Origin of the sequence: Microbacterium sp. Mcb102 (genome assembly GCF_024519805.1) — a bacterium.
GTDB lineage: Bacteria > Actinomycetota > Actinomycetes > Actinomycetales > Microbacteriaceae > Microbacterium.
In genome coordinates, this window is the sequence record NZ_JALJRG010000001.1 from 621,565 (window position 1) to 677,483 (window position 55,919).

At 67.5% G+C, this 55,919-nt stretch carries 59 protein-coding genes and 3 tRNA genes (2 of these 62 only partly in view); 38 read left to right on the top strand and 24 right to left on the bottom strand.

The annotated features are described in order from the left end of the window. Positions 1–678, bottom strand: the 5' portion of a protein-coding gene (glgX, locus tag OC372_RS02980) for a glycogen debranching protein GlgX (protein WP_262000889.1). 1,395 nt of this gene lie to the left of the window's left edge; the window shows 678 of its 2,073 coding nt (coding positions 1–678); it begins with the start codon at positions 676–678; its stop codon lies beyond the left edge, outside the window. A 100-nt stretch (positions 679–778) separates the two neighbouring features. Here glgX and OC372_RS02985 point away from each other — a divergent pair, with 100 nt between their 5' ends. The 4 genes from OC372_RS02985 to OC372_RS03000 are packed head-to-tail and all read left to right on the top strand — an operon-like array spanning position 779 to position 5,894. Beyond that, complete coding sequence (locus OC372_RS02985) at positions 779–1,954, top strand: cysteine desulfurase family protein (RefSeq protein ID WP_262000890.1); 1,176 nt, start codon at positions 779–781, stop codon at positions 1,952–1,954. A gap of 9 nt (positions 1,955–1,963) precedes the next feature. Then, positions 1,964–3,061: a tRNA 2-thiouridine(34) synthase MnmA gene (gene mnmA, locus OC372_RS02990; protein ID WP_105709877.1), complete on the top strand. Its 1,098-nt coding sequence runs from the start codon at positions 1,964–1,966 to the stop codon at positions 3,059–3,061. Positions 3,062–3,099: 38 nt separating this feature from the next. After that, positions 3,100–5,433 (top strand): NAD-dependent DNA ligase LigA, encoded by a 2,334-nt coding sequence (ligA, locus tag OC372_RS02995; RefSeq protein ID WP_262000891.1) that lies wholly within the window; start codon positions 3,100–3,102, stop codon positions 5,431–5,433. Beyond that, positions 5,430–5,894: a hypothetical protein gene (locus OC372_RS03000; protein ID WP_262000892.1), complete on the top strand. Its 465-nt coding sequence runs from the start codon at positions 5,430–5,432 to the stop codon at positions 5,892–5,894. The genes ligA and OC372_RS03000 overlap by 4 nt, the downstream gene beginning before the upstream one ends. Positions 5,895–5,920: 26 nt before the next feature. On the opposite strand, the gene OC372_RS03005 is transcribed toward OC372_RS03000, so the two are convergent. Both OC372_RS03005 and OC372_RS03010 read right to left on the bottom strand, forming a co-directional pair. Next, positions 5,921–7,765, bottom strand: a complete 1,845-nt coding sequence (locus OC372_RS03005; protein WP_410054848.1) for a DEAD/DEAH box helicase — start codon at positions 7,763–7,765, stop codon at positions 5,921–5,923. A gap of 47 nt (positions 7,766–7,812) precedes the next feature. After that, entirely contained in the window at positions 7,813–9,513 is a 1,701-nt protein-coding gene (locus tag OC372_RS03010) for a long-chain-fatty-acid--CoA ligase (RefSeq protein WP_105709880.1), read from the bottom strand. A gap of 83 nt (positions 9,514–9,596) precedes the next feature. Between OC372_RS03010 and OC372_RS03015 the strand changes: the two genes are divergently transcribed. Genes OC372_RS03015 through OC372_RS03055 form a run of 9 tightly spaced genes read left to right on the top strand, consistent with a single transcriptional unit; the run spans position 9,597 to position 16,543 of the window. After that, positions 9,597–9,935, top strand: a complete 339-nt coding sequence (locus OC372_RS03015; RefSeq protein WP_262000893.1) for an ArsR/SmtB family transcription factor — start codon at positions 9,597–9,599, stop codon at positions 9,933–9,935. Next, on the top strand, positions 9,932–10,393 hold the full coding sequence (locus OC372_RS03020; protein ID WP_262000894.1) for an SRPBCC domain-containing protein: 462 nt from the start codon (positions 9,932–9,934) through the stop codon (positions 10,391–10,393). Before OC372_RS03015 ends, OC372_RS03020 begins: the two co-directional genes overlap by 4 nt. Further along, the gene (locus OC372_RS03025; RefSeq protein ID WP_262000895.1) at positions 10,386–10,982 is read left to right on the top strand and encodes a dihydrofolate reductase family protein; all 597 of its coding nucleotides are present in this window, start codon (positions 10,386–10,388) and stop codon (positions 10,980–10,982) included. Before OC372_RS03020 ends, OC372_RS03025 begins: the two co-directional genes overlap by 8 nt. Before the next feature lie 9 nt (positions 10,983–10,991). After that, the gene (gene gatC, locus OC372_RS03030) at positions 10,992–11,291 is read left to right on the top strand and encodes an Asp-tRNA(Asn)/Glu-tRNA(Gln) amidotransferase subunit GatC (protein WP_029263463.1); all 300 of its coding nucleotides are present in this window, start codon (positions 10,992–10,994) and stop codon (positions 11,289–11,291) included. Further along, positions 11,288–12,805: an Asp-tRNA(Asn)/Glu-tRNA(Gln) amidotransferase subunit GatA gene (gene gatA, locus OC372_RS03035; protein ID WP_262000896.1), complete on the top strand. Its 1,518-nt coding sequence runs from the start codon at positions 11,288–11,290 to the stop codon at positions 12,803–12,805. The genes gatC and gatA overlap by 4 nt, the downstream gene beginning before the upstream one ends. After that, a complete protein-coding gene (gatB, locus tag OC372_RS03040) occupies positions 12,805–14,319 on the top strand; it encodes an Asp-tRNA(Asn)/Glu-tRNA(Gln) amidotransferase subunit GatB (protein ID WP_029263461.1) in 1,515 nt (504 codons plus the stop codon). Before gatA ends, gatB begins: the two co-directional genes overlap by 1 nt. Positions 14,320–14,366: 47 nt before the next feature. Then, positions 14,367–15,623, top strand: coding sequence for a DNA polymerase IV (gene dinB, locus OC372_RS03045; RefSeq protein WP_105709882.1), 1,257 nt, complete (start codon positions 14,367–14,369; stop codon positions 15,621–15,623). A 37-nt stretch (positions 15,624–15,660) separates the two neighbouring features. Further along, entirely contained in the window at positions 15,661–15,978 is a 318-nt protein-coding gene (locus OC372_RS03050) for a hypothetical protein (RefSeq protein ID WP_029263459.1), read from the top strand. Further along, positions 15,962–16,543, top strand: coding sequence for a hypothetical protein (locus OC372_RS03055; RefSeq protein ID WP_105709883.1), 582 nt, complete (start codon positions 15,962–15,964; stop codon positions 16,541–16,543). Before OC372_RS03050 ends, OC372_RS03055 begins: the two co-directional genes overlap by 17 nt. Before the next feature lies 1 nt (position 16,544). Here the strand turns inward: OC372_RS03055 and OC372_RS03060 are convergent, their stop codons facing one another. From OC372_RS03060 to orn, 6 genes are all read right to left on the bottom strand, one after another. Then, positions 16,545–17,048: a DUF2017 domain-containing protein gene (locus OC372_RS03060; RefSeq protein ID WP_262000897.1), complete on the bottom strand. Its 504-nt coding sequence runs from the start codon at positions 17,046–17,048 to the stop codon at positions 16,545–16,547. After that, positions 17,045–17,341: an ATP-dependent Clp protease adapter ClpS gene (gene clpS / locus OC372_RS03065; RefSeq protein ID WP_219860754.1), complete on the bottom strand. Its 297-nt coding sequence runs from the start codon at positions 17,339–17,341 to the stop codon at positions 17,045–17,047. Before clpS ends, OC372_RS03060 begins: the two co-directional genes overlap by 4 nt. Continuing rightward, positions 17,338–17,685 carry a metallopeptidase family protein gene (locus OC372_RS03070; RefSeq protein ID WP_262000898.1) on the bottom strand — a complete coding sequence of 116 codons (348 nt, stop codon included), beginning with the start codon at positions 17,683–17,685 and terminating at the stop codon, positions 17,338–17,340. The genes clpS and OC372_RS03070 overlap by 4 nt, the downstream gene beginning before the upstream one ends. Before the next feature lie 38 nt (positions 17,686–17,723). Continuing rightward, positions 17,724–18,353: a LysE family transporter gene (locus tag OC372_RS03075; protein ID WP_181156193.1), complete on the bottom strand. Its 630-nt coding sequence runs from the start codon at positions 18,351–18,353 to the stop codon at positions 17,724–17,726. Between the two features lie 91 nt (positions 18,354–18,444). Next, a tRNA-His gene (locus tag OC372_RS03080) sits at positions 18,445–18,517 on the bottom strand. A 36-nt stretch (positions 18,518–18,553) separates the two neighbouring features. Then, a complete protein-coding gene (gene orn / locus OC372_RS03085; RefSeq protein WP_105709888.1) occupies positions 18,554–19,180 on the bottom strand; it encodes an oligoribonuclease in 627 nt (208 codons plus the stop codon). A gap of 87 nt (positions 19,181–19,267) precedes the next feature. Here orn and OC372_RS03090 point away from each other — a divergent pair. Further along, positions 19,268–19,340: transfer RNA gene (locus OC372_RS03090), tRNA-Arg, on the top strand. Between the two features lie 80 nt (positions 19,341–19,420). Here the strand turns inward: OC372_RS03090 and OC372_RS03095 are convergent. Then, positions 19,421–19,690, bottom strand: coding sequence for a hypothetical protein (locus OC372_RS03095; protein ID WP_105709889.1), 270 nt, complete (start codon positions 19,688–19,690; stop codon positions 19,421–19,423). Between the two features lie 209 nt (positions 19,691–19,899). On the opposite strand from OC372_RS03095, the gene OC372_RS03100 reads away from it, so the two are divergent. The 4 genes from OC372_RS03100 (at position 19,900) to OC372_RS03115 (ending at position 23,441) form a co-directional block, all read left to right on the top strand. Then, positions 19,900–20,415, top strand: a complete 516-nt coding sequence (locus OC372_RS03100) for a single-stranded DNA-binding protein (protein ID WP_262000899.1) — start codon at positions 19,900–19,902, stop codon at positions 20,413–20,415. Positions 20,416–20,497: 82 nt separating this feature from the next. After that, positions 20,498–20,995 carry a DUF6993 domain-containing protein gene (locus OC372_RS03105; RefSeq protein WP_262000900.1) on the top strand — a complete coding sequence of 166 codons (498 nt, stop codon included), beginning with the start codon at positions 20,498–20,500 and terminating at the stop codon, positions 20,993–20,995. Between the two features lie 273 nt (positions 20,996–21,268). Continuing rightward, a complete protein-coding gene (gene ettA / locus OC372_RS03110) occupies positions 21,269–22,948 on the top strand; it encodes an energy-dependent translational throttle protein EttA (protein ID WP_262000901.1) in 1,680 nt (559 codons plus the stop codon). Between the two features lie 7 nt (positions 22,949–22,955). Then, positions 22,956–23,441 carry an acyl-CoA thioesterase gene (locus OC372_RS03115; protein WP_029263448.1) on the top strand — a complete coding sequence of 162 codons (486 nt, stop codon included), beginning with the start codon at positions 22,956–22,958 and terminating at the stop codon, positions 23,439–23,441. 30 nt (positions 23,442–23,471) lie between these two features. Here OC372_RS03115 and OC372_RS03120 read toward each other — a convergent pair whose 3' ends face one another. Beyond that, on the bottom strand, positions 23,472–24,362 hold the full coding sequence (locus OC372_RS03120; RefSeq protein ID WP_262000902.1) for an acyl-CoA thioesterase: 891 nt from the start codon (positions 24,360–24,362) through the stop codon (positions 23,472–23,474). Positions 24,363–24,412: 50 nt separating this feature from the next. Here OC372_RS03120 and OC372_RS03125 point away from each other — a divergent pair, with 50 nt between their 5' ends. Next, positions 24,413–25,078: a hypothetical protein gene (locus OC372_RS03125; RefSeq protein WP_105709891.1), complete on the top strand. Its 666-nt coding sequence runs from the start codon at positions 24,413–24,415 to the stop codon at positions 25,076–25,078. Between the two features lie 46 nt (positions 25,079–25,124). Here the strand turns inward: OC372_RS03125 and OC372_RS03130 are convergent, their stop codons facing one another. The 4 genes from OC372_RS03130 to pepN all read right to left on the bottom strand — a co-directional run bounded on the left by OC372_RS03130 (position 25,125) and on the right by pepN (position 31,018). After that, positions 25,125–26,789, bottom strand: a complete 1,665-nt coding sequence (locus OC372_RS03130) for an FAD-binding dehydrogenase (protein ID WP_262000903.1) — start codon at positions 26,787–26,789, stop codon at positions 25,125–25,127. Next, positions 26,786–27,235 (bottom strand): globin, encoded by a 450-nt coding sequence (locus OC372_RS03135; protein WP_029263444.1) that lies wholly within the window; start codon positions 27,233–27,235, stop codon positions 26,786–26,788. Before OC372_RS03135 ends, OC372_RS03130 begins: the two co-directional genes overlap by 4 nt. Next, positions 27,232–28,305 carry a mechanosensitive ion channel family protein gene (locus tag OC372_RS03140; RefSeq protein WP_029263443.1) on the bottom strand — a complete coding sequence of 358 codons (1,074 nt, stop codon included), beginning with the start codon at positions 28,303–28,305 and terminating at the stop codon, positions 27,232–27,234. Before OC372_RS03140 ends, OC372_RS03135 begins: the two co-directional genes overlap by 4 nt. A 160-nt stretch (positions 28,306–28,465) precedes the next feature. After that, a complete protein-coding gene (pepN, locus tag OC372_RS03145; protein ID WP_262000904.1) occupies positions 28,466–31,018 on the bottom strand; it encodes an aminopeptidase N in 2,553 nt (850 codons plus the stop codon). Positions 31,019–31,196: 178 nt separating this feature from the next. On the opposite strand from pepN, the gene OC372_RS03150 reads away from it, so the two are divergent. The 5 genes from OC372_RS03150 to OC372_RS03170 are packed head-to-tail and all read left to right on the top strand — an operon-like array spanning position 31,197 to position 36,082. Then, positions 31,197–32,381 carry a ferrochelatase gene (locus OC372_RS03150; protein WP_262000905.1) on the top strand — a complete coding sequence of 395 codons (1,185 nt, stop codon included), beginning with the start codon at positions 31,197–31,199 and terminating at the stop codon, positions 32,379–32,381. Positions 32,382–32,419: 38 nt separating this feature from the next. Then, positions 32,420–32,905, top strand: a complete 486-nt coding sequence (locus OC372_RS03155) for a ribose-5-phosphate isomerase (RefSeq protein WP_262000906.1) — start codon at positions 32,420–32,422, stop codon at positions 32,903–32,905. A gap of 1 nt (position 32,906) precedes the next feature. Beyond that, positions 32,907–33,905, top strand: coding sequence for an Fpg/Nei family DNA glycosylase (locus tag OC372_RS03160; RefSeq protein ID WP_262000907.1), 999 nt, complete (start codon positions 32,907–32,909; stop codon positions 33,903–33,905). Positions 33,906–33,944: 39 nt separating this feature from the next. Beyond that, the gene (locus OC372_RS03165; RefSeq protein ID WP_262000908.1) at positions 33,945–34,586 is read left to right on the top strand and encodes an FMN-binding negative transcriptional regulator; all 642 of its coding nucleotides are present in this window, start codon (positions 33,945–33,947) and stop codon (positions 34,584–34,586) included. Further along, entirely contained in the window at positions 34,583–36,082 is a 1,500-nt protein-coding gene (locus OC372_RS03170) for an amidohydrolase (RefSeq protein ID WP_262000909.1), read from the top strand. Before OC372_RS03165 ends, OC372_RS03170 begins: the two co-directional genes overlap by 4 nt. Before the next feature lie 66 nt (positions 36,083–36,148). On the opposite strand, the gene OC372_RS03175 is transcribed toward OC372_RS03170, so the two are convergent. Beyond that, the gene (locus OC372_RS03175; protein ID WP_029263436.1) at positions 36,149–36,634 is read right to left on the bottom strand and encodes a Dps family protein; all 486 of its coding nucleotides are present in this window, start codon (positions 36,632–36,634) and stop codon (positions 36,149–36,151) included. Between the two features lie 130 nt (positions 36,635–36,764). Between OC372_RS03175 and OC372_RS03180 the strand changes: the two genes are divergently transcribed. Both OC372_RS03180 and OC372_RS03185 read left to right on the top strand, forming a co-directional pair. Further along, entirely contained in the window at positions 36,765–37,301 is a 537-nt protein-coding gene (locus tag OC372_RS03180) for a gamma carbonic anhydrase family protein (protein ID WP_262000910.1), read from the top strand. Positions 37,302–37,331: 30 nt separating this feature from the next. Beyond that, a tRNA-Ile gene (locus tag OC372_RS03185) sits at positions 37,332–37,405 on the top strand. Here OC372_RS03185 and OC372_RS03190 read toward each other — a convergent pair. Further along, positions 37,403–38,035 (bottom strand): helix-turn-helix domain-containing protein, encoded by a 633-nt coding sequence (locus OC372_RS03190; protein ID WP_181156196.1) that lies wholly within the window; start codon positions 38,033–38,035, stop codon positions 37,403–37,405. The two genes, OC372_RS03185 and OC372_RS03190, sit on opposite strands and share 3 nt — an antisense overlap. A gap of 129 nt (positions 38,036–38,164) precedes the next feature. On the opposite strand from OC372_RS03190, the gene OC372_RS03195 reads away from it, so the two are divergent. Both OC372_RS03195 and OC372_RS03200 read left to right on the top strand, forming a co-directional pair. Next, a complete protein-coding gene (locus OC372_RS03195; RefSeq protein WP_262000911.1) occupies positions 38,165–39,385 on the top strand; it encodes a globin domain-containing protein in 1,221 nt (406 codons plus the stop codon). A gap of 118 nt (positions 39,386–39,503) precedes the next feature. Further along, the gene (locus tag OC372_RS03200) at positions 39,504–39,764 is read left to right on the top strand and encodes a DUF6458 family protein (RefSeq protein ID WP_029263432.1); all 261 of its coding nucleotides are present in this window, start codon (positions 39,504–39,506) and stop codon (positions 39,762–39,764) included. Positions 39,765–39,806: 42 nt separating this feature from the next. On the opposite strand, the gene OC372_RS03205 is transcribed toward OC372_RS03200, so the two are convergent. The 3 genes from OC372_RS03205 to OC372_RS03215 all read right to left on the bottom strand — a co-directional run bounded on the left by OC372_RS03205 (position 39,807) and on the right by OC372_RS03215 (position 42,044). Beyond that, complete coding sequence (locus tag OC372_RS03205) at positions 39,807–40,124, bottom strand: hypothetical protein (protein ID WP_029263431.1); 318 nt, start codon at positions 40,122–40,124, stop codon at positions 39,807–39,809. 169 nt (positions 40,125–40,293) lie between these two features. Beyond that, entirely contained in the window at positions 40,294–41,208 is a 915-nt protein-coding gene (locus OC372_RS03210) for a helix-turn-helix transcriptional regulator (protein WP_262000912.1), read from the bottom strand. 110 nt (positions 41,209–41,318) lie between these two features. After that, a complete protein-coding gene (locus tag OC372_RS03215; RefSeq protein ID WP_262000913.1) occupies positions 41,319–42,044 on the bottom strand; it encodes a 3'-5' exonuclease in 726 nt (241 codons plus the stop codon). 66 nt (positions 42,045–42,110) lie between these two features. On the opposite strand from OC372_RS03215, the gene OC372_RS03220 reads away from it, so the two are divergent. Then, a complete protein-coding gene (locus OC372_RS03220; RefSeq protein WP_105709905.1) occupies positions 42,111–43,010 on the top strand; it encodes an alpha/beta fold hydrolase in 900 nt (299 codons plus the stop codon). Here OC372_RS03220 and OC372_RS03225 read toward each other — a convergent pair. Next, complete coding sequence (locus OC372_RS03225) at positions 42,982–43,455, bottom strand: Lrp/AsnC family transcriptional regulator (protein WP_029263426.1); 474 nt, start codon at positions 43,453–43,455, stop codon at positions 42,982–42,984. The two genes, OC372_RS03220 and OC372_RS03225, sit on opposite strands and share 29 nt — an antisense overlap. 168 nt (positions 43,456–43,623) lie before the next feature. Between OC372_RS03225 and pdhA the strand changes: the two genes are divergently transcribed. Genes pdhA through OC372_RS03240 form a run of 3 tightly spaced genes read left to right on the top strand, consistent with a single transcriptional unit; the run spans position 43,624 to position 47,110 of the window. Further along, complete coding sequence (pdhA, locus tag OC372_RS03230) at positions 43,624–44,739, top strand: pyruvate dehydrogenase (acetyl-transferring) E1 component subunit alpha (protein ID WP_262000914.1); 1,116 nt, start codon at positions 43,624–43,626, stop codon at positions 44,737–44,739. A gap of 2 nt (positions 44,740–44,741) precedes the next feature. Beyond that, positions 44,742–45,752, top strand: coding sequence for an alpha-ketoacid dehydrogenase subunit beta (locus OC372_RS03235; RefSeq protein ID WP_029263424.1), 1,011 nt, complete (start codon positions 44,742–44,744; stop codon positions 45,750–45,752). Then, complete coding sequence (locus tag OC372_RS03240; protein WP_262000915.1) at positions 45,749–47,110, top strand: dihydrolipoamide acetyltransferase family protein; 1,362 nt, start codon at positions 45,749–45,751, stop codon at positions 47,108–47,110. The genes OC372_RS03235 and OC372_RS03240 overlap by 4 nt, the downstream gene beginning before the upstream one ends. Here the strand turns inward: OC372_RS03240 and OC372_RS03245 are convergent. Continuing rightward, the gene (locus OC372_RS03245; protein ID WP_262000916.1) at positions 47,103–47,711 is read right to left on the bottom strand and encodes a TetR/AcrR family transcriptional regulator; all 609 of its coding nucleotides are present in this window, start codon (positions 47,709–47,711) and stop codon (positions 47,103–47,105) included. The genes OC372_RS03240 and OC372_RS03245 overlap by 8 nt on opposite strands. 111 nt (positions 47,712–47,822) lie before the next feature. Between OC372_RS03245 and OC372_RS03250 the strand changes: the two genes are divergently transcribed. Genes OC372_RS03250 through OC372_RS03270 form a run of 5 tightly spaced genes read left to right on the top strand, consistent with a single transcriptional unit; the run spans position 47,823 to position 53,788 of the window. Next, complete coding sequence (locus OC372_RS03250) at positions 47,823–49,376, top strand: carboxyl transferase domain-containing protein (RefSeq protein ID WP_262000917.1); 1,554 nt, start codon at positions 47,823–47,825, stop codon at positions 49,374–49,376. 5 nt (positions 49,377–49,381) lie between these two features. Beyond that, positions 49,382–51,304, top strand: coding sequence for an acetyl/propionyl/methylcrotonyl-CoA carboxylase subunit alpha (locus OC372_RS03255; RefSeq protein ID WP_262000918.1), 1,923 nt, complete (start codon positions 49,382–49,384; stop codon positions 51,302–51,304). 2 nt (positions 51,305–51,306) lie between these two features. Then, positions 51,307–52,455, top strand: a complete 1,149-nt coding sequence (locus OC372_RS03260; RefSeq protein WP_262000919.1) for an acyl-CoA dehydrogenase family protein — start codon at positions 51,307–51,309, stop codon at positions 52,453–52,455. Between the two features lie 41 nt (positions 52,456–52,496). Next, the gene (locus OC372_RS03265) at positions 52,497–52,985 is read left to right on the top strand and encodes a MaoC family dehydratase (RefSeq protein WP_029263418.1); all 489 of its coding nucleotides are present in this window, start codon (positions 52,497–52,499) and stop codon (positions 52,983–52,985) included. Further along, positions 52,982–53,788: an HpcH/HpaI aldolase/citrate lyase family protein gene (locus OC372_RS03270; RefSeq protein ID WP_262000920.1), complete on the top strand. Its 807-nt coding sequence runs from the start codon at positions 52,982–52,984 to the stop codon at positions 53,786–53,788. Before OC372_RS03265 ends, OC372_RS03270 begins: the two co-directional genes overlap by 4 nt. Here the strand turns inward: OC372_RS03270 and OC372_RS03275 are convergent, their stop codons facing one another. Further along, a complete protein-coding gene (locus tag OC372_RS03275) occupies positions 53,789–54,376 on the bottom strand; it encodes a histidine phosphatase family protein (protein WP_029263416.1) in 588 nt (195 codons plus the stop codon). It abuts the gene before it with no gap. Then, on the bottom strand, positions 54,373–55,212 hold the full coding sequence (locus OC372_RS03280; RefSeq protein ID WP_105709912.1) for a Sir2 family NAD-dependent protein deacetylase: 840 nt from the start codon (positions 55,210–55,212) through the stop codon (positions 54,373–54,375). Before OC372_RS03280 ends, OC372_RS03275 begins: the two co-directional genes overlap by 4 nt. Positions 55,213–55,327: 115 nt before the next feature. Between OC372_RS03280 and OC372_RS03285 the strand changes: the two genes are divergently transcribed. Beyond that, positions 55,328–55,919, top strand: the 5' portion of a protein-coding gene (locus tag OC372_RS03285) for a TrmH family RNA methyltransferase (RefSeq protein ID WP_262000921.1). 209 nt of this gene lie beyond the right edge of the window; the window shows 592 of its 801 coding nt (coding positions 1–592); it begins with the start codon at positions 55,328–55,330; its stop codon lies off the right edge, out of view.

Genomic DNA, 55,919 nt, shown 5'->3' on the forward strand with positions numbered 1-55,919 from the left:
GTCCTCGGTCGCGTAGGCGGTGTGCGGGGTGAAGAAATTCAGGGTGTTGTAGCCCCAGTAGTTGGTGAGTCCGCGTTCGAGCAGGCGCGGCTCCGGCACGAAGGCGTGCACGGGGAGGAGCTCGATGGAGGTGATGCCCAGCGAGTGGAAGTACTCGATCATCGCGGGATGGGCGAGGCCCGCATAGGTGCCGTGCAGGGCGGGCGGCACATCGGGGTGACGCTTGGTGAGTCCCTTGAGATGCCCCTCGTAGATCACCGTGCGGTCGAGCGGGATACGAGGCTTCTGGGAATCGCCCCAGTCGAAGCCGTCGACGATGACGACCGAACGCCACTCCTCGTAGCCGTCGCCCTGGGCCAGGCCCCGTGCATACGGGTCCAGCAACAGCGTCTCCGGGTTGAAGGTGTTTCCCGGGCCGTGGGGCCCGCCGACGCGGACGGCGTAGCGGACTCCGGGCTGAAGGAGCTCCGTGGTGATCTCCCAGACGCCTCCTGCCAGCCGTTCGAGCGGAACCTCGTCGGTCGCCCAGTCCAGGTCGGTGGAGTCGAACACGACCAGCTCGATGGACGAGGCGTTCTGCGACCAGACGCGCAGGGTGCCGACGCCGTCGTGCAGACGGACGCCGAGGTTGTCGAGGGTGGTGCCGCCGGGCACGGTCAGGTCTCGGGACGCGGGCATGAGTACACACTAGGCGCGATGTGTTGCAGTCTCATGTCAGGGCGTACCGGGTTCCACGGACGGAGACCCGGCAGGGCGGGTTTCGCGAGAGAATCGAAGGATGCGGCACTATCTCGATCATGCGGCGACCACGCCTCTGCGCCCCGAAGCGCGTGACGCCTGGCTTGCTGCCACGGAGACCGTCGGCAACGCCTCCTCCACGCACGGCGCCGGCCAGGATGCCCGCCGACTGCTCGAGGAATACCGCGAGCGGGTCGCCGCGGTGCTCGATGCCGACCCGATCGAGATCGTGTTCACCTCGGGTGGCACCGAGTCGATCAATCTGGCGTTGCAGGGGCTGTGGAGGGCCCGCCCCGAAGGCACGGCGGCGATCGTGATGCCCGAAGCCGAGCACCACGCCACGATGGACACCGTGGCTGCGCTCGTGGAAGACGGCGCCGAGCTGCGCCGGGTGCCGGTGACCGCCCAGGCACGGATCGATCCGGAACAGTTCGCTCTCCGGCTTCCGGGCGCCGCTCTCGCCACCGCGCTCGTCGCGAACAATGAGGCGGGCACGATCAACGACGCGGCGGCGCTTGCCGCCGCCGCCGCGACGGCGGGTGTGGCGCTCCACCTCGACGCCGTCGCCGCGCTCGGACATGTACCGCTGTCGTTCCGGGATCTGCGTGGAGATCCCGCCGGAGGAGTGGGGCTCGTGGCCATGAGTCTCGCCGGGCACAAGATCGCGGCTCCCGTCGGCGTCGGGGTGCTCGTCACAGCGCGCACCGCTCGAATGACGGCCGTCCTCCGCGGCGGCGCGCAGCAACGAGGCCTCCGGGCCGGAACCCAGGACGTCGCCGGGGCTGCGGCGTTCGCCACTGCACTCGAGCTCGCCGAGTCCGAGCGGACGGAGGAGGCCGCGCGATTGCGTGTGCTGCGCGACCGTCTCGTCTCGGGCCTACGTTCCGCCGTGCCGGCAGCCGAGCTCCTGGGCGATCCGACGGACCGGCTGCCGGGCAACGCGCAGGTGCTGTTCCCCGGTGCGGTGGGGGAGAGCCTGTTGTTCCTCCTCGACGTCGCCGGGGTGGCGGCGTCGACCGGATCGGCGTGCCAGGCAGGCGTCGCCGAGCCGTCGCACGTCGTGATGGCGATGGGGCGGAGCGAGCGGGATGCGCGCAGCGTGCTGCGATTCTCGCTGGGTCGGACGTCGACGGACGCCGATGTCGAAGCGGTGCTCGCCGCGATCGGCGACGCCTATGCGCGAGCTTCCGGCGCCGGCACAGGCGCACGCTCGTAGACTGTTCCCATGCGGATCCTTGCGGCGATGAGCGGCGGCGTCGACTCCGCCGTCGCGGCAGCAAGAGCCGTGGAGGCGGGGCACGACGTGGTCGGTGTGCACCTGGCGCTCTCCAGAGCCGGTGGAACGCTCCGCACGGGTAGTCGCGGGTGCTGCACAATCGAGGATGCGCTCGATGCCCGCCGCGCCGCCGACCTGCTCGGCATCCCGTTCTACGTGTGGGACTTCTCCGAGCGTTTCCGCGACGATGTCATCGAGGACTTCATCTCCGAGTACCAGGCAGGACGAACGCCCAACCCCTGCATGCGCTGCAACGAAAAGATCAAGTTCGCGGCCCTCCTGGAGCGCGCGATCGAGCTCGGCTTCGACGCCGTGTGCACCGGGCACTATGCCACGCTCGTCGACGGTGCCGACGGACTGGAGCTGCACCGGGCGTCGGACAACGCCAAGGACCAGTCGTACGTCCTGGGTGTGCTGAACGCTGAGCAGCTCGCACACACGTACTTCCCGCTCGGAACGACCCCCTCGAAGGCGATCGTTCGTGCCGAGGCGGCCGCACGCGGCCTGACCGTCGCCCAGAAGCCGGACAGCCACGACATCTGCTTCATCCCCGACGGGGACACCCGAGGATGGCTCGCTGAGAAGGTCGGAACCGCCACGGGCGAGATCGTGGATCGCAGCGGGGAGGTCGTCGGCTCGCACGAGGGGGCGCATGCCTTCACGGTGGGACAGCGCCGCGGCCTCAAGCTCGGTGTGCCCGCGGCGGACGGCAAGCCTCGCTTCGTGCTCGAAGTCCGACCGGTGTCGAACACCGTCGTGGTCGGACCCAAGGAGGCTCTCGCGATCGCGGAGATCGCAGGGGAGCGGTTCAGCTGGGCCGGGGCCGCGCCGACGGAGTCCTCGTTCGAGTGTCACGTGCAGATCCGCGCGCACTCCGAGCCGGTCGCCGCACGTGCCGTGGTCTCGGACGACGGGGTCCGGGTGACGCCGGAGGTCCCGCTCGACGGGGTCGCGCCTGGGCAGACCGCCGTGCTCTACGTCGGCACCCGGGTGCTCGGGCAGTTCACGATCGACACCACGGTGTCGGCGGTGCCTGTCGGCGCGTAGACCCCATCGGTGTCGGTGCCCGCTCGTAGACTGGCGGGGTGCCGGAGAACATCTCGCTGGAAGACGCCCGAACCGAAGCCGAGGAGCTGACCGCTCGCATCCTCGACGCGAAGGAGGCCTATTACGGCCGTGACACATCGGTCGTGGATGACTTCACCTACGACGGATGGATGCATCGGCTCGAGGAACTGGAGCGGCTGCACCCCGAGCTGCAGGGTCAGGATTCGCCCACGCAGATGGTCGGGGCGGCCGAGGCAACGGGGCTTGCGACGATCGAGCACGCCGAGCGCATGCTCAGCCTCGACAACGTCTTCTCCGTCGACGAGCTGCGGGAGTGGGCGGCGAAGACCAGGGCCGCCGCCGGGCGTGAGGTCGCGTGGCTCACCGAGCTGAAGATCGACGGGCTCGCGATCAACCTCCGGTACGAGAACGGCGTCCTCACCTCTGCCGCCACTCGGGGCGACGGCCGCGTCGGCGAGATCGTGACGGAGAACGCCCTCCGTCTGCCAGAGATCCCGCAACGGCTGAGCGGGGAGGGGCATCCCCCGATCGTCGAAGTGCGTGGCGAGGTATTCATCCCTGTCGCAGCGTTCGAGCGTCTCAACGCTGCGCAGGCCGACTTCCGGGACCGCGCGTACGCCGATGCTCTCGCGCGCTGGGAAGCCAGGGGAGGCGCGAAGAAGGCGTTCGACGAGGAGAAGGCGCAGACGGCGGCCGCCCGACGCTTCCCGTCGTTCGCCAATCCGCGCAATGCCGCCAGCGGCGGGCTCCGCCAACAGATCGACAAGAAGAACGGCCTCGAACTCGAGGCCGGACTCCTGCGCATCGAGTCGCTCGCGCTCTACGTTCACGGCATCGGCGCGTGGACGAACCCTCCCGTCGCCGCGCAGAGCGAGGTGTACGACCTGCTCGCCGAATGGGGTCTGCCCACGAGCCCGCACACGAAGGTGTGCCGGACGATCGACGAGGTGGTATCCTTCGTCGAGTACTTCGGCGAGCACCGTCACGACATCGAGCACGAGCTCGACGGCATCGTGGTCAAGGTCGACGAGCTTGAGCTGCACGACGAACTCGGCGCGACGAGCCGAGCACCCCGTTGGGCCATCGCCTACAAGTACCCGCCCGAGGAGGTCCAGACCAAGCTCCTCGACATCGTCGTATCGGTCGGACGCACCGGGCGCGCCACGCCGTTCGCCGTCATGGCGCCCGCGCACGTCGCCGGTTCCGTCGTCCGCCAGGCCACGCTGCACAACAAGGATGTCGTCAAGGCCAAGGGCGTGCTGATCGGCGACACCGTCGTTCTGCGCAAGGCCGGCGACGTGATCCCCGAGGTTCTCGGTCCCGTGGTCGAGAAGCGCGACGGCAGCGAGCGGGAGTTCGTCATGCCGGTCGAGTGCCCGGAATGCGGCACCCCGTTACGCGCGATGAAGGAAGGCGACATCGACCTCCGGTGCCCGAACGCGCGTTCGTGTCCCGCTCAGGTCCGTGGCCGTGTCGAGCACATCGGATCCCGCGGCGCCCTCGATGTGGAAGCGCTCGGCGAGGTGACCGCTGCGGCGCTCACCCAACCGACCTCACCGGCTGTGCCCCCGCTCGAGACCGAGGCCGGGCTGTTCGCCCTCACCCTCGAGGAGCTCGTACCCATCGAACTGGTCGTGCGAGATTCCGAGACCGGACTCCCGAAGGAGGACGAGGACGGGATCGTCAAGACGCGCGCTCCTTTCCGACGCAACCCCACCGCGGCCGAGAAGAAGTCGGGTCTCGAGGGGCCGCAGCCGTCGTCGCAGGCGCTCACCCTGCTCGCCGAGCTCGAGAAGGCGAAGACCAAGGAGCTGTGGCGACTGCTTGTGTCGCTCAACATCCGCCACGTCGGCCCCGTCGCCGCCCGGGCTCTGGCGCAGTGGTTCGGCTCTCTCGATGCGATCCGTGCGGCTACGCGAGACGAGCTTGCCGCCGTCGAGGGCGTGGGGGGCATCATCGCCGATTCCCTGCTCGCATGGTTCGAGGTCGACTGGCATCAAGAGATCGTGCAGCAGTGGGCCGATGCGGGCGTGCAGTGGTCGACGCCTGGCCACCCCGGGCCGGGTGCGGCGGTTGCGGCGGGTGGAGTGCTCGAAGGTCTCACGGTGGTGGCCACCGGCTCCCTCGACGGCTACACCCGCGACGGCGCGCAGGAGGCGATCATCAACGCGGGCGGTAAGGCTGCGTCGAGCGTGTCGAAGAAAACGGATTTCGTAGCGGCGGGTCCCGGCGCGGGATCGAAACTCGCCAAGGCCGAGGACCTCGGAATCCGGATCCTCGACGCGGCACAGTTCCACATCCTCGTGACAGAGGGGCCGGCCGCGCTCCCGCCCGCGAGCGACGGGTCGTGAAGCGTTACGGGCCTCTGATCGTCGTTCCGAATGCTCTGGCGCTCGGAGACCCCGGGCGACACCATCTTCGTCTCACTCCGCAGGCGGTGATCATCCGCCGAGGTGCCGAAGGTCAAGGGATCGTGCCGTGGGACCGCGTGGAGGGGATCGCTCTCGATGTGCCGACGACGCGGTTCCGGCTGCCCGGGTTCTTCGGCACGGTACTGCTCGGCGCACTGACGGCGGCGATGCTGAGCGACCCCGGCATCGAGCCCGATGATGGAGCGGTGACGCTCACTGTCGATGGTGAGAGCACGACGCTGCCGCTGAGCCGCCATCACGTCGGTGGCTACTGGCAGCCGACGGTGGCGGGCGCACATCGATTGATCGCGCACCTCATCGCACACCCCGAACAGCGGGCATTGTTGGCGCACCCCGAGCCGCTGATCGACGTCGCGGCGCAACTCGCGCGCGGAACGTGATAGTCCGAACCGCGCGCGATGCGGCGTCAGCTCTTGTGACGGGGCTTGCGGAACGGCTTCTCGTCGCGGCTGTCGCGAGCCGGTCGCTCGTCGCGGTCACGACGCTCGAACCGGTCTCCCGCGTCGCGTCCACCCTCACGCGGGCCGCTGCGGCGCGCGCCGGCGGGGCCGCGGTCGGGCTTGATCTCGATCAACCGACCGGAGATGCGGGTGTCGCGAAGCTTCTCCAGGACGGTCGGACTCATGTTCGCCGGAAGCTCGACGACCGAGAAGTCGGGACGGATGTTGATCGCGCCGAAGTCGTCACGGCCGAGGCCGCCTTCGTTCGCGAGGGCACCGACGATCTGGCGCGGTTCGACCCGATGACGGCGACCGACCTCGATGCGGTATGCCGTGTAGTCGCCGCGACCTCGACGCTCACGCGGTTCGCGGGACTCACGCGCGTCCCGTCCCGTGCGCTCGCGCGGAGGGCGATTATCTGCTTCGACAGCCTTCGTCAGCGGATCGTTGGCCGGGTCCAGGAGCAGCGGCTTGTCGCCCTGAGCGACCACGGCGAGAGCTGCTGCCACGTCGGCCTCGGGGACGTCGTGGTGGCGGACGTAGTGGGCGACGATGTCGCGGAAAGCGTCGATGCGGCCGGTCTCCGACAGTGCGGTGGTGATCGCGTCGTCGAAGCGGTTCAGACGCGTGGTGTTCACGTCCTCCGTGCTAGGCAGCTGCATCTGGGCGGGCTGCTGACGGGTGGCCTTCTCGATCTGCTTCAGGAGGTAGCGCTCGCGCGGGGTGATGAAGCTGATCGCATCGCCCGATCGTCCCGCACGACCCGTGCGACCGATGCGGTGCACGTACGACTCGGTGTCGGTGGGGATGTCGAAGTTGACGACGTGGCTGATGCGCTCGACGTCGAGACCGCGAGCGGCCACGTCGGTCGCGACGAGGATGTCGAGTTTGCCGTCCTTGAGCTGGTTGACACTACGCTCGCGCTGCACCTGGGGCACGTCGCCGTTGATCGCGGCTGCGGAGTATCCCCGGGCCCGCAGCTTCTCGGCCAGCGTCTCGGTCTCGTTCTTGGTGCGCACGAAGACGATCATCCCGTCGAAGTTCTCGACCTCGAGGATGCGGGTGAGCGCATCGACCTTCTGCGCATACGATACGACGAGGTATCGCTGCGTGATGTTCGTGCCGGTGGCGGTCTTGGACTTGATGCTGATCTCTTCCGGCTCACGCAGGTACTTCTGCGCGAGTCGACGGATCTGCGGCGGCATCGTGGCCGAGAACAGCGCGACCTGCTTCTCCTCCGGGGTCTGCGCGAGGATCTGCTCGACGTCTTCCGCGAAGCCCATCTTCAGCATCTCATCGGCCTCATCGAGCACCAGATACTTCAACTCGGACAGGTCGAGTGTGCCCTTGGCGAGGTGGTCCATGATTCGGCCGGGCGTACCGACGATGACGTGGACGCCGCGTCGCAGCGCGGACAGCTGCACGCCGTAGCCCTGTCCGCCGTAGACGGGGAGGACGTGTACGCCCTTCATCTTCGAGGCATAGGACTCGAATGCCTCGCACACCTGGAGTGCGAGCTCACGGGTGGGAGCGAGCACGAGCGCCTGCGGGATCTTCTGGGAGACATCGAGGCGTTCGAGGACGGGAAGCGCGAAAGCGGCGGTCTTACCCGTTCCGGTCTGCGCCTGGCCGACGACGTCGCGGCCGGCGAGAAGCGTCGGAATGGTCGCCGCCTGGATGGGCGACGGGGTCTCGTAGCCGAGGTCCTTGATGGCTTTGAGGACGGGCCCGGTGATGCCGAGCTCCTCGAATCCGGGGGTCGCGGGGGAGTCCTCGGGGGCGTCGGTCAGCACTGCATCTTCAGGGGTCACTTCCCAAGGGTAGCGCGCTGCGGCGCTCGGCGCCTGTGAGGACGACCTCAGGCGCCGGTGGTCAGGGCGAGCAGCTTCTCCTTGACCTGACGTCGGAGCACCTTCCCGATCAGCGATTTGGGGAGCTCGTCGACCACGAACACACGACGCGGCACCTTGTACGGAGTGAGGATGCTGCGGGCGAAATCTCGGATCGCCTCCACATCGACATCGGTTCCGGCATCCACGACGATGGCGGCGACGACCTCCTCGCCGGAGTGCTCGCTCGGCAACCCGACGACCGCGGCATCCGCGACCTGGGGGTGCTGGCGCAGCGCGTTCTCGACCTCGGTGGGCGCGACGTTGAAGCCGCCGGTGATGATGAGCTCCTTGATGCGATCGACGATGCGGACGAATCCGGCGTCGTCGATCGTAACGATGTCACCGGTCCGGTACCAGCCGTCGACAAAGACGGCTTCCGTCTCCTCGGGCTTGCCGTAATACCCCGAGAACACCTGGGGGCCGCGCACGACGAGTTCTCCGGCTGATCCGGCCGGGACGTCTTCGCTCGGGTTCTCCGGGTCGACGACACGGCATTCGGTCCCGGGCAGGGGGAGCCCGACCGTGCCGGGCTCGCGGTTGTCCGCGACCGGGTTCGCCATCAGGACGGGCGAGCACTCGCTCAGTCCGTAGCCCTCGACGAGGTAGCCATGCGTGGCCTCTTCGAAGGGGACGACCAGCTCGTGCGGCAGTGCCATGGCGCCGGAGATCGCGACCTCGATGCCGTCGAGCGACACACCCTTCTCCTTCGCTGCGGCGAGGAGGCGGTCCGCGATGGGCGGCACGAGTGGGAGGAATGTCGCGGGGTGCTTCTTGACGACGTCGAGCACGAGGTCCGGATCGAACTTGGGGAACAGCACGAGTCGGGCGCCCATCGACATCGCGAATGTGAGGCAGAGCGTGAGGCCGTAGGCGTGGAACATCGGCAGGACCGCATAGACCACGCAGCCCTTGCCGCGCTGGATCGACGGCACCCAGGCCTGAGCCTGCGCGGCGTTGGCGAGCAGGTTGCGGTGTGTGAGGGCCGCGCCCTTCGGCGTTCCCGTGGTACCGGACGTGTACTGGATGATCGCGAGATCGTCGGTGCGCGGCATCGGATGTGAGGCGGGGATCGGCTCGGAGGCCAGGAGAGAATCCCACGCGACGGTACCGCGCACCTTCTCGGTCAACGCCGCGCGCGACTCGCGAGCCTTGGCGACCGGGAGCCGCAGCGCGAAACGGGTGACGAACGGCATGGCGCGGGTCACGTCGACGGAGATGAGGTTCGTGACGGCCAGATCCGTCGGGAACTCCTGCACCGTGGACACGACCTTGTTCCACACGATCGCGTGCTTCGCGCCGTGATCCTCGAACTGCTTGCGCAGTTCGCGAGGGGTATAGAGAGGGTTGTGCTCGACGGCGACAGCGCCGAGACGGAGTACCGCGTAGAAGGCCACGATGTGCTGGGGGCAGTTCGGTAGAACGATGGCGACCGGGTCTCCTGCGCGGACCCCGAGGTCGCGAAGTCCTGCTGCGGCGCGGTCGATCGCCGACTGCAGCTGTGCGTAGGTGGTCTCGCGGCCGAAGAACTGCAGGGCGGGAGCGTCCGGGTAGTCGCGGGCCGAAGCGGCGACGATGTCGACGAGCGAGCCGTCCACGGGAGGGAGGTCGTCGGGGACTCCTGCGGCATAGCTGGCGATCCACGGGCGAGGGGGCTGGAACGTGCTCACCCGCCCAGCATAGGACGGCGCTGTGCTTGACACCTTCCGGCTATGGCGCTGTACTTAAGCGATTACTTAATCACGGAGGTGTCATGGCGGCCATCACGGACGATCTCTCGCTCGTGTTCCATGCGCTCGCGGACCCCACGCGGCGACGAATGCTCGAGCGGCTCAGTCGCGGAGACGCCACGGTGGGTGAGCTCGGTGCCCCGTTCTCGATCAGCGCTCCCGCTGTTTCGCAACACCTGCGGGTGCTCGAGAAGGCCCGGCTCGTCGAGCGCCGCACGCGCGCGCAATGGCGCGTGTGCTCCCTCTCCCGCGAGCCGCTGGACCAGGCGTCCGAATGGGTGGAACGCAATCGCAGGGAGTGGCACGAGCGATTCGAGCGGCTGGATGCCGTGCTCGCGCGGGACGAGGACGAAGAAGCATGATGAGCGGTCGCGGCGCGGGACCGCGCGAGCTGGAGATCTCACGGACCTTCGACGCAACGCCCGAGCGTCTGTGGAAGGCGTGGACCGATCCCACGGTGATGGCGCGCTGGCTGCATCCACACGGTCTGCATACCCCGGAGGAGACGGTATCCGTCGATCTCCGGGTGGGTGGGGTGTTCCGGTTCTCGATGATCGACCAGGCGGGGGCGTCGTTCGAGAGCGGAGGGGAGTACCTCGAACTGCGCGAACCGGAGTTCCTGCGCTGTACCTGGGGTGCGCCGGACGCACCTGTGGCCGAGATCGAGGTGCGCCTCGCCCCGGTCGACGGGGGACGAACGCAGATGACGTTCCGACTCCTCGGCGCCGTGGACGACACCGGGCATGAAGACAGCGTGTGGACGGGATGGCGCGAGGCCATCGCAGAACTGATGGCCGAGATGGGAGAAGCGCATGGGTGAGATAACGATCGAGCAGATCGTCAGCGTCGATGGATACGCGGCCGACCGCGGGGGAGGTATCGGCTTCTTCGACGATGTCGACTTCGGTGACCAGGCAAGCGCCGACACGGAGCAGATGCGATGGCTCGGCGGTGTCGAGGCGATCCTCCTCGGCAGACGTACGTACGAGATGTTCGCAGATTACTGGCCGCATGCCGATCCACGCGTGGACGCTGTTGCGGGACCGATCAGTCGTCTTCCCAAGTACGTCGTGAGCCGCACGCTCGAGCGCGCACCGTGGGGTGAGGGTGAGATCGAGATCCTGCGCGAGGGCCCGGAGCGTGCCGCGCGGGCGCTCACCGCGCAGTACGGCTCTGTCGCCGTATGGGGGAGCCTCGAGCTCACGGATGCACTGTTCCGGGCGGGGCTCGTGGACGTGCTCCGTCTCCGCATCGTGCCGGTGCTCATCGGCGCGGGGCGCACGGTGGCACCACCGGAGATTGGTGGAATTCCGCTCGAACTGATTGCCGGCCATCGCGACGCGAACGGCATCGTGACCGATGAGTACCGTGTGCGTCGCTCGCCACGACCGGCCGGTGCCACGACCTAGACTGGAGGGGTGTCTGAAATCACCCCTGAACTCGTGCGCCATCTCGGTGTGCTCGCACGCATCCAGCTGAACGACGACGAGGTGTCGCGGCTCACGGGCCAGCTCGACGCGATCGTCGACAACATCGCGAAGGTCTCGGAGGTTGCGACAGATGATGTCGTCGCGACGAGCCACCCGATCCCGCTGAGCAATGTCTTCCGACCGGATGTGGTCGGGCAGACGCTCACGCACGAGCAGGTGCTGCAGAACGCTCCGGACGCCGCGGACGGCCGCTTCCGGGTCACCGCGATCCTGGGAGAAGAGCAGTGAGCGACATCATCCGACTGAACGCGGCCGATCTCGCCGCCAAGCTCTCCACGGGCGAGGTGTCGAGCGTCGAGGCGACGCAGGCGCACCTCGACCGCATCGCCGCCATCGACGGTGACGTGCACGCCTTCCTGCACGTCAACGAGGGAGCGCTCGAGGCCGCAGCCGCGATCGACGCCCGCCGCGCTTCCGGTGAATCCCTGGGGCCTCTCGCCGGTGTGCCGTTGGCGATCAAGGACGTTCTGGTGACGACCGACCAGCCCACGACCAGCGGCTCGCGCATCCTCGAGGGATATCGCTCGCCCTACGACGCCACGGTCGTCGCACGCTCGCGCGCAGCAGGGATGATCGCTCTCGGCAAGACCAACATGGACGAGTTCGCGATGGGTTCCTCCACGGAGCACTCGGCGTACGGCGCCACGCACAACCCGTGGGATCTCGATCGCATCCCCGGTGGGTCCGGCGGTGGCTCCGCCGCTGCTGTCGCCGCGTTCGAGGCTCCGCTTGCGCTCGGCTCCGACACCGGCGGGTCGATCCGTCAGCCCGCGCACGTCACCGGCACGGTGGGCGTCAAGCCCACATACGGCGGCGTGAGCCGCTACGGTGCGATCGCACTCGCCTCCAGCCTCGACCAGGTCGGCCCGGTCTCCCGGACGGTCCTCGATTCCGGGCTGCTGCACGACGCCATCGGCGGGCACGACCCCAAGGATTCGACCTCGCTGCGCGACGAGTGGCCCTCGTTCGCTGAGGCCGCCCGCGAAGGGGCGCGCGGAGACGTGCTCAAGGGGCTCAAGGTCGGCGTGATCCGCGAACTTCCGGACAGCGGCTTCCAGCCCGGTGTCGCGGCGTCGTTCCGCAGCGCGCTCGCGCTCATGGAGGCTCAGGGCGCCGAGATCGTCGAGATCGGCGCTCCACACTTCGAATACGGAGTGGCTGCGTACTACCTGATCCTCCCCGCCGAGGCTTCGAGCAACCTCGCGAAGTTCGACTCCGTGCGCTTCGGCCTGCGGGTGACGCCCGACGGCAACCCCACGGTCGAGGACGTCATGTCCGCGACCCGCGACGCCGGCTTCGGCGATGAGGTCAAGCGCCGCATCATCCTCGGCACGTACGCACTGTCGGCCGGATACTACGAGGCTTACTACGGCAGCGCACAGAAGGTCCGCACGCTCATCCAGCAGGATTTCGCGAACGCGTTCGCCGAGGTCGACGTGATCGCGACGCCCTCGGCCCCGACCACGGCGTTCAAGCTCGGGGAGAAGATCGATGACCCGCTGCAGATGTACCTCAACGACATCACGACCATCCCGGTGAACCTCGCCGGCGTCCCCGGCATCTCCATTCCGAGCGGCCTCGCCGATGACGATGGCCTGCCCGTCGGCATCCAGTTCATCGCTCCGGCGCGCGAGGATGCCCGTCTCTACAAGGTCGGCGCCGCGCTCGAGACGCTGCTCGTCGATTCGTGGGGCGCGCCGCTGCTCACTCGTGCTCCGCAGCTCGCAGAAGGGAAGCGCTGATGGCCGCCGCCAAGCTCATGGACTTCGACAAGGCGCTCGAGCTGTTCGAGCCGGTCCTCGGTTTCGAGGTCCACGTCGAGCTAAACACGAACACGAAGATGTTCTCCGATGCGCCGAACCCGGCCAACGAGGCGTTCCACGCCGCGGAGCCGAACACGCTCATCGCGCCGGTCGACCTCGGACTGCCCGGGTCGCTGCCGGTTGTGAACGAGACGGCGATCCGCTCGTCGATCAGTCTGGGCCTCGCGCTCGGCTGCTCGATCGCCGAATCGAGCCGGTTCGCGCGCAAGAACTACTTCTACCCCGACCTGGGCAAGAACTACCAGATCTCGCAGTACGACGAGCCGATCGCCTATGAGGGCTCGGTCGAGGTCGAGCTCGAGGACGGGACGCTCATCACGATCCCGATCGAGCGTGCGCACATGGAGGAAGACGCCGGAAAGCTCACCCACATGGGCGGAGCCACCGGACGTATCCAGGGGGCCGAGTACTCGCTCGTCGACTACAACCGTGCGGGGGTGCCGCTGGTCGAGATCGTGACCAACATCATCTACGGCACCGAGCACCGAGCGCCGGAGGTCGCCAAGGCCTACGTGCAGGCGATCCGCGACATCGTTCGCGGGCTCGGCATCTCCGAGGCTCGGCTGGAGCGCGGCAACCTGCGCTGCGACGCGAACGTTTCGCTGCGCCCGCGGGGTACAGACAAGCTCGGTACCCGCACGGAGACGAAGAACGTCAACTCGATGCGCTCGGTCGAGCGCGCCGTGAGGTACGAGATCCAGCGACAGGCGCAGATTCTCGCCGATGGCGGCACGATCACACAGGAGACGCGGCACTGGCACGAGGACACCGGCACGACCTCGCCGGGACGCCCGAAGTCGGATGCCGACGACTACCGCTACTTCCCGGAGCCTGATCTGCTGCCCGTGGAACCGGCCGCCGAGCTGATCGAAGAGTTGCGCGCCGCGCTTCCGGAGCAGCCCGTCGCTCGTCGTCGCCGTCTCATGACGGAGTGGGGCTTCACGGACCTCGAATTCCAGGACGTCCGCAACGGCGGCCTGCTCGAGGTCGTCGAGGCGACGATCGCTGCCGGCGCCACTCCGGCCACCGCACGCAAGTGGTGGACCGGCGAGATCAGCCGTCTCGCGAACGCACAGGAGAAGGACGCGACCGACCTGATCAGCCCGGAGAACGTTGCTGCGCTGCAGAAGCTCGTCGATGCGGGAACCCTCACCGACAAGCTCGCCCGCCAGGTGCTCGAAGGCGTCATCGCCGGCGAGGGCACGCCGCAGGAGGTCGTGGACGCCCGCGGGCTCGCGGTCGTGTCGGATGACGGCGCGCTGATCGCCGCGATCGACGAGGCCCTGGCCGCTCAGCCCGACGTGATGGCGAAGATCAAGGATGGCAAGGTGCAGGCCGCCGGCGCTGTGATCGGCGCCGTCATGAAGGCGATGAAGGGTCAGGCGGACGCCGCACGTGTCCGTGAACTTATTCTCGAGCGCGCTGCGCAGTAGCGTGCCACCCCGGGCCTCGTGTCCGAGGCCCGGGGGAGAATGGTCGCATGGGACACGGTGACGGCAGAGGGCGCATCGTCTCCGCCGTCGATGCCGACGACACGGGAACCCGCATCCTGCACGTCGACATGGACGCGTTCTATGCGGCCGTCGAGGTGCTCGATGATCCCTCCCTCCGTGGTCTGCCGCTGATCATCGGGGCGCCGGACGGCCGTTCCGTCGTCTCGAGTGCGTCCTACGAGGCTCGTCGCTATGGCGTCCGTGCGGCGATGCCGGTTTCCCAGGCGTTACGGCTGTGCCCGTCCGCGCGCATCGTCCTCCCGCATTTCCACCGGTACCAGGAGGTCTCACGGCAGGTGATGGCGATCTTCGAGTCGTTCACGCCCCTCGTCGAGCCGCTGTCGGTCGACGAGGCGTTCCTCGATGTGCAGGGCGTGCGCCGCCTCTGGGGGAGTCCCGCTCGCATCGCGGAGTTGATCCGGCAACGAGTGCTCGACGAGGTCGGCATCACCTGCAGCGTGGGCGTCGCTGCCACCAAGCACGTCGCGAAGATGGCGTCCACGATTTCGAAGCCCGATGGCATGCTCGTCGTCGCAGCGAAGGACACGCTCGACTTCCTCGCGCCGAGACCGGTTCGCGCGATGTGGGGCGTCGGGCCGAAGGCCGCGGAGGCCCTCGAGGCGCGAGGCATCCGCACGGTGCAGGATGTGCGCGAGGCGCCGCGAGAGATGATCGACAGGGCTGTGGGTGCGGCCCTCAGTGCACGCCTCGCGCAGCTGGCGATGGGACAGGATCCGCGTGCCGTCGACACGGAACGCGTGGAGAAGAGCATCGGTCATGAGGAGACATTCGACACGGACATCCGGGATCGGGATTTTCTCCGTGCGGAGCTCCTGCGACTCGCCGATCGCGTCGCAGCGAGGCTGCGGCGTGCCGACTGGGAGACGGCGACCGTCGCGATCAAGATCCGATTCGACGACTTCCGCACGCTCAGCCGCTCCGTGACCCTGAGCGAGCCCACTGCGGTCGGTCAGCGGATCGGCGAGGCAGCCCAGTCACTGTTCGAGCAGATCGATCGGCGGGACCCCGTGCGACTCGTCGGCGTCCGCGCCGAGAACCTGCGCCCCGCTGGCGGTGGCGGTCTCGGCCTCTGGGACGACGACGAGGATTGGCGCAAGGTCGAGGGCGCCGTCGACGAGGCCGTGGCACGGTTCGGCTCGGCGACGATCAGCCGCGCGCGACACATCGGGCGTGTCGATGGCCGAGGCGCCGCGCAGCATCCGAAGGCGCACGGCCTGGATTGATCTCACGCGCGCCCTGTTCCTCGGCTACCGTGGAGGTATGCCGAACATCGCACTGGAACTCGGAAAGCAAGCAGCGTCCTTCGGCGTGAAGAGCGCGTACGGAGAGCCCCAGGATGTCGACGGGGTGAGCATCACTCCCGTTGCATTCACATACTCCGGATTCGGCGGTGGCAGCGGCGACGGTGCCGAAGGCGGGGGAGGGGGCGGTGTCTCCGTCCCGGTCGGGGTCTACGTCCGGCGAGAAGAGGGTCTCCGCTTCGAGCCCAACATCGTCACGCTGCTCCTCGTGGCGGTGCCGTTCGTCTGGGTCACCGGGCGGGCTCTCGTGCGCATCATCCGTGCCCTCAAGAAGTGACGACCCCGTCGCGACGGCTCTGGAGCGCGCTGCGACCCTGATCGAACAGGACGTCCGCGCGCTGGCGGCCGCGAATCCTGTCGTCCTGATCGACGGCGGCAGTGGCGCGGGGAAGTCCTCTCTCGCGGCGAGGCTCGTCAGGCGCTGGCCCGTCCTCGGTCACGTGCAGCTCGTCGCCCTCGATTCGATCTATCCCGGTTGGGATGGCCTCGATGACGGAGCAGAACGCGCTCTCGAGTGGATCCTGCGTCCGCACGGTCGCGGATACCTCGGCACGTGGCGGCGCTGGGATTGGGAGTCGGAGGCCGAGGCGGAGAGCCACGCGGTCGACCCTGCCCTCGGCGTGATCATCGAGGGCAGTGGAATCCTGCGACCATCGACAGCGGGTCTCGCGGACGTCAGGGTCTGGGTGGAATCCGCGGAGGCGTCGCGGAAGACCCGGGCGCTGAATCGTGACGGAGAGACGTACCGTCCGCACTGGGATCGCTGGGCGGCGCAGGAACGCCGTCATCTCGAACGGGACGACCCTCGTGCTCTGGCCACTCGGATCGTCGACGTCCCGTAGGTCAGATCTCCGACGCGGATTCCGCCTCATCGGCAGCCTGGATGATCAGCTCCAGCCGATAGCCGACCCATTCGTAGACATCGTGGCGGCCGTCTTCGTCGGTCTGGACATCGGACGTGATTCCGAGTCGCGTGGCGATGACGAGACGGATGGCGGTGAGCGTTCGAAGCCAGGCTTCGAGGCTATCGAACGCGATGAGGGTCTCTCGCACTTCAAGCGCGTCTTCCTCCGTGAGCGAGTCGATACCCGGGGGGTACTCATCCAGCGCCGCGCGGACCCTGCGCGCGTCGGCGAGACGACGATCGAGGAGATCGTCCCGCGTGGCATCGGCGAACTCGGCCGCAGCATCCGAGTCTTCGGGATAGGGGTTCGGCGTCAGCCGGTCGATGGCCGGATCATCCGTGCCCCGTGATTCGCTGACGAGCTCGATGAAGTCCTCGACGAGCCGGGACAGGTGGAACTCCTCGATCACGGTGATGGGCATGACGATGATGTCGTCGCTCACAGCGGTGCCTTCCTGACGGTGGCCCAAAGCCCGAAGTCGTGCATGGCCTGCGCATGCACCTCCATGGTCTCTCGCGGTCCGGTGGCGACGATCGCGTGTCCCTCGTTGTGCACGGCGAGCATCAGAGCCGTGGCGTGGTCGAGCGAGTACCCGAAGTAGGTCCGGAACACGCGGACCACGTAGCTCATGAGGTTCACGGGGTCGTTCCACACCACGACCTGCCACGGCTCGAGCGGGGCGGCGCTGAGGTCGACGATCTCATCGAGTTCCGGGTGGGCGATCCTCGCCATCATGCCCAGCCCATCTCGTGGAGCTGCTCATCGTCGATGCCGTAGAAGTGAGCGATCTCGTGAACCAGGGTCGTATGGATCTCGTCACGGAGCTCGTGCTCGGTCTCGCACTGGGCGAGATGCGGCTCGCGGTAGAGGACGATCCGGTCCGGAAGTTCGCCCATCCCGTATTGCGTGCGCTCGGTGAGCGCCAGACCGTCGTACAGGCCGAGCAGATCCAGGCTGCCGTCGTCGGGGCGGTCCTCCACGACGAACACGACGTTCTCCAGGCCCTCGACCATGTCATCGGGCAGGAGGTCGAGCTCGTCGATCGCCAGTTCTTCGAAGGCGGCGGCATCCATGTCCATCGTGTCCAGACTAGAGGCGCGCGGGCTCCCGTGTCGGATCAGTGCAGCAGGACGAGCACGCCGGCCACAGCGATGAAGAGAACGCCGAACACCAGGTTGAGGATGCGTTGGCCGCGCACGGATCTCGTGAGGCGCCGGAACGGGCGGGCCGCGGCCGCGAAGAACCCCCACATCACGATCACGTCGACCACGATCACCGTCGCGACCAGCGTGAGGTACTGCGGCACCGGAGGCTCGTCGAGCCGGATGAACTGCGGGATGAACGCCAAGAAGAAGACGATCGCCTTGGGGTTGAGCAGGTTGACCCAGAACCCCCGTCGGATCATCGACCAGTGACTCTCATGAGAGTCGACGGGCACGGGAGCGTCATCCAGGGTGCCCGCAGGTTTCGTGAGGATCAGGCGAATGCCGAGGAACACGAGATAGGCCGCCCCGGCGTACCGGATGGTGTTGAACAGGAACTCCGAGCGCGAGACGAGCAGACCGACGCCTGCCGCGACGATCGCGACATGCACGATCAATGCGATCTGCTGCCCGATGATTCCCCAGATCGAGCGCTTCCACCCCTGGTTGAGCGCATTCGACATCGTGTTGATGGCGCCTGCTCCGGGGGTGAAGCTGATCACCACCGACGCGGTGAGCAAGGAGAACCAGACCGCGAGCGACACCACGCAAGTCTAGGGCTTCGGTGGGGACGGGCAGATCAGCTCGGCGATGCGAAGAAGGCCCGAACCATGCGGTTCGGGCCTTCTTCCTGAGGGTGAGTAACGGGACTCGAACCCGCGACATCCGGCACCACAAGCCAGCGCTCTACCAGCTGAGCTATACCCACCATGTGCCCGCCGGAGCAGGCAACCATACGAGTCTATTACATGTTCGGAGTGAACTCGGACACCGTACGGGTGGCGATCTCCCGTGCGTCGTCGCTCGACGGGCCGGGCTCGTCGACGAAGACAGCCTCTCGGTAGTAGCGGAGTTCGCGGATCGACTCCAGGATGTCGGCCAGCGCTCGGTGCCCGCCGTCCTTCGCCGGTGCCTGGAAGAAGACACGTGGGTACCACCGCCGCGAAAGCTCCTTGATGCTGGAGACGTCAACGTTCCGGTAGTGCAGCCACTGGTCGACCTGCGGCATGTACTTCGCGAGGAACATCCTGTCGGTACCGATCGTGTTGCCCGCGAGCGGCGCCTTGCGCTCGAGCGGAACGAAGCGCTTGATGTATGCGAGTGTCTGTTCCTCGGCCTCTTCGAGAGAGACCCCGTGCGGGATCTCCAGGATCAGGCCGGACGTCTCGTGCATCTTGGTCACGAAGTCATTCATGTGCTCAAGGGCTGCAGCGCCGGGGCGGATCACCACCTGAAAACCGGGATCGACGGGGTTGAGCTCGAAATCGGTGATGACGACAGCGATTTCCACGAGCTCATCGACCGCGAGATCGAGGCCCGTCATCTCGCAGTCGATCCAGACGAGACGATCGTTCTCGGACGCAGATACCATGCCGCCATCCTATCGACGGCCCCGACATCGCTGGGGAAGATGCACTTCCTCGAGCATCGTCGGGTCCGCGATACTCTAGAAGCGTGCGCCTCCGTAGCTCAGGGGATAGAGCAGGAGCCTTCTAATCTCTTGGTCGCAGGTTCGAATCCTGCCGGGGGCACCTTCACCCGATCCGTGTCGGACGGGACGCGAGCTCGTCGCGATGAGCCCATCGACCCGGTCGGGCGCGATCCTTCTGCCTCAGCAGTAGCGAAGCGCGGCGACCGCGTCGTCCGCACGCCAGAACTCACCGATCACGCGAAAGACCCCGGTCGCGAGGTGCAGGCGCTCGGCGCGATATCGGATTCCGAGGGGATCGGCGACGATACGCAGGTGGCCGAGGACATGTTCTCGTCGGTCCTGCACGCGCCAAAGGTGATCCGCGGCGCGGACGAGGTGCTCGCGGGGAGAAGAGAGCCGGGGCGTGGCATAGGGGACGTCGGGGAGAGAGGTGGTCAAGCTTTCGGACATCGGAACTCCTTTCGTGATTCGAAGCTATGACCGACCACCGACATTCGCCTGTCCGTGGCGACACGCGCTGTGATCTGCCCTTTCTGCACCGCAAGGCGTTCGTGAGCGCTGTCCACGCTTCGCGTGTTCCCGGTCGGTTGCCGGGTGCGGTGCGGGCCAGGCTGGGGCGATCCGGACGGGCTCCGCTCCGGTCGACGAAAGGACAGCACATGATCGACATGGTCACCATCGTGGGAAGAGTCGCCACGGATCCGACCCAGGGTCAGACCGCGGGAGGCGTGCCCGTCACGAACTTCCGTCTCGCGAGTACTCATCGTCGTTTCGACTCCGCCACGCAGGAGTGGACGGATTCCGGTGTCAACTGGTTCTCGGTCGCCGCCTTCCGGAGCCTCGGCGAGAATGCGAAGGCATCGTTGCGAACCGGGGACAGCGTGATCGTCACCGGGCGGCTGAAGATCCGCAACTGGGAGAGCAACGGCAAGCACGGCACGAGCGTCGACATCGACGCGGACACCATCGGGCATGACCTGCGGTGGGGCACGACGGCTTATCGGCCGCAGTCGCGTCCGGCTGCGGCCGGACCCTCCGCGACGCCGAATGCAGAGGGCAACAGCCCAGAGGAATCGGTGCACGATGATCCCGGGTCGGAGCAGGGTCTGCATGATTCCGAGCCGCTGGACCTGTCGTGGGCTGCGCCTGCCTCGACCGCGGGTGCCATGTCCTGACGGGCGGCTCCGCGCTCGATTCAGCGGGGTGGGGCGCCGGCGGCGTGCAGGGTCGGATTGCGGGGAGACGTAGACTCGGCGTGTGCTTCGTCGTCCGGTCTTCACGTCGCCGCGCGCGGCCGGTGCCCTTGCGGCTTCGATCGCCGCGTTCCTGCTGCTCTCCGCCTGTGCGCCGACTCCCGGCTCGTCTGCATCGCCCACGGCTGTCGCGTCGCCGACTCCCGGGACGACGACTCCTGCGGAACCGACACTCGTGCCCGACGGCGCAGCCGAGGAGAACCTCCCGGTCTTCACCTCGGTCGCCGAACGCGTCTGGGCAACGGATCAGCGGGGGGCCGGGCGAGCGTACATCGATGCTCTGGTCGCGGCGGGATTCGATCGGAGCGCGATGCAGGTGACGCAGGATCAGTCGACGGTCGGCAACCCTGCGGAGAGCCTGCAGTTCTCCGTGCGCTGGGGTGACAGCGAATGTCTCGTCGGTCAGGTGGGTCCCTCCACGGGACGTGTCGTCACCGTCGTGATGCCGCAGCTCGCCGAGGGGCGCTGCCTGGTGGGCACCACACGTCCGATCGACTGGTGACACGCCAAGGGCTGTTGGTACATCCGTCACGATCTATTCTTCACGCTGATCATCCTCGGACGCGGTGATTGCGGACAGCGTGATGGCTCCGCAGCGCACCGACGTGCGAGGCTGACCTCGGGCGCGCGTGGAGTCCGGCAGACGGCGGAGCTCAGTCCGGGCGCCGGGGAATCGTCTGACTGCCGCCCCGGAGGTAGTCTTAGGTAGATTTCCGCACCGCTTCAGTAGTGCGATGGCAGGTTCGATTCTGATCAGCAAAGGTGTTTAAACGGTATGGCTGAGTACATCTACTCGATGGTGCGTGCGCGTAAGGCAGTGGGCGAGAAGCTCATCCTCGACGACGTCACGATGGCGTTCCTCCCCGGGGCGAAGATCGGCATGGTCGGCCCGAACGGCGCCGGAAAGTCGACGATCCTCAAGATCATGGCCGGTCTCGACACTCCGTCGAACGGCGAGGCGAAGCTCTCCCCGGGGTACACGGTCGGCATCCTGATGCAGGAGCCGGAGCTCGACGAGTCCAAGACGGTGATCCAGAACATCCAGGACGGCATCGCGATCAAGCCGAAGGTCGACCGGTTCAACGAGATCTCGCTGCTGATGGCCGAGCCCGACGCCGACTTCGACGCCCTCCTCGCCGAGATGGGCACGCTGCAGGAAGAGATCGACGCAGCCGACGGCTGGGACCTCGACTCGCAGCTCGATCAGGCCATGGACGCTCTGCGCACGCCCCCGGCCGACGCCGCGATCGCACCGCTCTCCGGTGGTGAGAAGCGTCGTGTCGCCCTTGCGAAGCTGCTCCTGCAGAAGCCCGACCTCCTGCTCCTCGACGAGCCCACCAACCACCTCGACGCCGAGAGTGTGCTGTGGCTCGAGCAGCACCTGCAGGCCTACAAGGGTGCCGTGATCGCGATCACGCACGACCGATACTTCCTCGACCACGTCGCCGAGTGGATCGCCGAAGTCGATCGCGGTCGTCTCATCGGCTACGAGGGCAACTACTCGACCTACCTGGAGAAGAAGGGCGAACGACTCGAGGTCCAGGGCAAGAAGGACGCCAAGCTGGCCAAGCGCCTCAAGGAGGAGCTGGAGTGGGTCCGTTCCAGCGCGAAGGGCCGCCAGACCAAATCGAAGGCGCGTCTCGCTCGCTACGAGGAGATGGCTTCGGAGGCGGAGCGGACCAGGAAGCTGGACTTCGACGAGATCCAGATCCCCGCGGGCCCGCGTCTGGGTGGCATCGTGATCGATGCCAAGAAGCTGCAGAAGGGCTTCGACGGTCGGGTACTGATCGACAACCTCAGCTTCAACCTCCCGCCGAACGGCATTGTCGGTGTGATCGGACCCAACGGCGTGGGTAAGACGACGCTCTTCAAGACGATCGTGGGTCTCGAGCCGCTCGACGGCGGGGATCTGAAGATCGGTGAGACGGTCAAGATCAGCTATGTCGACCAGTCGCGTTCCAACATCGATCCGAACAAGACGCTGTGGGAGGTCGTCTCCGACGGCTTGGACTACATCACCGTCGGCAAGACCGAGATCCCGTCCCGCGCTTACGTGTCGAAGTTCGGCTTCAAGGGCCCGGACCAGCAGAAGAAGGCCGGCGTGCTCTCCGGTGGTGAGCGCAACCGTCTGAACCTCGCGCTGACGCTCAAAGAGGGAGGCAACCTGTTGCTCCTCGATGAGCCGACAAACGACCTCGACGTCGAGACCCTGAGCTCGCTCGAGAACGCCCTGCTCGAGTTTCCCGGCTGTGCTGTGGTGATCACTCACGACCGGTGGTTCCTCGACCGGATCGCGACGCACATCCTCGCGTACGAGGGCACCGACGAGAAGCCCGGCCAGTGGTACTGGTTCGAGGGGAACTTCGAGGCGTACGAGGAGAACAAGATCGAGCGCCTCGGCCCCGACGCCGCGAAGCCGCACCGTTCGACGCACCGCAAGCTGACGCGCGACTGAGGCCGCGATGTCCGCTTCACCGGGGCCGCGTCTGCACATCCCGATCCACCTCCGCTGGGGTGATCTGGATGCGTTCAATCACGTCAACAACACCTCGATGCTGAAACTGCTCGAGGAGGCTCGCGTCAGAGCCTTCTGGCGTGCCGGCCCCGGTGAGGAGGCGCCGTCGACGGCGGTGCTCGACTCCGGCATCGACGAGGGAATCCTGACCCTCATCGCGCGACAGGAGATCGAGTACCTCGCGCCCGTGCCATATCAGCGACGCCCGCTCGAGGTGCAGATGTGGTTCGGCAAGCTCGGCGGCTCCAGCGTCGAAGTCTGCTACGAGGTCCACAACGACCCGACCGCAGAACCGCGACAGATCTACGCGCGATCGACGGCGATCATCGTGCTGGTCGACGCTCAGACCGGGCGCCCCACCCGACTCACTCAGGAGATGCGCGACGCCTGGGAGCCGTATGTGGGCGACTCGATCGAGTACTCCCACCGCTGACGTCGCGGCGGGTACCGGTGTGACCGAGCCCTAGGGCGACTCCTCGGGCACGCGGATCATGATCTCCTGTGCGACGCTCGCGACCAGCGCGCCGTCGCGCGTGTAGATCCGTCCGGTGGCGAGCCCCCGCCCCCCTCGCGCATTCGGCGACTCCTGCACGTAGAGCAGCCACTCGTCGACGCGCGCAGGTCGATGCCACCACATCGCGTGATCGAGGCTCGCGACTTTCAGCCCGGGGAGCGCCCAGTAGACGCCGTGTGCCCGCAGGATCGATTCCTGGATCGTCATGTCGCTGAGGTACGCGAGCGCGGCTCGGTGAAGTCGCTGGTCGTCAGGGAGAGGGGCGCGCAGTCGCATCCACACGGCTTGCCGGGGCACTTGTGCATCTTCGCTGGGCAGATACAGCGGTGAGTCGACGTGCCGCACATCGGCCGCTCGCTCACTGAGCATCCGGGTGGTGCCTTCGGGTAGCCCGTGGACCCGCTCCTCGTCCGGGGCGAGCTCATCCGGGCCGGGAATGCCCGCCGGCATCGGCTCGGCGTGCTCCACCCCGGGATCGGCGTCCTGGAACGAGGCGATCATCGAGAAGATCGGCACGCCGTTTTGGTAAGCCTGGGTCCGCCTGGTCGAGAACGATCGGCCGTCGTGGATCCGATCGACCGCGATGGTGATTCCCTGGCTCGCATCCCCAGGACGGAGGAAGTACCCGTGCATCGAATGCACCGCACGGTCCTCAGGGAGTGTCCGCTCCGCGGCGAGCAGAGCCTGGGCGAGCACCTGGCCCCCGTAGATGCGGCCGCTCGGCATCGGGTGCGAGGAGCCCGTGAAGATGTCCTCTGTGGTGCGAGCCTGAGCCGCATCGAGATCGAGGACCTCGAGAAGCCGTTCGACGGTCTGGATGGCGTGCTGCTCCGCGCTCATGTGTTCCTCTCTGCGACCCCGCATGCCGCACCGTTGGTAGTTTAGAACGCGTGACGCATCACCTCCTCCTCGCTGACCCCGACACCGCGAAGGACGTTCTGACCTTCGTCGGACGAGCGACCAGGATCACCGACGAAGGCGTGCGCCTGCAGGCGGCGAACGGTGTGCTCGCGCTCACCACCGCGGTACTCGCGCCGCAGGGTCTGTTCGACCAGACGCCGACCATTCTCGCGATGCGCATCGTGCATGCCGACCCCGAGCTCGAGTGCGACGTCGTCGTCGATCGACTCACGAAGACCGATGACGCCGATCGGCTCACGCTTCCGGAGACCGGTCTGTCGCCGGCATGGGCCGGCGTCGCCCCGCCTCGGAGCGCGTGGACGCCGGAGGCCGCGCTGGCGGCATCCGTGATCGCCCAGCGCGCGCAGTGGGGGATCTCGGCGGTCGCGCGGGGCGCCGGCCCCGGTTCGGGCGAGGAAGCGGTCCGCGCCCTCCGCGCCGCGATCTGGGGTGAACCCGATGAGGACCTCGGAGGGCTGCCTCGCGGAACGGCGTTCGCCGCCGACGCGATGGGCTTCATCTCCGGTGAGGAGCAGGTCCAGCTCTCACGGTCCGGCAGGTGGACACGTCTGGCGTTCCGTCGCGGTCATGTGCTGGTGCGCGGTCCCGTGGCCACCGGGCTGACGGGCGTCCGTTCCACCGGTTCCGCCGTCTAGTCATCGCGCGGATTTCCGCCGCGCTCAGCGCCCGGGACCGTGTTCGTCAGCCCGCTGCTGCGGCCGCGCGGCCGGCGGTTCGCCCCGAGAACAGGCATCCGCCGAGGAAGGTCCCCTCGAGCGCGCGATAGCCGTGAACTCCACCGCCGCCGAAACCGCTCGCCTCACCTGCGGCGTAGAGTCCGGGGATCGGGTCTCCGTTCGCATCGAGGGCACGGCCTTCGAGGTCGGTGTTGATGCCGCCGAGCGACTTGCGCGTGAGGACGTGGAGTTTGACCGCCACCAGCGGCCCGGCGCTCGGGTCCTGCAAGCGATGTGGTGCTGCGGTGCGGATCAGCTTGTCGCCGCGATAACCACGCATGGAACGAAGCATGCCGATCTGCGCATCCTTCGTGAAGTCGTTGTCCATCTCTCGATCTCGGGCGACCACCTCGCGGCGGACGTTGTCGATGTCGAGGAACTCGCCGCCGGGGTGGCGCTGCATCTGCTCGAGCAGCGACTCGAGGTCGTTCTCGACGATGAAGTCCTCACCTTCGTCGAGGAACGACTGCACCGGCCCGGTCGGTCCCTTGGCGAGTCGGGATTTCAGCAGCAGCTGAACATCTTTACCGGTGAGGTCGGGGTTCTGTTCGCTGCCCGAGAGCGCGAACTCCTTCTCGACGATCTGCCGCGAGGTGACGAACCAGGAGTGATCGTGACCGGTCGTACGCAGGTGCGCGAGCGTTCCCATCGTGTCGAACCCGGGGAACAGGGGTACCGGGAGGCGCTTGCCCGTCGCATCCAGCCAGAGCGACGACGGCCCGGGGAGGATGCGGATGCCGTGAGACGGCCACACCGGGTCCCAGTTCGTGATGCCCTCGACGTAGTGCCACATCCGGTCGCCATTGATGAACCGCGCACCGGCGGCCGCGCTGACGCTGTACATCGATCCGTCGACATAGGCCGGTACCCCTGTGAGCATGTGCTCGGGGGGAGTGCCGAGGCGTTCGGGCCATGCAGCCCGCACGAGGTTGTGGTTCCCCCCGATGCCGCCAGAGGAGACGATGGTCGCCCGGGCCGCGATCTCGAACTCGCCGATGATCTCGCGCGACGACACCGCACCACGCGATGCGCCCGACGAGGCGAGCACGTTTCCGCGGGCACCGGTGACCGCGCCGTCGGTCACCACGAGCTCGGAGACGCGGTGTCGCGGGAGGACCGTCAGACGTCCTTCCCGCTCGCCCTGCTCGATGGCGGCTGCGAAGGGTGCGACGATCCCCGGCCCGGTGCCCCAAGTGATGTGGAATCGTGGAACCGAGTTGCCCGGTCCGATGGCGCCGTAGCCGCCGCGTTCCGCCCAGCCCACGACGGGGAAGAACCCGACGCCCCGCTCGCGCAGCCACGAGCGCTTCTCTCCGGCTGCGAACTGCAGGTATGCCTCTGCCCAGCGCCTCGGCCATTCGTCTTCCGGCCGATCGAACCCGGCGTTGCCGAACCAGTCCTGAGTCGCGAGCTCGAGGGAGTCCTTGATCCCGAGCCGCCGCTGTTCAGGGGAGTCGATGAAGAAGAGCCCGCCGAACGACCACCAGGCCTGACCGCCGAGGTTCGTCCGCGGCTCCTGGTCCACCAGGATGACGCGACGGCCGGCGTCGAGAGCCTCGGACGCGGCGACGAGTCCGGCCAGCCCCCATCCGATCACCAGAACATCTGTGGACAGGGGCTTCGTCGTCATGAGCTCTCCGTTGATTCCTGACGTGATCGGGTCTCGAGCGTGGGGCGACCGCCGGGAGCGGCCCCGATCCCCGAAGGCTCGAATGTGTTCACCATGGCATACGCGGCGCGCTCCAGGTAGTCCCAGAGCGTCGCTTCGTGCAGAGGAGACAACTGCGCCTCGTCCACGGCTGTCCGCATGTGACGAAGCCAACGATCGCGCGCGTCGGCATCGATGTGGAACGGCATGTGCCGCATCCGCAGCCGGGGATGCCCGCGCGTGTCGCCATACGTCGTCGGGCCGCCCCAGTACTGCTCGAGGAACATGCGGAGCCGGTCTTCGGCGGGGCCGAGGTCTTCCTCCGGATACATCGGCTTCATCACGGGATCGAGGGCGACCTCGCGGTAGAACACCGACACGATCTTCGTGAACGTGTCGTGTCCACCGATCTCGTCGTAGAACGTCACTTCTGGGGACTCCCGTCATCCGTGGGCTTCTTGCGGCGCCAGATTCCACGGTCAGGGATCACCGGCACGCCGGTCACCGCGTTAGGTCGCGTCCGGGGAGGATTAGCGCCGCGGACCCGGCGGGCGCCATCGAGCCCTGTCGGCACGACATCGACCATGCGCGGCACGCTGATCTCCTTCTCGAGGAGTGCGGCGCGCAGGCGGCGGCGCAGCTCCTGCGCCACGTCGTCCTTCGCGTTGGCACGTGCTTTGATCACGATGCGGACGACGAGGGCATCGCCGTCGATCGACTCCAGCCCCCAGAGCTCCGGTTTCTCGATGATGCGCGTGCGCCACTTGGGATCCTTCGCCAGCCCCTGTGCGGTCTCGAGCATGATGTGCTCGACCTGCTCGAGGTCGGAGTCGGCCGGGACGCCGAGGTCGATGATCGACCGCGCCCATCCCTGCGACATGTTGCCGATTCGGGTGACCTCGCCGTTTCGCACATACCAGAGGGTGCCGTTGACGTCGCGCACCTGGGTGATCCGAACGCTGACGTACTCGACGACACCGCTCGCGAGCCCGAGGTCGACGACGTCGCCGATTCCGATCTGATCCTCGGCCACCAAGAACATGCCGTTGAGCACGTCCTTGACGATGTTCTGCGCGCCGAACCCGAGACCGGCCCCGACCGCAGCCGTGAGGAGGGTCAGCGACCCCAACAGGCTCTGGTCGAGGGCGTTCACGATGAGCACGATCGCGATGACCACGAGCATCACGTTGACGATGTTCTGCAGGATCGTGCCGAGGGTGCGGGTCCGTTGCACCAGACGCATGTCGGCGAGGGGTGAGCGCTCCAAGGCCTGGGTGTCGTCGACCGACGCCTTGCTCTTCGCGCTGTCGACGATGCGGTGCACGACCCGACGGATGACCAGGCGCAGGATGAGCCCGATCACGACACAGCTAGCGATGATGATCGCGACGGTGAGCGCCTTCATGCCGACCTGGCTCAGCCAGGCGAGCAGGTTCGTCGCCCAGTCGGGGAGTGGGGTCTCCGCGGGAGGATCATTGACATCGAAGGGGAGCATCATCAGTCACGATCCTAGCGAGCGGGTCTCTGTGCAGGCTGGGCGGATGCGCCGTGCGAAAACGGAGACCATCCACGTTCGCTGCGCCGCGTCCGCGCGGGACACTCCGAGAGCGAGGTGGGTGGTCTCCGTTTCGAGAGCGGTGGCGGCTGAGGCGGAGCGCTCAGTCCTCCGCGTCGCGTGCCTGTGCGGCGAGTGCGCGCTCGACGTCCGCGAGGTTCTCGAGCACCAGGCGTCGAAGCGCCGGCGCAGCATCCTGGTTGGCCGCCAGCCACGAGCGCGTCGCGTCACGAAGCGCCCCGTCGGCGAGAGCCGTCGGGAAGAGCCCAACGATCAGGTACTGAGCGATCTGGTAGGTGCGCGACTCCCAGATGGGGAGCAGCATGTCGAAGTAGGCGGGGACGAACTCGCCCAGTACGGCGGCGCCGGCAGGATGCGTGAAACCGAGCGCGGCGGAGCGAACGATCGTGTTGGGAGCATCGTCGCGCTCGATGAGCGAAGCCCAGGCCGCTTTCTTGGACGCCGAGTCGGGCAGAGACGCCCGCGCCTGCGCGGCGAATTCCCCGCCCTTGGCGGTGTTGTCCGCCGCCAGAGCGGCATCGATCGCCGCGGCATCGGTGGCGCCGATGGTCGCGAGACCCACGAGCAGCTGCCAGTTCAGGTCTGCGTCGATCTCCAGACCGTGAAGCGTGTCCTCACCGGAGCGCAGACGGCCCACGATTCCCGCGTGCTCCGGAGTCACCAGGGCATTCGCGAAGGCGGTGACGAACTGCAACTGGCTGTCGCTGCCCGGCTCGGCCGACTCCGCCAGGCTCCACAATCCGTCGGCGACCTTGAGTCGAGCGGTCTCTCGCTCAGCCGGGGCGACGTAGAGCGTGGCGGCCGTCCGCAGCTGAGCGAGCGTGGTGCGCACGGTCGTCGACTCGGTCTCCCGGCCGATGTTCCCCAACACGAGGTCGATGTAGGCGGAAGCCGCCGTCTCCGCATCCCGCGTCTGATCCCACGCGGCGCCCCACACGAGCGAGCGGGCGAGCGGGTCGTGGATGTCGGCCAGGTGAGCGATCGCGGTGGCGAGCGACTTCTCGTCGAGGCGGATCTTCGCGTAGGCGAGGTCCTCATCGTTGAGCAGCACGAGGTCGGGGCGGGCGATGCCCTGCAGCTCCGGCACCTCGGTGCGGTCGCCGTCGACGTCGACCTCTAGGTAGTGCGTGCGGGTGAGTGCACCGTCGGTCAGCGTGTAGAAGCCGATGCCCAGTCGGTGCGGTCGGATGGTGGGGTAGTCCGCCGGGGCCGTCTGCGTGATGGCGAAGCGCGAGATCGTGCCGTCGTGGTCCTCCGCGATGACCGGCTCGAGCGTGTTGACGCCTGCCGTCTCCAGCCACTTCTTCGACCATGTGCTCAGGTCGCGACCGCTGGTGGCCTCGAGCTCCGAAAGCAGGTCACTGAGTTCGGTGTTGCCCCAGGAGTGCTTCTGGAAGTACTGCGACACACCGGCGAAGAACGCCTCGATGCCGACCCAGGCGGCCAGCTGCTTCAGGACCGATCCGCCCTTGGCGTAGGTGATGCCGTCGAAGTTGACCTGCACGTCTTCCAGGTCGGTGATCTCCGCGACGATCGGGTGGGTCGAGGGGAGCTGGTCCTGTCGATAGGCCCAGGTCTTCTCCATGGCGTTGAACGTCGTCCACGCCTCGGTCCACTCGGTGGCTTCGGCGGTGGCGATGGTCGACGCCCATTCGGCGAACGACTCGTTCAGCCAGAGATCGTTCCACCACTTCATCGTGACGAGGTCGCCGAACCACATGTGTGCGAGCTCATGCAGGATCGTCACGACGCGGCGCTCCTTGACGGCGTCGGTGACCTTGCTGCGGAAGACATAGGTCTCGGTGAAGGTGACGGCTCCTGCGTTCTCCATCGCTCCCGCGTTGAACTCCGGGACGAAGAGCTGGTCGTACTTGGCGAACGGGTACGGAACCCCGAACTTCGACTCGTAGTAGGCGAAACCCTCGCGGGTCTTGTCGAAGATGTAGTCGGCATCGAGGTGCTGCCACAGGCTCTTGCGTCCGTAGACGCCGAGGGGGATCACGCGGCCCGAGGCGCTGGTGAGCTCCGAGAACGTGGACTCGTAGGGTCCGGCGACGAGCGCGGTGATGTACGAGGAGATGCGTGGGGTCGGCTCGAAGCCCCAGGTCGCCGTCGTGTCGTCGTCATGCACGATGGGCTCGGGCGTGGGGGAGTTGGAGATGACCTTCCATGCCGCCGGCGCCGTCACGGTGAACTGGAACGTCGCCTTGAGATCGGGCTGCTCGAACACCGCGAACACGCGACGTGAGTCCGGGACCTCGAACTGCGAGTAGAGGTAGACCTCTTCGTCGACCGGGTCGACGAAACGGTGGAGGCCCTCGCCCGTGTTCGTGTAGAGGCAGTCGGCATCGACGACCAGCACGTTCTCCGCCTGCAGCCCGCTGAGCGCGATGCGAGAGTCGGCGAAGACCTCGTTCGGATCGAGCTGCTCGCCGTTGAGGGAGATCTCACGCACGTCCCGGGCGATCAGGTCGATGAAGGTGAAGCTCTCCGGAGTCGCGGTGAAGCGCACCACGCTCCGGGAGCCGAAGATCTCGGCACCCTTGGTCAGATCGAGGGCGACTTCATAGGACTGAGTGTCGATGACGTCGCGGCGCTCCTGCGCTTCGATGCGGGTGAGGTTCTCTCCAGGCACAGCTTTACTCCCAGGGGTGAGGGGATGTCACCGGGGTCGGCGCAGTTGGCGCCGACGGCAACCATGACAGCCTACGCCAGTGCGGGAGCTGGCCCCTCGCATCGCACTCGGGAGGGCGGCGGCATAGAAACGGCGCTGCACGGACGCCTTTGCTCCGCCGAGGTGAAAGGATGGAGGGGTGACTGCGATCGAGCCGAATGCCGTTCCCTTTGCCTCGCCTGCTGCCGCCGGTGGTGCACCCTTCGTGACCACGCCGGTCGACTATGACGCGATCCTCCTCGCGGGCTTCGGGGGGCCCGAGGGTCAGGAAGATGTCATCCCGTTCCTGCGCAACGTGACCCGCGGTCGAGGAATCCCCGACGAACGGCTCGAGGAGGTCGCGCACCACTACCGGCATTTCGGCGGGGTGAGTCCGATCAACGGACAGAACCGCGTGCTCAAGGAAGCCCTCGAGAACGCCCTCGCCGCACGCGGCATCACGCTCCCCGTCTACTGGGGCAACCGCAACTGGGCTCCGTATCTCGAAGAGGTCGTGACCGAGGCCTCCACCAATGGTCACAACACGCTGCTGGCCTTCGCCACCAGCGCCTACAGTTCGTTCTCCAGCTGCCGTCAGTACCGCGAGGACTTCGCTCGCATCCTGGAGGAGACCGGGCTCGGGGAGACCGTGACGATCGACAAGATCCGGCCTTTCTACGACCACCCCGGTTTCGTGGAGGCGTTCGAGACGGGAGTCCGTGAGGCTGTCCAAGGCTTCCTGGCCGACGGCATCGTGGCGGCGGACATCCAGATCCTCTTCTCCACCCACAGCATCCCGACGGCCGACGCGGAGCGCTCCGGCGCGCGAGACATCGACTGGGGAGAGGGAGGCGCGTACGCCGCTCAGCATCTCGCCGTGGCTGCCTGGGTCATGGATCGGGTTCGCCAGACGGTTCCCGCAGCGGCCGACGTCTCGTGGGAGCTCGTCTACCAGTCCCGGTCCGGCCCCGCCTCGCAGCCGTGGCTCGAGCCCGACGTGTGCGACGTGATCGGTGAACTGCCCGACCGCGGACGCAAGGCAGTGGCGGTCGTCCCCGTCGGTTTCATGAGCGATCACATGGAGGTCCTGTGGGACCTCGACACCGAGGCCGCGGAGGCCGCGGAAGAGGCCGGACTCGCCTTCACGCGAACCCCCACGCCCGGTGTCTCACCGGCATTCGTCGACGGCATCGTCGACCTGATCCAGGAACGTCTCCAAGGTCGCCCCAACGAGGAGCGTGCCCATGTCACGACGCTCCCCGGCGGCTTCGACGTCTGCCGACCCGGGTGCTGTGAGAACATCCGTGCGGGGTTCAAGCCCGCCGCCGCCGGCATCGCCCCATGACCTCGGAGCCGATCCGCGCCGCTTCTAGGATGGGAGTCATGCGCATCCACATCGCCACCGACCATGCAGGACTCGACTTCTCCACGCAGTTGCAAGAGCACCTGCGCGCTGCGGGGCATGAGGTCGTCGATCATGGCCCGATCGAGTACGATGCGGTCGACGACTACCCGGCGTTCTGCATCCGCGCGGCGCAGGCGGTCATCGCCGACCAGCGCGACGGTGTCGAAGCCCTCGGTGTGGTCTTCGGCGGTTCGGGGAACGGTGAGCAGATCGCCGCGAACAAGGTTGCGGGGGTGCGGGCCGCTCTGGTCTGGAACCTGTCGACGGCCGAGCTCGCCCGCGAGCACAACGACGCGAACGTCATCTCGATCGGCGCGAGGCAGCACACCTTCGACGAGGTGACCTCGTTCATCGACCTGTTCATCCAGACACCGTTCTCGGGTGATGAACGCCATGTGCGGCGGATCGGGCAGATCGCGGACTTCGAGCGCGACGGGTCCCTGCTCCCGGATCCGCGGGGCTGACATGCCCGAGGGCCATTCCGTTCACCGGATCGCACGACAGTTCGATCGCAACTTCGTGGGCAAGACTCTGAGCGCGTCCAGTCCACAGGGACGGTTCGCCGAGGGAGCCGCGGTTCTCGACGGACGTGCGGCGGTGAGTGTGCAGGCCGTCGGCAAGCAGATGTTCCTCGAGACGGAGGGCGACCTCTGGCTGCGGGTGCACCTCGGTCTCTACGGTGCCTGGGACTTCGCCGGTGAGATCATCGTCGATCCGACGATAGCCTCCGCCAACGGGCGGATGGGGCAGACGAACCAGCGCGGCACCGTCCTCGACGACCCCATCCTGGATGATGCCGGCGAGAACTCCCTCGCGTCCATCGGGGCACCACGCCGCACGAGGGTGCACGTCCGCATGTCGGAGCAGACGAAGGGCCTCGCCGATGAGGGGCTCGAATGGCCGCCTCCGGTCGTGGGACAGGTTCGTCTGCGCCTCATGACCGACATCACCGCCGCCGACCTGCGTGGCCCGACGGCATGCGTGCTCCAGACGCCGGAGGAGATGCTGGCGACGGTCGCGAAGCTCGGGCCCGACCCGCTGGTCGGGGACCCGGTCGAGAATGAGGAGCGGTTCGTCCGGGCGGTCGGGAAGAAGTCGACGGTCATCGCCTTGCTTCTCATGGACCAGTCCGTCGTCAGCGGGATCGGGAACGTCTACCGCGCCGAGATGCTCTATCGGCAGCGGTTGAACCCGCATACTCCGGGTCGAGACGTTCCGGAAGAGGTCGTGCGCGCGCTCTGGCACGATTGGGTGCGACTGCTGGCGATCGGTGTCGAGACCGGCCAGATGATGACGATGGACGGTCTCACGGGCGAGGACTACCGCGCCGCGATGGCGAACCGCGACGACCGGCACTGGGTCTATCACCGGGCGGGGTTGCCGTGCCGGGTCTGTGGCACAGAGATCGCGCTCGAGGAGATCGGCGCTCGCAAGCTGTACTGGTGCCCGCGCTGCCAGGCGTGACCGGACTGTGCACCCCCGCATCCGTTCTAGGCTGATCGCATGCGACAGAATCCGAGCTTCACGCTCGCCGACGTGGCCGAGATCCGCCGGGTGATCGAGATGAGCCCTTGGGCGACGATCATGAGCGCCGGTGATGACGGTCTCGTCGCTTCGCACTACGCGGTGCTTCTGGACGAGACACGCGACGACCTCACCATCGTCGGGCACGTCGGCCGCCCGGACGACCTCATCCACGGTATTGGGGAGCGCGAGCTCCTCGTCGTGTTCCAGGGGCCGCACGGCTACGTGTCGCCCGGCTGGTACGGCGACGTGCAGGCGGTGCCGACGTGGAACTACACCGCCGTGCACCTCGGCGGTGTGCCGGAGATCCTCTCCGACGAAGAGAACCTGGTGGTACTGGATCAGCTCGTCGCACGATTCGAGTCGCGGATGCCGGAGCCGAAGCTGATGTGGGAACGACCGAACGACGCCGCTTTCGTCCAGCGACTCGCTGCCGGCACAGTGGGGTTCCGGCTGACGCCCACCCGTGTGGTCGCGAAGCGCAAGCTCAGCCAGAACAAGCCGGTCGAGACGATCGAGACGGTGATCAGCGCCCTCCGGTCGGACGGTCCGTATTCGAACCCGGCTCTCGCGGAAGAGATGCGACGTGCCCAGGATGCCAGGACCGGAGGGCGGCGATGACAGATGGCGACGCGGTGATCGGCACGATCAGGGCTACGAGGATCGTCGGCCCCGGTCGTGAGTTCCTGATCGACGATGAGCCCGTCGACATCCACATCGCCGACGGGCTCATCGCCGATATCGCCCCCACCGGAGCGCTTCCCTCGCGGGGGGAGGTGCTCGATGTCGAAGGAGCGTGGACGGTCCCCGGGCTCTGGGACAACCACGTCCACACCGTCCAGTGGGCGCTGACCGCGGAGCGCGCTCCGTTGGGTCACGCGGTCTCCGCGGCGGCTGCGGCGCACGCGATGAGCGGTGTCGTCCCCTTGCCGGACGGGCGCCGCGTCGGCACCGGATTTCGTGATGCTCTCTGGCCGGATCGGCCGACCCTCGAGCTTCTGGACGCTGCCACCGGTGCGGTCCCCACTTACCTGATCAACGCGGATGTGCACAGCGTCTGGCTGAACTCCGCAGCGCTTGCGCGTGAGGGTTTCCGAAGCGACGACGGCCTGCTCCGTGAGACGGATGCCTTCGAGATCTCGCGTCGATTGAATGCAGTCGACGCCGCGCACGGCGACAGCGCGATGCGGCGAGCCGGCGAGCAGGCGGCCGCACGGGGTGTCACGGGTGTGGTCGACTTCGACATGGCCTGGGGTGCCGATGCATGGCCGCGCCGGATCCGGGATGGCTTCGCCGCGCATCGCGTGGAGTTCGCCGTGTATCCGTTCGATCTCGATCGGGCGATCGCCGCAGGGCTCCGCACCGGCGAGCCGCATGAGGAGCCTGATGCGCCCGCAGCGGGCCGCGGTCTCGTCCACATGGGACCGCTGAAGGTGATCACCGATGGGTCTCTGGGCACGAGGACGGCCGCGTGCTCGCACGCCTACCCGCACGATCCTGACAACTTCGGCATGCTGACGGTGCCCTCCGACGAGCTCGTCGACCTGCTGACACGAGCGGCAGGCGCGGGGTTGGCGGTGGCCGTGCATGCGATCGGCGACCGTGCCGTGACGTCGGCACTGGACGCCTTCACCACAACCGGGGCTGTGGGCTCGATCGAGCATGTGCAGCTCGTGCGGCACGCGGATTTGGCGCGCTTCGGACGCCTCGGGGTCGTTGCGAGCGTCCAGCCACAGCATGCCGTCGACGACCGTGAGCTCGTGGACCGGCTGTGGAGTGGGCAGACCGCGATCGGCTATCCGTTGGCTTCGCTGCGCGATGCGGGGGCCGAGATGCGCTTCGGTTCCGACGCGCCCGTCGCCCCCCTCGATCCATGGCAGGCCATCTCCGCGGCGGTGTCGCGGACGGAGGACGATCGGGCACCCTGGCATCCCGAAGAGCGGATCACGATCGGTCAGGCGCTCGAGGCGAGCGTGCGCACCTCGCTGCGACCGGGAGAGCCCGCCGACATCGTCGTGTGTGGCGCGGACCCCCTCGTGGCGAGCGGGGAGACGCTGCGCGGGATGCCGGTCTGGGCCACGTTGCTCGCCGGGCGCCGCACCCACGCGGGTTCGTAGTCCGCTCCATCACGCAGTAAGGCCGGTCCTCCGATGACGGAGAACCGGCCCTTCTGCGGTGGATGATCAGGCGGCGATGTGCGAGACGAGGAACCAGCGGTCCTTCTCGAGGCCGCGCTGAATCTCGATCGCGACGTCCTGGCTGGTGAGGTCGACCTCGTCGAGCCCCTCGACGGCAGCCTTGACATCGACCAGGATCGCGTCGATGTCGGCGATCACGGCGCGGATCAGCTCGTCCGACTGGGTGAAGCCCGCGGGGACGGTGGTCGCGCCGGCCTTCTCAGCCACGGCGCTGACACGGGCGTCGATCGGCAGGCCGAGGGCGACGATCCGCTCGGCGGCAGTGTCGGCGAAGTCGCCGGCATGCGCGACGATCGTGTCGAGAAGCTCGTGGACGCCGACGAAGTTGGCGCCGCGCACGTGCCAGTGCGCCTGCTTGCCGTTGACGGTGAGCGCCTGGAGGCCGAGCACGACAGGGGAGAGGAACTGGGCCGCCCCTGCAGCCACGGTCGGGTCGATGGCGGTGGTGGAAACGGTCTGTGCCTTGCTCATCTTGTGCTCCTCCGGAGGGAAATCGCGTATCTGATGTATGCAACGCTACTCAGGCTGAGACATTCCGCAAGCAAGCTGAGGCTGGGCTCACTTCCGCATGATTCCGCGGGCATTCGGGTAGCCTCGCCTCATGAGCATCGCTGCCGGAGCTTCCGTCCTCGCCCTGCCGAACAGCGTCCCGTCGATTGCTGACACGGCGTTCGTCGCGGAGGGCGCCCGCATCATCGGAAACGTCTCGCTCGCGGCCGGCGCCAGCGTCTGGTACAACGCCGTGCTCCGCGGCGACCCTGCAGGAATCTTCATCGGACCGGACTCCAACGTGCAGGACAACGTCTCGGTGCACGTGGATTCCGACCACCCCGTATCGGTCGGCGCAAAGGTGTCCATCGGCCACAACGCTGTCGTGCACGGTTGCACGATCGGCGACGGCACGCTCATCGGCATGGGCGCCGTGATACTCAGCGGAGCGAGGATCGGTGCCGGGTGTCTGATCGCCGGGGGTGCGGTCGTGCTCGGCGAGACGGAGATCCCGGCTGGTTCGCTGGTGGCCGGGGTCCCCGCGAAGGTGCGTCGGGGGCTCAGCGACGAGGAGCGAGAGGGTCTGATCGCCAATGCCGATATCTACCTCGTGCACTCGCGGAACCACTCCGCGGCTACCCGGGCGTGACCGTCTCGGCCGCTAGGCTGAGAGACGTAAGGGGCGGTGGCCAAGCTGGTTAAGGCAGTGGGCTCATAACCCAACGATCGCGGGTTCAAGTCCCGCCCGCCCTACGCTTCACCTTCAGCGATTCGTGCGTCGCCACGCGTGAGGAACAGACGGCAGGTGTGACTCGTGACGAACGGCTCGAGAAGTTTCACCTCGAGCGGGCCGTCACTGTGGCGGAGAACGTCCCTCACCAGCTGAGCATGTACACCGCAGACGAGCTCCTGATCCGCGACGAGCAGGTCGTGATACTGACACGGGGTGAGGTCGAATCGTAGGGCCCTCTCGTCGACGACCGGGTTCAGGCCGGCATCATCGAGATGCTCGTAGAGCACATCGACCTGACGCAGCGCATCGGCCTCGAGCTCGTGCGGGGTCTCGCACGACATCGCCCGCAGCATGCGCCCCCGCGAGATAGCCCCCGCGACGCGAGCGCGCGCCACGGCGCTCGATGCGGTGTCGTGAACCGGGTGAAACACCACTGGCGGACGGCCACGCTTGCCCAGGACCAGAGTCTCACTGCAGATCAGCCCTTCGTCCTCGAGCACCCGCACATGATCACGCACGGTGTTGAGGGGTATTCCGCATTGCTCCGCCAACTCACCTGCTGAGCGTCCGGGGGTCTGCTGGATGGCGTGGAGCAATTGGAGCCGACGGGGTTGTGTCAGCCCGCGGAAGTCATGGGCGCGGCGGGGCATGTGGCGAGAGTAGACGGGGAGACGACCGTCGGTCTCACGTTCGACCGGAAATAAACCGGTAGAACGGAATGCGATGTCCGCGACGACTCGAGATGGTGGAAGAACCATCACGATGAGGGGCGGAAAGCCATGAGACTCACATCAGAATCCGAGGCGATCGTCCGAGCGACCGCGGGGGTCGTCGCAGAGCATGCCGACGAGATCACCACTCTCTTCTACCGCGAGATGTTCGCCGTGCATCCGGAGTTGCTCCGAGTGTTCAACCGGGCGAATCAGGCGATCGGAGAGCAGCCGAAGGCCCTTGCGGCATCGATCGTCGCATTCGCCGTGCAGCTGATCGACCCCGAGGCACCCGACTTCGCACCGGTGATGCGTCGAATCGCGCACAAACATGTCTCGCTGGGCATCAAGGCGCGCCAATACACGATCGTCGGCCATCACCTCCTCGATGCGGTCGGAACCGTACTCGGCGACGCCGTCACGCCGGAGATCAGGGCCGCATGGGACGAGGTTTACTGGCTCTTCGGATGCTCGCTGATCGCGGAAGAGGCGAAGCTCTATGCCCTCGGCGGCACCGATCCCGATCACCCCTGGCGGAAGCATCGAGTGGTGGAACGGGTCGAGGAATCGGCTGACGTCGTGTCGCTCCTCCTCGCTCCGGTGTCCGGAGATGTCGCGACCCACCGCGCGGGGCAGTACGTGGCCATCGCCGTCGATCTACCGGATGGATCGCGCCAACCCCGCCAGTACACGATCTCGTCCGGGCCCCGCAGCGGCTCGCTGCGCGTGACGATCAAGCGTGTGCGAGCAAACGGGCGCACGCCTGACGGCCAGGTCTCGACATGGTTGCACGAGAACGCACATCCGGGAACGCTGCTCGACGTGTCGCAACCTGCTGGCGATGTCGTCGTCGACCACGATGAGACTCCGATCGTCCTGGTATCCGCCGGTATCGGCATCACCCCGGTCGCCGCGATCGTCGAAGACCTCTCGCGCCACTCCCCGGCGCGCACCGTGCGCCTGTTCCATGCCGATCGCTCGCACGACACTCACGTGCTCTACGCGTCGTTGCGCAGGCAGGTGCTGGCGATGGAAGACGCCCGTGCGCAGAACTGGTATCGAGACGATGCGGGATCGGCGCCGACTCTTCGACCCGCGTTGTCGGGGCGCATGGACCTCGCCGCCGTCGAGCTGCCGGACGATGCGGACGTCTTCATGTGTGGGCCCTTGGACTTCATGCGTACATGTCGATCCACGCTCCTGGCGCGCGGCGTCCCGCCGGAGCGGATCTCCTACGAGGTGTTCGGACCAGATCTCTGGGCGCAACAGCCGACTGTCGAAGCGGCCTGATCGCCGCACCGGGATATCGTGCGACCCGGACAGAGGCCGCTGTCAAGCCCCTCCCTCGCGCCCTCCTCAGGCGACATTCTTCCCACGTGCGGCATAGCGTCGCAGAACGGGAGGCACCATGAGCATCGGCAGCGGAATCGCGCTCTTCGTGATCGGGGCGATCCTCGTCTTCGCGGTGAACGTCGACATCCAATGGGTCGACCTCGACATGGTCGGGTACATCCTGATGGGCGCCGGCGTCGTCATCTTCCTCATCGGCATCGTGCTGCTCGCGCGTCGCCGCAGGACGGAGACGGTCTCGCGAACGTTCGTCGACCCGGCCACGGGCGAACCCACGACTCGTCGCTCCGTCAGCTCCAGCGGTGACGACGCGGTGTGAGGACTGCGGATGGCGTCCGACGATCGCGGTCGTCGGACGCCATCACTCCGCGGGGCTGCTCTCGAGATGCTCCTCGATGAGTGTGATGCCTCCGCTGGAGCTAGCCGAGTGCGCGAGTTCCTCGATCCACTTCCGGCTCAAGTCCGGCGATTCCGGTTCCTGAAAGACGAACCGGAGAGGGATCGACGGGTGCAGCCAGAGCGTCGAGCGCCCGGGAGCATCGCCTTCGGGATGCCGCCATGAGAGCGTGAAGCTCTCGTTGCGTCGTAGCTTGGTGGCGATAACGACTTTCAGATGCGCGAGCGCGCGATCGTCGATCTGGATCGGAGTCTGCGTGTCGCCGTAGTACAGGCTCCCCATCAGCGAACGAACATAGCGATGGGATGGGCGGCACGGGTCATGCGACTCCTCGACAGTGTGGCCACGGACCGAGGGAGTCCGGGTACTCGAACTCTAGCCAAGGACTTCAGCTCGCACCGTGCCGGCGTCGCGACCCGCCGCAGAATGCGAACAGACTCTTCGCCGGGTGTCACGCCGGGATCAGCGACGGCGGTGTGCCGAAGGCCTGCTGGTATGCAGTGGCGAAGCGTGACGAGTGGCTGAAACCCCAGCGGCGCGCGACATCGCCGACCGAGCGCCCGTTGCCGTTCTGGAGGTCTCTGCGGGCGCCCTCGAGTCGTGCCCGGCGGAGGGCCTCGGTGGGAGTGATGTCGAGAGCTCGCCGGAACGCGTACTGGAGCCCTCTCGTGGAGATGTAGGCGGCAGCTGCGACATCGTCGATCGTGATCGGCAGGTGCGCGTTCTCGTCGATGTAGGCAAGCGCCCGGCGGACCGCCACCGGAGCTCCCGCCCGCTGGGCGGGGCGGCGCAGAGCCTCGGTGAAGCTCGTGGGGAACGCGGAGAGGGTCATCATCAGGGCATGGCGTTCGAGTTCGGCGGCGATCAGCGGGTCGGAGCCCGAGAGGGCGAGTGCCTGGTCGACATACGCGAACATCGTCTCCCAGCGCCGCGCGTCGGCGGCCGAGTGCGGCGCGAGCCCGGTCGTACGCAACTTCAGGCCGTCATCGCCGGTCAACTGTCGTGCCCGCTCTTCGGCTGCGGGTCGGTCGAAGACGAGGGCGCGGACGTCGGCCGATCGGTCCCACTTCGCCTCCACTCGGGTGCCGTCGGAGATCCACGGTGCGCCCGGAGTGAGGCTGTGGCGCGCGGACCAGACCCGAGCATCCCGAGCGTCGACACGGCACACGAGGATCTGGTCGAGTGGCTCGGCCGTCGAATGCACCTGCGCCGCTAGTCGGTAGTTGACGAGCGTGACGCTGCGAAGCTCTTCGGACCGCCAGTCGAACCGGAAGCGCCGAGGGTCTGCATCCTGAAGCGCTGCAGAGGGAACGAACTGCTGCCACGTGGACTCGACCTGCTCGATGTCGGTGGACGTGAACTGCATGGGTGCTCCTTGTTCCTCGCACCGCGATCCCACTCGGCGGTGCCTGACAGGAGCGTAGCCCAGTGTGTCGACCGGCCGCGCATCAGCTGATCGGCAGCTTTTCGGCTCCGTCACCGGGCGGCGGTTCGAGCCGATCGCACGGGCCAGCTGCCGTCGATCGATTCCTCCGGATCGAGTCGGCCGATGCTCACGAAGTACTCCGTGAGGCTGGCCGCCTGCGAGCGCGCCCAGCCGATCTGATTCGTGTGCAGCTCTGCCGGGGTCTCGGGGAGGGAGAAGCGACGAGCGAGGGCTTGCGCCACACGACCGGCGGCGATCGCATCCGCGGACGCCTCATGCGCGCCGTCGAGCACGACCGCGTAGTGGGCGGCGACCACTTCGAGCGTGCGTCGCCCACGGCGGTATCGGTCGTACGCCTTGTCGATCACCAGAGGGTCGATGACGGGGGAAGGGGCGGTCAGAGGGACGATTCCATGTCGGGCGGCCTCGTGCGCGAGCAGCGAGAAGTCGTACGCGGCGTTGTACGCGACCACCGGCACATTCTGCTCCAGCAGCGACCGTAGGGCCGCCGTGACCTCAGCGACGACTTCGGGCGACGGTCGCCCCTCCGCCCGCGCGTGTTCCGTGGTGATGCCGTGCACCGCACTGGCGCCATCCGGGATCGGGATGCCCGGATCGGCGAGCCAGGAGCGGGCGGCGATCTCGCGTCCTGCGGCATCGAGGACACCGACGTACGCGGTGACCACCCGATCGGACTCGACATCGACGCCGGTCGTCTCCAGGTCGAACACCCCGACACGGGTGAGCCACGCAGGGAGCGGGGGACCGGATGGCATGCCTTCACGCTATGCGCGGGCGCAGACATCCAGGGGAAGGCGCACGGCGACTCGTAGACTCGGAGCATGACCGTGCCTTCCCCCTATGCGGACCGCCTTCATCGACTCCCCGTGCAGCGCCACGCGGTAGAGGTGCGTGGAGCGACCACGGCGTACTGGGTCTACGGGCCTGAGAAGGCGGAGACGACGGTGATCGCTGTGCACGGCTTCCGCGGTGATCATCACGGGCTCGAACCAGTGTTGGCGTACCTCCCCGAGGTGCGTGTGGTCGCGCCTGATCTTCCCGGGTTCGGGGAATCAGCGCCTCTGCCCGGGCGCAGACACGACCTGGACGAGTATGCCGGTTGGCTTGACGACTTCGCAGCAGCGGTCGCCCCCGGCGCCATCATCCTGGGGCACTCCTTCGGATCCATCGTGACGGCGGCGGCGGTCGCCCGGGGACTGCGGACTCCGCGCCTGATCCTGCTGAACCCGATCGGGGCTCCGGCGCTGGAGGGACCGAAGGGTCTCATGACGCGCTTGGCCGTTTTCTACTACGCTCTCGGTGCCCGACTTCCGGAGAGACTCGGAACCGCGCTGCTGCGCAACCGCATCATCGTCCGCGTGATGAGCATCACGATGGCCAAGACCAGGGATCCCGCGCTCCGTCGTTTCATCCACGACCAGCACGACACATATTTCTCGCGATTCTCGGACCGGGATGTGCTCCGGGACGCCTTCATCGCGAGCGTCTCTCACGACGTCCGCGAATTCGCTCGCGAGATCGATGTTCCGACCCTGCTCGTCGCTGCAGAGCGTGACGACATCACCCCGATCGAGGCAGAACGCAGGCTGGCGGCGCTGTTCCCCGACGCGACACTCGTGGAAATCGCCGAGGTGGGGCATCTCATCCACTACGAGACGCCGGCAGAGGCGGCGGGCGCCGTTCGTCGGTTCCTCAGGATTCCCGTCGGGCGAGGCCGATAAGGCCTGCGACCCGGAACGGGATGACCTCGCCCATCGCGAGCGAGGTCTCCGTGCGCTCGACGCCTTCGATCGAGAGGATGCGGGCGTCGGTGTCGAAGAGGTGGCGTGCGTCCCTGCACGCGACACGAGCGAGCAGGTCGATCGAGCCGCTCAAGCCGTGCGCCTGTACGACTTCAGGGATCCGCGCGAGCTCGTTGATGATACGCGGCAGTTCGGTCTGGCGTACGCCGATGCTCACGAACGCCTGCAGGGGGAAGCCCAGGACGTCCGGCGAGAACGATCGCTCGTAGGAGAGGAAGATGCCGCTCTGCTCGAGGCGTGTCATCCGCGCCTGGATCGTGTTGCGGGATAGCCCGAGATTCTCCGCCAGCGCGACGATGGTGATCCTCGGATCATCGGCGAGGGCGGCGAGAAGCTCGAGATCGATGCGGTCGAGTCCTGGCATAGTGCCAAACCCTAGCAGTCGGACTTGGCGTCAAATTGAGCAACATGCTCAAGCCTCGCAAGAATGCTTGAGCGAGGTGTTCAGCGGACGTACCCTCAGAGCATGCCGGTGATGACGCCGGCGTCAACGCGCGGAGCCTCACGAGGGCCGCCGACGAGGAGGACGACGATGTCACCGCAGATCACGCCCATCGCAGACACCGCCCAGGATCTCGAACTCTCCGAACGCATCCTGGCTCCTGACGGGAGCCGTGTGTCGAACCCTCGACTGGATCCCTTCGTCGCCGACGTGGATGCTGCGCAGCTGCGGTCGCTGCTGCGCGACATGATCATCCTGCGCCGCATCGATGCCGAGGGCGTCGCGTTGCAACGCCAGGGACAGCTGGGCCTCTGGGCGCCGTGCCAGGGGCAGGAGGCGACGCAGATCGGGACCGCGCGGGCACTCGCTCCTGAGGACTACGTGTTCCCCAGCTACCGGGAGACCGGGGTCATCTACGCACGCGGCGCCCAGCCCGGCGACTACGTGCGCATGTGGCGAGGAGAAGAGGGCGCGGCCTACGACCCTGCAGCGCTGGGCGTCGCGCCTCTGCAGATCATCATCGGCGCACAGACGCTGCACGCGGTGGGGTACGCCCTGGGCATCCAGCGCGACGGTGCGGACGAGGTCGCGGTGACCTATTTCGGCGACGGAGCGACCAGCCAGGGCGACGTCAACGAGGCGATGATCTTCGCGGCGTCGTACCAGGCGCCGGTGGTCTTCGTGTGCCAGAACAACCATTGGGCGATCTCCGAGCCGGTCGCCGTGCAATCGCAGTTCCCGATCGCGGGTCGGGCTCCGGGATTCGGCATCCCGAGCCTCCGTGTCGACGGGAACGACGTGCTCGCATGCATGGCCGCCATGCGCTGGGCGTTGCAGCATGCACGCTCCGGCAAGGGCCCCGCCTACATCGAAGCCGTGACCTATCGCATGGGGCCGCACACCACGGCGGACGACCCGACGCGCTACCGCGACGCGGAGGAGCTCGAGTCCTGGCGGCGACGCGATCCGATCGCACGACTGGAGGCGCACCTCCGGGCCAGCGGTGACCTCACCGACGAGCAAGTCGCCGAGACTCAGGCCGCCGCCGACGCGGTCGCGAAGGAGATGCGTGCTGCGTGCCTCGGAATGGTCACGCGTCCGCCGCTCGCGGTCTTCGACGGTGTCTACGCCGAACCCCACACGGGCCTCGAGCGTCAGCGCGGCGAGTATGCGGCGTACCTCGCCTCCTTCGAGAGCGAGGCGTGAACATGACCGAGCTCACTCTCGGAAAGGCGCTCGGCGCCGGCCTGCGGCAGGCCATGCGCGACGATGACAAGGTCGTGCTCCTGGGCGAGGACATCGGCAAGCTCGGTGGTGTCTTCCGCATCACCGACGGGCTTCTCGACGAGTTCGGAGCAGCGAGAGTGATCGACACTCCGCTCGCCGAGTCCGGCATCGTCGGCACAGCCGTGGGCCTCGCCTTCCGCGGTTATCGTCCTGTCGTCGAGATCCAGTTCGACGGCTTCGTGTATCCCGCCTTCGACCAGATCGTCGCCCAGGTCGCGAAGCTCCACTACCGCACACAGGGCCGGGTCAAGATGCCCATCACGATCCGGATCCCCTGGGCAGGAGGCATCGGCGCGGCGGAACATCACTCGGAGTCGCCCGAGGCGTATTTCGTGCATACGGCAGGCATCCGCGTGATCGCGGTGTCGAACCCCGAAGACGCATACCGGAGCCTGCGTCAGGCGATCGCGTCGGATGATCCTGTGGTCTTCTTCGAGCCGAAGCGGCTCTACCACCACAAGGGGGACGTCGACCTCGAAGCTCCCCTCGCGGACGCGCCGCCGATGGGACTGGCGCGCGTCGTGCGGGCAGGGACGGATGCGACGCTGATCACCTATGGGGCGATGGTCTCCACCGCCCTGCAGGCCGCGGAAGCCGCGGAGGACGAAGGGACATCCCTGGAGGTCATCGATCTGCGCTCGCTCTCGCCCGTCGACTACGACTCGGTCGCCGCGTCGGTACGGAAGACCGGACGGGTCGTGGTCGCACACGAGGCATCTCGTGAAGCCGGTGTCGCGGCCGAGGTGATCGCGAGCATCACGGAGCGCTGCTTCGAGTATCTGGAGTCGGCACCGTTGCGGGTGACCGGCCACGACGTGCCGTACCCGCCGGCGAAGCTCGAGAAGTATCACCTTCCTGATCTCGACCGGCTGCTGGACGCCGTCGATCGGGTACTGGATCGGCCGAACAGCCTGACGGGAGCAGAAGCATGATCGCGGAATTCCGTCTTCCCGACCTCGGAGAAGGGCTGGCCGAGGCCGAGGTCGTGCAATGGCTGGTCGCCCCGGGGGACTCGGTCGCCCTCAACCAGACGCTGGCCGAGGTGGAGACCGCGAAGGCCGTGGTCGAGTTGCCGTCGCCGTACGAAGGCACGGTGGCAACCCTCCACGCGGAAGCAGGCGAGACGGTCGCCGTCGGGGCGGCACTGATCGACTTCGAGGTCGTCGGTGAAGAGGAGACCACATCCGCGCCGATGCCGGAGGCGGCCGAGAAGGCTCAGCCGAACCTCGTCGGATACGGCGCTGCCCCCACCGCGACCGGACGACCGGCCCGTCGCGCACGTCGCAGCGGAGCGGTGCCGGCGGTTGTCGACACAGCGGTGCTCGAGGCTGCGCCGCACGACGCCACGCCATCGTCCGCGGTCGACTCCGTGGTGGAGCGGCCGCGCTCGACGCCTCCGGTCCGTGCACACGCGAAGCGTCTCGGGATCGACCTGGTGCTGGTGGCCGCAGAGGTCGGAGACCGGGTGATCACTCGCGCTGACGTCGACGCCTACGCCGAAAGGGTAGGAGCGCGCAGTCAGGCCACGGCTGACGTCCCCGTCGCCGCCCCGTCGTCGCCGTTCACGCCCGGTGTTTCCGGCGACGGGGCGCGTGAGACCCGCGTACCGATTCGCGGAGTCCGCAAGCACACGGCCGCGGCGATGGTCCAGAGCGCTTTCACGGCACCTCACGTGACCGTCTTCCACACGGTGGACGTGACGGCGACCATGGACCTCCTTGCGAGCCTTCGAGACGATCGCTCACTCAGCGAGCATCGGATCGGACCACTCGCAGTGGTGGCGAAGGCCGTGTGCCTCGCGCTCGGACGCACCCCCGGACTCAACTCCCGGTGGGACGAGGCTGCCGGCGAGATCGTCCAGCACCACTACGTCGACCTGGGGATCGCGGCCGCGACAGATCGCGGGCTCATCGTGCCGATGATCCGCGACGCGGAGCGGCTGACTCTGGTGGAACTCGCGGGCGCGGTGAGAGCTCTCGCCGAGGTCGCGCGTTCGGGGAAGACCTCGCCGGCGGAGCTGGCCGGAGGCACCTTCTCGATCTCGAACATCGGGGTGTTCGGCGTCGATGCCGGCACACCCATCCTCCCGCCCGGCCAATCCGGGATTCTCGCGGTCGGCGCCGTGCGTCGTCAGCCCTGGGAGTTCCGCGGAGAGATCGCCCTCCGTCAGGTGATGACGCTCAGCCTCTCGTTCGACCACAGGCTCGTCGACGGCGCGGAAGGCGCGCGGTTCCTCAAGGACGTCGCGGACATCCTCGAGGAGCCGGGCCGGGCGATGCTTCTCAGATAGTCGCGCGAAGCGCGGCGTCCGCCATCGCGACCAGCACGGTCGCGGTGGCGGAGTGTCGCCGTGCTGCCGCACGCGTGCTGTGCGGCGTGGAATTGATGAGGCCGAAGCAGGCTTGGACTCGAAGGCGGAGCTCTTCCTGGTCCGCTCCGCCGGCGCCCGCGGTGTGCAGCGGCGCGAGGGCGTCCATCCAGAGGTCGATGTACGCGCGTTGCAGCCGACGGACGGCTGCCCGATCCGCTTCGGACAGGTGGGCGACGTCGCGGTCCTGCACCTGGATCACCTCGGCGTTCCCGAGGGCGAAATCGACATGGAAGGTGATGAGCCCGTGCATCCGCTCATCCGGGCTCGAGGTGTTCTCCGCCACCCGCCGCCCGCCGTTGATCAAGTCCTCGCTGACTTTGACGAGAACCGCGCCGAGCAATGCCTGCTTGCCGGCGAAGTGTCGGTAGACAGCCGGGCCGGACACGCCGACGGCGGCGCCGATGTCTTCCAGGCTCACGCCGCTGTATCCGCGCGCGGCGAAGAGGCGTGCGGCGGCGTGCAGGATCGCATCAGACCGTTCGGCCTTTGCGCGGTCTCGGGCGGTGACCGGGCTTGTCATCTCAGTTAATCCTCGCTAACCTGAATCAACGGGTTAGTGCACACTAACCGAATATGCCTGCACCGCGCCAGGGCGTCGCCCGCGCGGACGTGAGTCGAGGAGGACATCACGATGCCCGCAACGCAGGAGTCCCTGGCGCAGGAGCTGCGCGAGCGCCTCATGGCAGCCGCGCGCGGGGGACCGACCGCATCCCGTGAACGCCATGTGTCTCGGGGCAAGCTGTTGCCCCGAGATCGCGTCGCGCGGGTGCTCGACGAGGGCAGCCCGTTTCTCGAGGTCGCCCCGCTCGCCGCCGATGGTCTGTACGGGGGAGACGCTCCCGGCGCCGGAGTCATCGCCGGCATCGGACTCGTTCACGGTCGCCACGTCATGGTGATCTGCAATGACGCGACGGTGAAGGGCGGCACGTACTTCCCGCTCACGGTCAAGAAGCACCTGCGCGCACAGGAGATCGCGCTCGAGAACAAGCTGCCGTGTCTGTACCTGGTCGATTCGGGAGGCGCATTCCTCCCGAAGCAGGACGAGGTGTTCCCCGATCGCGAGCATTTCGGGCGGATCTTCTTCAATCAGGCGCGGATGTCGGCCGAGGGGATTGCGCAGCTTGCCGCGGTCCTGGGCTCCTGCACCGCAGGTGGCGCCTACGTGCCTGCCATGAGCGACGAGACGGTCATCGTGCGCGGTCAGGGAACGATCTTCCTCGGCGGGCCGCCGCTGGTGAAGGCAGCGATCGGCGAGGTCGTGACCGCCGAAGAACTCGGCGGGGGCGAGCTGCACGCACGGCGGAGCGGTGTCGTCGACCATCTCGCGGAGGACGACGAGCACGCGCTCGAGATCCTGCGCGACATCGTCGCCACTCTTCCGCCGCCCGCGGCACCCGCATGGGAGGTCCTGAGCAGCCGCCCGCCCGCCGAGCCGTCAAGCCTGTACGACGCCGTTCCCGTCGACGTGAACGCCGCGTACGACGTGCGTGAGGTCATCTCGCGCCTCGTCGACGGCGACACGTTCCTCGAGTTCAAGCCCGAGTACGGCACGACCCTGGTCACGGGGTTCGCCCGACTCCATGGGCATCCGGTGGGTATCGTGGCGAACAACGGCGTGCTGTTCAGCGAATCCGCACTCAAGGGAGCGCACTTCATCGAACTGTGCGATCAACGGGGGATACCACTGCTGTTCCTGCAGAACATCACGGGGTTCATGGTGGGCTCCGATGCCGAGGCAGGCGGCATCGCCAAGGACGGCGCGAAGATGGTCACGGCCGTGGCGAGTACGAGGGTGCCGAAACTCACCGTCATCATCGGTGGTTCGTTCGGGGCGGGCAACTACTCGATGTGCGGACGGGCGTACTCACCGCGGTTCCTCTGGACCTGGCCTGCGAGCCGCATCTCTGTGATGGGCGGAACGCAGGCCGCATCAGTGCTCGCCACGGTCAAGGAAGACCAGCTGTCCGCGCGTGGCGAGTCGTGGAGTACCGAGGAGCGTGGCGAGTTCGAAGCACCCATCCGCGAGCAGTACGAGCGCCAGGGCGAGCCCTATTACGCCACGGCACGGCTGTGGGACGACGGCATCGTCGATCCCGCGCAGACCCGCGACTTGCTCGGGCTCGCGCTCGACGTCGTCGCCCGCAGTCCGCTGCCCGAACCGCGCTTCGGCGTCTTCCGGATGTGAGTGCCATGTCATCATCGACCGTTTCCTTCCACACCGTCCTCGTCGCCAATCGTGGCGAGATCGCCCGTCGGGTGATCCGTACCCTCCGTACCCTCGGAATCCGCAGCGTCGCCGTGTACAGCGATGCGGATGCGTCCGCGCCCCACGTACGCGAAGCGGATCTGGCGGTGCGGATCGGTCCCGCGCCCGCCGTCGAGTCCTACCTCGACATCGATGCGGTGATCGCCGCGGCCCGCAGCACCGGTGCACAGGCGATCCATCCCGGCTACGGGTTCCTCTCCGAGAGTGTCGGTCTCGCCGAGGCCTGCGCCGAGAGCGGCGTCGTCTTCATCGGCCCCTCCGTCGACGCTCTGCAGATCATGGGAGACAAGGCCCGCGCCCGCGAGCATGTGCTGCGCTACGGCGTGCCTGTCGTTCCGGGCTTCGACGCCAAAGGCCTCTCCGACCTCGAGATCGCCGAGGAGGCGGAGAACGTCGGCTACCCGCTGCTGGTCAAGCCCAGTGCAGGTGGCGGAGGAAAGGGCATGGAGGTCGTCTCCGACGCTGCGGGGCTGCGCGGAGCGCTCGCCTCGGCTCGTCGGGTCGCGTCAGCCGCCTTCGGAGATGACTCGCTCATCCTGGAGCGCCTGATCCGTCGCCCACGGCACATCGAGGTGCAGGTCTTCGGCGATGCCCACGGAACGGTCATCGCCCTCGGCGAGCGCGAGTGCACGCTGCAGCGTCGTCATCAGAAGGTCATCGAGGAGGCACCGTCGGCGGGCATCCCCGCACATACGAGGGAGCGGCTGCTCTCGGCGGCCGTGCTGGCGGCGGAGAGCGTCCAGTACGTCGGCGCGGGCACGGTCGAGTTCCTCATCGACGCCGACGCGCCGGACGAGGCCTTCTTCATCGAGATGAACACACGCCTTCAGGTGGAACATCCCGTCACCGAAGAGGTCACCGGTCTGGACCTGGTGGCGCTTCAACTCCGTGCGGCTGACGGGCTTCCGCTGGACGTCACGCCGCGAGTGCGAGGGCACGCCGTCGAAGCGCGTGTGTATGCGGAGTCCCCCGAGCGCGGTTTCCTGCCCTCGACGGGCACGATCCTCCTGTTCGATCCGCCGCCCGGCGTGCGCGTGGATTCCGCCGTCGAGACGGGGAGTGAGGTGACCGGGTTCTACGACCCCATGATCGCGAAAGTGATCGCGTTCGCTGACGATCGTCGAGCCGCCCTGGCACGGCTCGATGAGGCTCTCGCACGCATGGTGGTGCTCGGGGTCGACACCAACGTGGCCTTCCTGCGGACCCTCTGCCGTCACGAGCGTGTGGTCGCGGGCGATCTCGACACCGGGCTCATCGAGACGCTGCTGCCCTGGAAGGCGGAGCGCCCGTCTCCCGCTCAGCTGGCTGCGGCGAGGAAGATGTCGGCGACCGGAGCAAGCGAACCGCTGCGGACGAGCGCGCTCTGGCGGGATCGTCCGGGGTGGCGGTTGGGTGCCGCGGCCGTGCCGGAGGCGACGTTCGCGGCCCTCACGGATGAGGACGAAGTGGTTGAACTCGGTGCAGCGGACGTATCCGCCCCGAACGGGACGGTGCACGCGGCGATGGACGGAGATGGCGCGGTCTGGGTGTCCGAGAGCGGCCGCACGGTGCGTCTGCGTCCGCTCGACAGGCGGCGCAGGATGCTCCACCGTCTCGCTCAGCGCGAGTCAGGGGCGGCAGCGACCGAGCCCGAGGGGCGCGCGCCCATGCCGGGCAGCGTCGTGGCCGTGCTCGTCGCGAACGGGGATCCGGTGTCGGCCGGCGACCCGCTCGTCGCGATCGAGGCGATGAAGATGGAGCACCAGGTGCTCGCACCCCATGACGGTGTGGTGCATCTGCTGGTCGCGGTGGGCGATCAGGTGCGGCGCGACCAACCGGTCGCCCGCGTGACGACAGAGGAGAGCTGAACATGGAAGACCTGTCAGAGGAGGAGCGCGAGCTCGCCGCGATGGTGCGCGAATTCGCCGAGACGGTGGTCGCACCGCAGTCGTACGAGGCCGACCGCACGCACACGCTGTCGATGGAGGTCGTCTCGCAGATGGGTGACCTCGGCCTGTTCGGCCTGCCGTTCCCCGAGCAGTACGGAGGTCAGGGCGGTGACTACATGGCGCTGGGCATCGCGATCGAGGCCCTGGGGCGGGTGGACCAGTCGATCGCGATCACACTCGAAGCAGGAGTGAGCCTCGGTGCCATGCCGATCTACCGCTTCGGCACCGAGGAACAGCGGCAGGAGCTGCTTCCCGATCTGCTCGCGGGGCGCGCGCTGGCGGGCTTCGGCCTGACCGAGCCGGAAGCCGGAAGCGACGCTGGCGCGACCAGGACGACCGCGCGCGTGGAGGGCGATGAGTGGGTGATCGACGGCTCCAAGCAGTTCATCACCAACTCGGGAACTCCGATCACCCGCTTCGTCACGGTCACTGCGGTGACCGGGAACGAGAACGGGCGCAAGGAGATCTCCACGATCATCGTCCCGAACGGCACTCCCGGGTTCACGGTCGAAGCTCCTTACGACAAGGTCGGGTGGAACGCCTCGGACACCCACCCGTTGACGTTCGACGGAGCGCGGGTTCCGGCGACGAACCTGCTGGGGGAGCGGGGGAGCGGCTTCCGGAGCTTCCTCAGCATCCTCGACGAGGGTCGCATCGCGATCGCCGCCCTCTCCACCGGCGCGGCCGAGGGGTGTCTGGAGGCGGCGGTCGAATACGCGAAGAGCCGGACGATCTTCGGCGCAGCACTGAGCACACGCCAGAATGCTCAGTTCACCCTGGCCCGTATGCGGGCGCGCGTTCACACCGCGCGGCTCGCCTGGCATCACGCGGCGCGACTGCGGGATGCGGGGAAGCCGTTCGCGGAGGCCGCAGCGATCGCCAAGCTCGTGGGCGGGGAGGCCGCGATGGACAACGCGAGGGACGCCACCCAGATCTTCGGGGGAAACGGGTTCATGAACGAATTCCCGGTCGCTCGCCACTACCGCGACTCGAAGATCCTCGAGATCGGCGAGGGGACGACCGAGGTGCAGCTCCTCGTCATCGCGCGCGGACTCGGACTCGCCGGGTAGCGTGGCCCCATGCGCCGTACTGAGCGACGAACGGAGTCGAAGTGACCACCCACGACATCCTTCAGAGGGGTTTGTACTACGAGGAGTTCGTGCTCGACGCCCGCTACCTGCACCGCCCCGGCCGCACGGCGACCGAGGCCGACAACGTGCTGTTCACGACGCTCACCATGAACACGCAGGCGCTACACCTCGATGCGGCGTTCGCCGATGCGCAGGACCCGTTCCGTGCGCGGCTCATGAATTCGATGTGGACGCTGTCGACGATGGTCGGCGCCTCGGTCGCGCAGCTGACGCAGGGCACGCTGGTCGCACAGCTCGGGTTCGGCGACATCGTCTTCCCGCACCCGCTGTTCGCCGGTGACACCCTCTATACCGAGAGCGTCATCGTCGACAAACGGCTGTCGTCCTCACGCCCGGGTCAGGGCATCGTGAAGATCGCCCACACCGGGCGCAATCAGGACGAGACGGTCGTGGCGACCGCAGTGAGGTCGGTTCTCGTCCACTGCCTCCCGGAAGGAGTCGCGAAGTGACTTTCGAACTCGGACCGGCCCTGCTGTTCTGCCCCGCGGACCGTCCGGAGCGCTTCCGCAAGGCTCAGGACCGGGCGGACGCGATCATCCTCGACCTCGAAGATGCCGTACTCCCGGAGGCGAAGGCCGTGGCGCGCCGGAACGTGATCGATGCGGACATCGACGCCGAGCGGGTTATCGTGCGCGTGAACGCTCCGGGCACCGAAGCGTTCACGGCCGACCTCGACGCACTCGCCGAGACGGACTTCCGTACGGTGATGGTGGCGAAGACGGAGAGCGCCGAGTGCCTCGATGCGTTCGACGAGCGGTACTCGCTGATCGCCCTGTGCGAGACCGCGCGCGGCATCCATGCGGCCGACCGGATCGCCGCGCACCCCCTGGTCACCGCGATGATGTGGGGCGCAGAGGATCTCGTGGCGTCTCTCGGCGGAACCTCGTCGCGGAATGCTGAGGGCGGCTATCGGGATATCGCCCGCTATGCCCGTGCTCGTGTCCTCCTCGAGTCCGGCGCCCACGGCAAGGCGGCCATCGACGCGGTGCACATCGACATCGACGACGCCGAGGGGCTGCAACGCGAGGCGATGGACGCTGCGGCCTCGGGGTTCCATGCCACCGCCTGCATCCATCCGAACCAGGTGTCGGCGATCAGGGCCGCGTATCGGCCGGACGACGGTGCGGTGACTTGGGCGCGGGCGGTGCTCGCGGCTGCGGCCACGGAACGCGGCGTGTTCCGCTTCGAGGGACGGATGATCGACGAACCGGTGCTTCGGCACGCGCGATCGGTCGTCACCCGCGTCAGCTGATCAGAGGACCTTCGACTCCTCGAGGAGTCGAAGGTAACCGGGTGCCGCCACGAAGCGGTGTGCGGACCCGTTGCGCAGGACCTCCCCGTCGCGGGGAAGCGTCCCGCCGGAGACATGATCGATCACAGCGCGGATGACGCCGCCGTGTGCCACCACGAGCACCGATTCCGCTTGCGGGGCCGAGCGGCGCCGCGCTTCACGGGCGATCGCGTGGAGCGCAGCGATGGCACGCTCGCCGACCTGCTCCAGGGACTCCGCGCCCGGAACCTCGGCGTGCCAGTCGCCGTACGTCGAGATGTAGTCCTCGACGAGCATGCCTTCACCGTCGCCGAACTCGCGCTCCCGGATGTCGGGAATGACACCGACCACCTCGAGCCCGAGCCTGTCGGCGATGATCTCGGCCGTCTCCTTGGCGCGCAGCAGCGGACTGGTGTACACCGCGTGATGCGTGCTGGCGGCGAGGGTCTCGGCTGCCCTTCGCGCGTCTTCTCGCCCGGTCTCGTTCAGCGGGATGTCGGTCGAACCCTGGATTCGTCGAGCGAGGTTCCAATCGGTCTGGCCATGGCGGATGAGGGTGAGGTGGGTCACGAGAGAAGTTCCTGGAGTGCGGGGAGCACGTCGCTGGTGCCTGCGGCGATGGTGACATCGGCCCAGGCATCCGCACGCGTCGGCTCGCGGTTGACGATGATCAGAGGGATGTTGCGGCGTCGGGCCCGCTCGACCAGCCGCACGCCGGAGTTCACGACGAGCGAGGAGCCGGCGACGATGAGGGCGGAGCTGGAGCGAAGCAGCGACTCTGCCGCACGGAAGCGGTCCAGCGGGACATACTCTCCGAAGAAGACGACATCGGGTTTCAGCATCCCGCCGCACACCGTGCACACCGGGACGATGAACCCCTCGGTGGATTCGGGGAGGACGTCGCCGTCTGGGGCGAGTGCCACATTCTCCGGAATGGTGATCCAGGGGTTTCGCTCCTCGATCTGCACCGCGATGTCACGGCGATCGAAGACCTGGCCGCACTGCAGGCAGAAGACGCGACGCATCGTGCCGTGAACCTCGATCACGTGCGAACTCCCGGCGCGCAGATGGAGTCCGTCGACGTTCTGGGTGATGACGCCCGAGACGTTCCCGGCAGCCTCGAGCTGTGCGACCGCGAGGTGACCGGCGTTGGGTTCTGCTCGCGCGAAAGCACGCCAGCCGAGGTGGCCGCCGACCCAATAACGTCGTCGTGCGGCCTCGTCGCCCAAGTAGGTCTGGATCGTCATCGGGTCGCTGCGGGTTCTGGCGCCCTCTCCGCGGTACGCGGGTATCCCCGAGTCGGTGGAGATGCCGGCGCCTGTCAAGAGGGCGATGCGCCTGTCACGCAGCAGCTCGGCGGCGTGGGCGATGGCGGCCGACAGCTCGGCGGTGTTCGAGACGCTCACAGGACCTCCTCGAGCGAGTCTACGGCGTGGCGAGATGCGACGGACTCAGCGAGCAGCTCGTCGACGGCGCACGGTGCGTCGGAGCGGGGGTGCGAGCAGTGGCAGAGTGGGACGCATGCGACTGGTGCCTGTGACCGATGCCGACGATCCGCGCCTCGACGACTACCGCGGGCTCACCGACACGGCGCTGCGCACCATCCGTGAACCGGCGGGCGGGCTGTACATCGCGGAGTCGACGAAGGTCATCGCCCGTGCGGTGGCAGCCGGGCATCGTCCGCGCTCTGTGCTGGTGCAGGAGCGCCGCGTGGAGGACATCCGTGGAATCGTCGGCGATCTCGACGTGCCCGTGTACGTCGTCCCTGACGATGTGGCGGAATCGGTGACCGGTTTCGCCGTGCACCGTGGCACGATCGCGTCGATGCACCGCCCGGAGCTGCCGACGGTTCGAGACGTGATCGACGGCGCCTCCGTCGTGCTCATCCTCGAGAACATCGGCGATCACACGAACGTCGGTGCCGCGTTCCGTGCGGCAGCCGGTCTCGGGGCAGACGCCGTGCTGGTGTCGCCCGGGGGAGCGGACCCGCTGTACCGACGCAGCGTACGGGTGAGCATGGGGACGGTCTTCCAGGTCCCGTGGACGCGGATCACCGATTGGGATAAAGCCGTCGAAGACCTCCATGCCGCGCATTTCGACATCGCAGCGCTGG

Coding starts and splice junctions, on each gene's coding strand:
- OC372_RS02985 (WP_262000890.1), top strand. CDS start 779: ATGCGGCACTATCTCGATCATGCGGCGACCACGCCTCTGCGCCCCGAA.
- mnmA (WP_105709877.1), top strand. CDS start 1,964: ATGCGGATCCTTGCGGCGATGAGCGGCGGCGTCGACTCCGCCGTCGCG.
- OC372_RS03015 (WP_262000893.1), top strand. CDS start 9,597: ATGGCGGCCATCACGGACGATCTCTCGCTCGTGTTCCATGCGCTCGCG.
- OC372_RS03020 (WP_262000894.1), top strand. CDS start 9,932: ATGATGAGCGGTCGCGGCGCGGGACCGCGCGAGCTGGAGATCTCACGG.
- OC372_RS03025 (WP_262000895.1), top strand. CDS start 10,386: ATGGGTGAGATAACGATCGAGCAGATCGTCAGCGTCGATGGATACGCG.
- gatB (WP_029263461.1), top strand. CDS start 12,805: ATGGCCGCCGCCAAGCTCATGGACTTCGACAAGGCGCTCGAGCTGTTC.
- dinB (WP_105709882.1), top strand. CDS start 14,367: ATGGGACACGGTGACGGCAGAGGGCGCATCGTCTCCGCCGTCGATGCC.
- OC372_RS03050 (WP_029263459.1), top strand. CDS start 15,661: ATGCCGAACATCGCACTGGAACTCGGAAAGCAAGCAGCGTCCTTCGGC.
- clpS (WP_219860754.1), bottom strand. CDS start 17,341: ATGATGGCGAGGATCGCCCACCCGGAACTCGATGAGATCGTCGACCTC.
- OC372_RS03070 (WP_262000898.1), bottom strand. CDS start 17,685: ATGGACATGGATGCCGCCGCCTTCGAAGAACTGGCGATCGACGAGCTC.
- orn (WP_105709888.1), bottom strand. CDS start 19,180: ATGGTATCTGCGTCCGAGAACGATCGTCTCGTCTGGATCGACTGCGAG.
- OC372_RS03095 (WP_105709889.1), bottom strand. CDS start 19,690: ATGTCCGAAAGCTTGACCACCTCTCTCCCCGACGTCCCCTATGCCACG.
- OC372_RS03100 (WP_262000899.1), top strand. CDS start 19,900: ATGATCGACATGGTCACCATCGTGGGAAGAGTCGCCACGGATCCGACC.
- ettA (WP_262000901.1), top strand. CDS start 21,269: ATGGCTGAGTACATCTACTCGATGGTGCGTGCGCGTAAGGCAGTGGGC.
- OC372_RS03115 (WP_029263448.1), top strand. CDS start 22,956: ATGTCCGCTTCACCGGGGCCGCGTCTGCACATCCCGATCCACCTCCGC.
- OC372_RS03120 (WP_262000902.1), bottom strand. CDS start 24,362: ATGAGCGCGGAGCAGCACGCCATCCAGACCGTCGAACGGCTTCTCGAG.
- OC372_RS03130 (WP_262000903.1), bottom strand. CDS start 26,789: ATGACGACGAAGCCCCTGTCCACAGATGTTCTGGTGATCGGATGGGGG.
- OC372_RS03140 (WP_029263443.1), bottom strand. CDS start 28,305: ATGATGCTCCCCTTCGATGTCAATGATCCTCCCGCGGAGACCCCACTC.
- OC372_RS03155 (WP_262000906.1), top strand. CDS start 32,420: ATGCGCATCCACATCGCCACCGACCATGCAGGACTCGACTTCTCCACG.
- OC372_RS03160 (WP_262000907.1), top strand. CDS start 32,907: ATGCCCGAGGGCCATTCCGTTCACCGGATCGCACGACAGTTCGATCGC.
- OC372_RS03165 (WP_262000908.1), top strand. CDS start 33,945: ATGCGACAGAATCCGAGCTTCACGCTCGCCGACGTGGCCGAGATCCGC.
- OC372_RS03170 (WP_262000909.1), top strand. CDS start 34,583: ATGACAGATGGCGACGCGGTGATCGGCACGATCAGGGCTACGAGGATC.
- OC372_RS03175 (WP_029263436.1), bottom strand. CDS start 36,634: ATGAGCAAGGCACAGACCGTTTCCACCACCGCCATCGACCCGACCGTG.
- OC372_RS03180 (WP_262000910.1), top strand. CDS start 36,765: ATGAGCATCGCTGCCGGAGCTTCCGTCCTCGCCCTGCCGAACAGCGTC.
- OC372_RS03190 (WP_181156196.1), bottom strand. CDS start 38,035: ATGCCCCGCCGCGCCCATGACTTCCGCGGGCTGACACAACCCCGTCGG.
- OC372_RS03195 (WP_262000911.1), top strand. CDS start 38,165: ATGAGACTCACATCAGAATCCGAGGCGATCGTCCGAGCGACCGCGGGG.
- OC372_RS03200 (WP_029263432.1), top strand. CDS start 39,504: ATGAGCATCGGCAGCGGAATCGCGCTCTTCGTGATCGGGGCGATCCTC.
- OC372_RS03205 (WP_029263431.1), bottom strand. CDS start 40,124: ATGGGGAGCCTGTACTACGGCGACACGCAGACTCCGATCCAGATCGAC.
- OC372_RS03210 (WP_262000912.1), bottom strand. CDS start 41,208: ATGCAGTTCACGTCCACCGACATCGAGCAGGTCGAGTCCACGTGGCAG.
- OC372_RS03215 (WP_262000913.1), bottom strand. CDS start 42,044: ATGCCATCCGGTCCCCCGCTCCCTGCGTGGCTCACCCGTGTCGGGGTG.
- OC372_RS03220 (WP_105709905.1), top strand. CDS start 42,111: ATGACCGTGCCTTCCCCCTATGCGGACCGCCTTCATCGACTCCCCGTG.
- OC372_RS03225 (WP_029263426.1), bottom strand. CDS start 43,455: ATGCCAGGACTCGACCGCATCGATCTCGAGCTTCTCGCCGCCCTCGCC.
- pdhA (WP_262000914.1), top strand. CDS start 43,624: ATGTCACCGCAGATCACGCCCATCGCAGACACCGCCCAGGATCTCGAA.
- OC372_RS03235 (WP_029263424.1), top strand. CDS start 44,742: ATGACCGAGCTCACTCTCGGAAAGGCGCTCGGCGCCGGCCTGCGGCAG.
- OC372_RS03240 (WP_262000915.1), top strand. CDS start 45,749: ATGATCGCGGAATTCCGTCTTCCCGACCTCGGAGAAGGGCTGGCCGAG.
- OC372_RS03245 (WP_262000916.1), bottom strand. CDS start 47,711: ATGACAAGCCCGGTCACCGCCCGAGACCGCGCAAAGGCCGAACGGTCT.
- OC372_RS03250 (WP_262000917.1), top strand. CDS start 47,823: ATGCCCGCAACGCAGGAGTCCCTGGCGCAGGAGCTGCGCGAGCGCCTC.
- OC372_RS03255 (WP_262000918.1), top strand. CDS start 49,382: ATGTCATCATCGACCGTTTCCTTCCACACCGTCCTCGTCGCCAATCGT.
- OC372_RS03260 (WP_262000919.1), top strand. CDS start 51,307: ATGGAAGACCTGTCAGAGGAGGAGCGCGAGCTCGCCGCGATGGTGCGC.